Origin of the sequence: Aquitalea aquatica, from assembly GCF_013911085.1 — a bacterium.
GTDB classification, from domain to species: domain Bacteria; phylum Pseudomonadota; class Gammaproteobacteria; order Burkholderiales; family Chromobacteriaceae; genus Aquitalea; species Aquitalea aquatica.
Genome location: NZ_JACERN010000017.1, coordinates 1 through 57671, shown reverse-complemented (window position 1 = coordinate 57671; position 57671 = coordinate 1). Strand labels below are relative to the sequence as shown.

At 59.6% G+C, this 57671-nt stretch carries 49 protein-coding genes and 3 tRNA genes (1 of these 52 running past the window's edge); 35 read left to right on the top strand and 17 right to left on the bottom strand.

The genetic code is table 11. The features are described 5' to 3' along the window. The 4 genes in view from H2Z84_RS04685 to cydX are tightly spaced (at most 9 nt apart) and all read left to right on the top strand, a layout consistent with a single transcriptional unit that may run on beyond the window. A protein-coding gene (locus H2Z84_RS04685; protein WP_181834941.1) for a cytochrome ubiquinol oxidase subunit I crosses the window boundary here: on the top strand, positions 1-536 show its 3' end. Its footprint begins 1015 nt before the window's first position; the window shows 536 of its 1551 coding nt (coding positions 1016-1551); its start codon lies beyond the left edge, outside the window; its stop codon occupies positions 534-536. A gap of 9 nt (positions 537-545) precedes the next feature. Next, positions 546-1685 carry a cytochrome d ubiquinol oxidase subunit II gene (cydB, locus tag H2Z84_RS04680; protein WP_181834940.1) on the top strand — a complete coding sequence of 380 codons (1140 nt, stop codon included), beginning with the start codon at positions 546-548 and terminating at the stop codon, positions 1683-1685. Between the two features lies 1 nt (position 1686). Further along, complete coding sequence (locus H2Z84_RS04675; protein WP_181834939.1) at positions 1687-2046, top strand: NifB/NifX family molybdenum-iron cluster-binding protein; 360 nt, start codon at positions 1687-1689, stop codon at positions 2044-2046. Further along, positions 2043-2150, top strand: a complete 108-nt coding sequence (gene cydX / locus H2Z84_RS04670) for a cytochrome bd-I oxidase subunit CydX (protein WP_369597782.1) — start codon at positions 2043-2045, stop codon at positions 2148-2150. The genes H2Z84_RS04675 and cydX overlap by 4 nt, the downstream gene beginning before the upstream one ends. Before the next feature lie 124 nt (positions 2151-2274). Here the strand turns inward: cydX and H2Z84_RS04665 are convergent, their stop codons facing one another. The 5 genes from H2Z84_RS04665 to H2Z84_RS04645 all read right to left on the bottom strand — a co-directional run bounded on the left by H2Z84_RS04665 (position 2275) and on the right by H2Z84_RS04645 (position 9239). Beyond that, positions 2275-2499 carry a hypothetical protein gene (locus tag H2Z84_RS04665; protein ID WP_059285646.1) on the bottom strand — a complete coding sequence of 75 codons (225 nt, stop codon included), beginning with the start codon at positions 2497-2499 and terminating at the stop codon, positions 2275-2277. A gap of 263 nt (positions 2500-2762) precedes the next feature. Then, on the bottom strand, positions 2763-5819 hold the full coding sequence (locus tag H2Z84_RS04660; protein WP_181834938.1) for an efflux RND transporter permease subunit: 3057 nt from the start codon (positions 5817-5819) through the stop codon (positions 2763-2765). A 9-nt stretch (positions 5820-5828) separates the two neighbouring features. Next, positions 5829-6956: an efflux RND transporter periplasmic adaptor subunit gene (locus tag H2Z84_RS04655; RefSeq protein ID WP_181834937.1), complete on the bottom strand. Its 1128-nt coding sequence runs from the start codon at positions 6954-6956 to the stop codon at positions 5829-5831. Positions 6957-7004: 48 nt separating this feature from the next. Beyond that, positions 7005-8543, bottom strand: a complete 1539-nt coding sequence (locus H2Z84_RS04650) for an efflux transporter outer membrane subunit (RefSeq protein ID WP_181834936.1) — start codon at positions 8541-8543, stop codon at positions 7005-7007. 81 nt (positions 8544-8624) lie between these two features. Further along, positions 8625-9239, bottom strand: a complete 615-nt coding sequence (locus H2Z84_RS04645) for a TetR/AcrR family transcriptional regulator (protein ID WP_181834935.1) — start codon at positions 9237-9239, stop codon at positions 8625-8627. A 491-nt stretch (positions 9240-9730) separates the two neighbouring features. Between H2Z84_RS04645 and scpC the strand changes: the two genes are divergently transcribed. Further along, on the top strand, positions 9731-11242 hold the full coding sequence (scpC, locus tag H2Z84_RS04640) for a succinyl-CoA:acetate CoA-transferase ScpC (protein ID WP_181834934.1): 1512 nt from the start codon (positions 9731-9733) through the stop codon (positions 11240-11242). A gap of 80 nt (positions 11243-11322) precedes the next feature. Here scpC and H2Z84_RS04635 read toward each other — a convergent pair whose 3' ends face one another. The 5 genes from H2Z84_RS04635 to H2Z84_RS04615 form a co-directional block, all read right to left on the bottom strand. Continuing rightward, positions 11323-12339 (bottom strand): Gfo/Idh/MocA family oxidoreductase, encoded by a 1017-nt coding sequence (locus H2Z84_RS04635; RefSeq protein WP_181834933.1) that lies wholly within the window; start codon positions 12337-12339, stop codon positions 11323-11325. Positions 12340-12402: 63 nt separating this feature from the next. Continuing rightward, positions 12403-13389 (bottom strand): inositol 2-dehydrogenase, encoded by a 987-nt coding sequence (gene iolG / locus H2Z84_RS04630; RefSeq protein WP_181834932.1) that lies wholly within the window; start codon positions 13387-13389, stop codon positions 12403-12405. Between the two features lie 200 nt (positions 13390-13589). Further along, positions 13590-14597 carry a bifunctional inositol 2-dehydrogenase/D-chiro-inositol 1-dehydrogenase gene (gene iolG / locus H2Z84_RS04625; RefSeq protein WP_181834931.1) on the bottom strand — a complete coding sequence of 336 codons (1008 nt, stop codon included), beginning with the start codon at positions 14595-14597 and terminating at the stop codon, positions 13590-13592. A gap of 40 nt (positions 14598-14637) precedes the next feature. After that, positions 14638-15462, bottom strand: a complete 825-nt coding sequence (locus H2Z84_RS04620) for a TIM barrel protein (RefSeq protein ID WP_181834930.1) — start codon at positions 15460-15462, stop codon at positions 14638-14640. 30 nt (positions 15463-15492) lie between these two features. Then, positions 15493-16395, bottom strand: a complete 903-nt coding sequence (locus H2Z84_RS04615) for a sugar phosphate isomerase/epimerase family protein (RefSeq protein WP_181834929.1) — start codon at positions 16393-16395, stop codon at positions 15493-15495. A 207-nt stretch (positions 16396-16602) separates the two neighbouring features. On the opposite strand from H2Z84_RS04615, the gene H2Z84_RS04610 reads away from it, so the two are divergent. The 6 genes from H2Z84_RS04610 to H2Z84_RS04585 all read left to right on the top strand — a co-directional run bounded on the left by H2Z84_RS04610 (position 16603) and on the right by H2Z84_RS04585 (position 24790). Continuing rightward, positions 16603-17658, top strand: coding sequence for a LacI family DNA-binding transcriptional regulator (locus tag H2Z84_RS04610; protein ID WP_181834928.1), 1056 nt, complete (start codon positions 16603-16605; stop codon positions 17656-17658). Positions 17659-17847: 189 nt separating this feature from the next. Then, the gene (iolD, locus tag H2Z84_RS04605; protein ID WP_309545435.1) at positions 17848-19704 is read left to right on the top strand and encodes a 3D-(3,5/4)-trihydroxycyclohexane-1,2-dione acylhydrolase (decyclizing); all 1857 of its coding nucleotides are present in this window, start codon (positions 17848-17850) and stop codon (positions 19702-19704) included. 386 nt (positions 19705-20090) lie between these two features. Further along, positions 20091-21029, top strand: coding sequence for a sugar ABC transporter substrate-binding protein (locus H2Z84_RS04600; RefSeq protein ID WP_103525528.1), 939 nt, complete (start codon positions 20091-20093; stop codon positions 21027-21029). A gap of 57 nt (positions 21030-21086) precedes the next feature. Continuing rightward, a complete protein-coding gene (locus tag H2Z84_RS04595) occupies positions 21087-22634 on the top strand; it encodes a sugar ABC transporter ATP-binding protein (RefSeq protein ID WP_181834926.1) in 1548 nt (515 codons plus the stop codon). A gap of 51 nt (positions 22635-22685) precedes the next feature. Beyond that, entirely contained in the window at positions 22686-23711 is a 1026-nt protein-coding gene (locus H2Z84_RS04590; RefSeq protein WP_103525526.1) for an ABC transporter permease, read from the top strand. Between the two features lie 167 nt (positions 23712-23878). Then, positions 23879-24790, top strand: a complete 912-nt coding sequence (locus H2Z84_RS04585) for a DMT family transporter (RefSeq protein ID WP_181834925.1) — start codon at positions 23879-23881, stop codon at positions 24788-24790. Here the strand turns inward: H2Z84_RS04585 and H2Z84_RS04580 are convergent. Next, a complete protein-coding gene (locus tag H2Z84_RS04580; protein ID WP_181834924.1) occupies positions 24720-25586 on the bottom strand; it encodes a MurR/RpiR family transcriptional regulator in 867 nt (288 codons plus the stop codon). The two genes, H2Z84_RS04585 and H2Z84_RS04580, sit on opposite strands and share 71 nt — an antisense overlap. Positions 25587-25812: 226 nt before the next feature. On the opposite strand from H2Z84_RS04580, the gene H2Z84_RS04575 reads away from it, so the two are divergent. From H2Z84_RS04575 to H2Z84_RS04560, 4 genes are all read left to right on the top strand, one after another. Then, positions 25813-27759 (top strand): bifunctional 5-dehydro-2-deoxygluconokinase/5-dehydro-2-deoxyphosphogluconate aldolase, encoded by a 1947-nt coding sequence (locus H2Z84_RS04575; RefSeq protein ID WP_258869292.1) that lies wholly within the window; start codon positions 25813-25815, stop codon positions 27757-27759. Between the two features lie 17 nt (positions 27760-27776). Further along, positions 27777-28694: a myo-inosose-2 dehydratase gene (iolE, locus tag H2Z84_RS04570; protein WP_181834923.1), complete on the top strand. Its 918-nt coding sequence runs from the start codon at positions 27777-27779 to the stop codon at positions 28692-28694. Next, positions 28691-29488, top strand: a complete 798-nt coding sequence (gene iolB / locus H2Z84_RS04565) for a 5-deoxy-glucuronate isomerase (protein ID WP_181834922.1) — start codon at positions 28691-28693, stop codon at positions 29486-29488. The genes iolE and iolB overlap by 4 nt, the downstream gene beginning before the upstream one ends. Positions 29489-29592: 104 nt before the next feature. Further along, on the top strand, positions 29593-31086 hold the full coding sequence (locus tag H2Z84_RS04560; RefSeq protein ID WP_181834921.1) for a CoA-acylating methylmalonate-semialdehyde dehydrogenase: 1494 nt from the start codon (positions 29593-29595) through the stop codon (positions 31084-31086). A 233-nt stretch (positions 31087-31319) separates the two neighbouring features. Here H2Z84_RS04560 and H2Z84_RS21440 read toward each other — a convergent pair whose 3' ends face one another. After that, positions 31320-32156: an SPOR domain-containing protein gene (locus tag H2Z84_RS21440; protein WP_181834920.1), complete on the bottom strand. Its 837-nt coding sequence runs from the start codon at positions 32154-32156 to the stop codon at positions 31320-31322. 139 nt (positions 32157-32295) lie between these two features. Between H2Z84_RS21440 and ndk the strand changes: the two genes are divergently transcribed. The 17 genes from ndk to H2Z84_RS04470 all read left to right on the top strand — a co-directional run bounded on the left by ndk (position 32296) and on the right by H2Z84_RS04470 (position 49385). Further along, positions 32296-32721: a nucleoside-diphosphate kinase gene (ndk, locus tag H2Z84_RS04550; protein WP_181834919.1), complete on the top strand. Its 426-nt coding sequence runs from the start codon at positions 32296-32298 to the stop codon at positions 32719-32721. A gap of 70 nt (positions 32722-32791) precedes the next feature. Further along, positions 32792-33886 carry a dual-specificity RNA methyltransferase RlmN gene (gene rlmN, locus H2Z84_RS04545; RefSeq protein ID WP_181834918.1) on the top strand — a complete coding sequence of 365 codons (1095 nt, stop codon included), beginning with the start codon at positions 32792-32794 and terminating at the stop codon, positions 33884-33886. Next, a complete protein-coding gene (gene pilW / locus H2Z84_RS04540; RefSeq protein ID WP_258869291.1) occupies positions 33883-34626 on the top strand; it encodes a type IV pilus biogenesis/stability protein PilW in 744 nt (247 codons plus the stop codon). Before rlmN ends, pilW begins: the two co-directional genes overlap by 4 nt. Beyond that, complete coding sequence (locus H2Z84_RS04535) at positions 34626-35570, top strand: helix-turn-helix domain-containing protein (protein WP_181834916.1); 945 nt, start codon at positions 34626-34628, stop codon at positions 35568-35570. The genes pilW and H2Z84_RS04535 overlap by 1 nt, the downstream gene beginning before the upstream one ends. Positions 35571-35584: 14 nt before the next feature. Continuing rightward, positions 35585-36865 carry a flavodoxin-dependent (E)-4-hydroxy-3-methylbut-2-enyl-diphosphate synthase gene (gene ispG / locus H2Z84_RS04530; RefSeq protein ID WP_181834915.1) on the top strand — a complete coding sequence of 427 codons (1281 nt, stop codon included), beginning with the start codon at positions 35585-35587 and terminating at the stop codon, positions 36863-36865. A gap of 56 nt (positions 36866-36921) precedes the next feature. After that, positions 36922-38193 carry a histidine--tRNA ligase gene (hisS, locus tag H2Z84_RS04525; RefSeq protein WP_181834914.1) on the top strand — a complete coding sequence of 424 codons (1272 nt, stop codon included), beginning with the start codon at positions 36922-36924 and terminating at the stop codon, positions 38191-38193. A gap of 17 nt (positions 38194-38210) precedes the next feature. Beyond that, complete coding sequence (locus tag H2Z84_RS04520; RefSeq protein WP_181834913.1) at positions 38211-38840, top strand: YfgM family protein; 630 nt, start codon at positions 38211-38213, stop codon at positions 38838-38840. Between the two features lie 3 nt (positions 38841-38843). Next, on the top strand, positions 38844-39983 hold the full coding sequence (gene bamB / locus H2Z84_RS04515) for an outer membrane protein assembly factor BamB (protein ID WP_181834912.1): 1140 nt from the start codon (positions 38844-38846) through the stop codon (positions 39981-39983). Between the two features lie 11 nt (positions 39984-39994). Continuing rightward, positions 39995-41407 carry a ribosome biogenesis GTPase Der gene (der, locus tag H2Z84_RS04510; RefSeq protein WP_059287277.1) on the top strand — a complete coding sequence of 471 codons (1413 nt, stop codon included), beginning with the start codon at positions 39995-39997 and terminating at the stop codon, positions 41405-41407. An 89-nt stretch (positions 41408-41496) separates the two neighbouring features. Continuing rightward, a complete protein-coding gene (gene hfq / locus H2Z84_RS04505; protein WP_045844760.1) occupies positions 41497-41754 on the top strand; it encodes an RNA chaperone Hfq in 258 nt (85 codons plus the stop codon). A gap of 141 nt (positions 41755-41895) precedes the next feature. Continuing rightward, positions 41896-43026, top strand: a complete 1131-nt coding sequence (gene hflX / locus H2Z84_RS04500) for a GTPase HflX (RefSeq protein ID WP_103525512.1) — start codon at positions 41896-41898, stop codon at positions 43024-43026. Further along, positions 43013-44224 (top strand): FtsH protease activity modulator HflK, encoded by a 1212-nt coding sequence (hflK, locus tag H2Z84_RS04495; RefSeq protein ID WP_181834911.1) that lies wholly within the window; start codon positions 43013-43015, stop codon positions 44222-44224. Before hflX ends, hflK begins: the two co-directional genes overlap by 14 nt. A 13-nt stretch (positions 44225-44237) precedes the next feature. Next, positions 44238-45107 carry a protease modulator HflC gene (hflC, locus tag H2Z84_RS04490; RefSeq protein WP_309545434.1) on the top strand — a complete coding sequence of 290 codons (870 nt, stop codon included), beginning with the start codon at positions 44238-44240 and terminating at the stop codon, positions 45105-45107. A 111-nt stretch (positions 45108-45218) separates the two neighbouring features. Then, on the top strand, positions 45219-46370 hold the full coding sequence (locus H2Z84_RS04485; protein WP_181834910.1) for an ATP phosphoribosyltransferase regulatory subunit: 1152 nt from the start codon (positions 45219-45221) through the stop codon (positions 46368-46370). A 32-nt stretch (positions 46371-46402) separates the two neighbouring features. Then, entirely contained in the window at positions 46403-47698 is a 1296-nt protein-coding gene (locus tag H2Z84_RS04480; protein ID WP_103525508.1) for an adenylosuccinate synthase, read from the top strand. Positions 47699-47844: 146 nt separating this feature from the next. Next, positions 47845-48897: an oxidoreductase gene (locus H2Z84_RS04475; protein ID WP_181834909.1), complete on the top strand. Its 1053-nt coding sequence runs from the start codon at positions 47845-47847 to the stop codon at positions 48895-48897. Next, a complete protein-coding gene (locus H2Z84_RS04470) occupies positions 48894-49385 on the top strand; it encodes a heme-degrading domain-containing protein (protein ID WP_181834908.1) in 492 nt (163 codons plus the stop codon). Before H2Z84_RS04475 ends, H2Z84_RS04470 begins: the two co-directional genes overlap by 4 nt. Before the next feature lie 10 nt (positions 49386-49395). Here H2Z84_RS04470 and H2Z84_RS04465 read toward each other — a convergent pair whose 3' ends face one another. After that, positions 49396-50547, bottom strand: coding sequence for a cytochrome-c peroxidase (locus H2Z84_RS04465; RefSeq protein WP_258869290.1), 1152 nt, complete (start codon positions 50545-50547; stop codon positions 49396-49398). A gap of 304 nt (positions 50548-50851) precedes the next feature. Here H2Z84_RS04465 and acpA point away from each other — a divergent pair, with 304 nt between their 5' ends. After that, positions 50852-52468, top strand: a complete 1617-nt coding sequence (gene acpA, locus H2Z84_RS04460; protein WP_181834906.1) for an acid phosphatase — start codon at positions 50852-50854, stop codon at positions 52466-52468. Positions 52469-52641: 173 nt separating this feature from the next. Continuing rightward, entirely contained in the window at positions 52642-54060 is a 1419-nt protein-coding gene (locus H2Z84_RS04455; protein ID WP_258869289.1) for an MDR family MFS transporter, read from the top strand. Positions 54061-54132: 72 nt separating this feature from the next. On the opposite strand, the gene H2Z84_RS04450 is transcribed toward H2Z84_RS04455, so the two are convergent. The 3 genes from H2Z84_RS04450 to H2Z84_RS04440 form a co-directional block, all read right to left on the bottom strand. After that, positions 54133-54219: transfer RNA gene (locus H2Z84_RS04450), tRNA-Leu, on the bottom strand. Between the two features lie 57 nt (positions 54220-54276). Then, a tRNA-Leu gene (locus tag H2Z84_RS04445) sits at positions 54277-54363 on the bottom strand. Positions 54364-54413: 50 nt separating this feature from the next. Further along, positions 54414-54500 (bottom strand) — tRNA-Leu (locus H2Z84_RS04440). A gap of 76 nt (positions 54501-54576) precedes the next feature. On the opposite strand from H2Z84_RS04440, the gene rnr reads away from it, so the two are divergent. Next, the gene (gene rnr, locus H2Z84_RS04435) at positions 54577-57270 is read left to right on the top strand and encodes a ribonuclease R (protein WP_181834905.1); all 2694 of its coding nucleotides are present in this window, start codon (positions 54577-54579) and stop codon (positions 57268-57270) included. 205 nt (positions 57271-57475) lie between these two features. Here the strand turns inward: rnr and H2Z84_RS21090 are convergent. Beyond that, positions 57476-57671 (bottom strand): hypothetical protein (locus H2Z84_RS21090; RefSeq protein ID WP_220272695.1); only part of this gene is annotated, 196 nt, incomplete at its 5' end.

Below are 57671 nucleotides of genomic sequence, written 5' to 3'. Positions count from 1 at the left end.
GCGCAGCACTGGCAGTGCTGGAGCAGCACAAGAAGGATCTGGGCTTTGGCCTGCTGCTGAAGAAATACACCGCCGACGTGGCCCATGCCACGCCGCAGATGATAGCCGCCGCCGCGCGCGACACCATTCCGCGGGTGGCACCGATGTTCTGGTCCTTCCGCCTGATGGTGGGCATGGGCATGGCGATGCTGCTGCTGTTTGGCTGGGCCTTCTGGGCTTCGCTGAAAGGCAACTTCCAGCACCGTCCGCGACTGCTCAAGCTGGCCTTGTGGTGCTTGCCGCTGCCGTGGTTGTCCTGCGAGCTGGGCTGGGTGGTGGCGGAATACGGCCGCCAGCCGTGGACCATCTATGGCGTATTGCCCACCCGGTTGTCGGTGTCCACGCTGTCGGTGGAGTCGCTGTACGGCTCGCTGGCCGGTTTTGTCGGTTTCTACACCGTGCTGCTGGTGGTGGAAATGATGCTGATGGTGCGCTTTGCCCGTCAGGGGCCGGGCAGTCTGGGCACGGGCCGCTACGACCATGAAACCGCTCACTAAGGAACAATCATGCTGGATTATGCAAGTCTGAAGGTGATCTGGTGGTTGCTGGTCGGCGTATTGCTGGTCGGTTTTGCCATCATGGATGGTCACGACATGGGCGTGGGCACGTTGCTGCCCTTTGTCGGCAGGGACGATACCGAACGGCGGGTGGTGATCAACACCGTCGGCCCGCACTGGGATGGCAACCAGGTGTGGTTCATCACCGGTGGCGGGGCGATTTTCGCCGCCTGGCCGCTGGTGTATGCCACGGCGTTTTCCGGTTTTTACTGGGCCATGCTGCTGGTGTTGTGGGCGCTGTTTTTCCGCCCGGTAGGCTTTGACTACCGCAGCAAGATAGACAACCCCACCTGGCGCTCGGTATGGGACTGGGGCCTGTTTGTCGGTGGCACCATTCCGCCGCTGATCTTTGGCGTGGCCTTTGGCAATCTGCTGCAAGGCGTGCCGTTTCATTTCGACAACAATCTGCTGTCCACTTACGACGGCAGCTTCTGGGGCCTGCTCAACCCCTTTGCCTTGCTGTGTGGCGTGGTCTCCAGCGCCATGATCACCTTTCACGGCGGGGTATATCTGGCACACCGCACCGAAGGGGAGATCCAGCAGCGCGCACAGCGCTGGGTCAGGGTGATGGGCCTGCTGTGGCTCGGGGGCTTTACCCTGGCCGGCATCTGGCTGGCGCTGGGTATTGATGGCTATGTGATTACCTCGGCCGTACAGCCGGATGCACTGCCCGACCCGCTGGCCAAAACCGTCAGCCGCGTCGCTGGAGCCTGGCTGGGCAATTACCAGCGCTGGCCGCTCACCATGCTGTTGCCGCTGAGCGCCTATCTGGCCGGCATCGCCGCCATGCTGCTCTTGCGCGGCGGGCGCAGTTTTGCCGCCTTCTGGGCCTCGGCCCTGGCGCTGGCGGGTGTCATCGGCACGGCAGGTATCAGCATGTTCCCCTTTGTGATGCCTTCGTCCAGCCATCCGGCCTCCAGCCTGACGGTGTGGGACAGCGTATCCAGCCAGCTCACGCTTGAATTGATGCTGGTGGCCACGCTGATCTTCATGCCGCTGATCATCCTCTATACCCGCTGGGCGTATAAGGTGATGGGCGGCAAGGTGACAGCAGCCTATGTGCGGGAGAACAATCACAGTGCCTACTGAGATGAAAATCGCCATTGCCAGCCAGAACCGGCGCACGGTGAGCAGCCACGCCGGCAAGTGCACGCATTTTTGGCTGCTGGATAGTGCCGATGGCAGCTGGCACAGCCTGCTGCTGAGTCCGGCGCAGCTGTTGTGCCAGGGTGGTGACTTGGCGGATCACCCGCTGCGCGAGGTGGATGTCGTGCTGGCAGCCAGTGCCGGGCGGCCGCTGGCGCGGCGGCTGGGGCAGCTTGGCATCATGCTGTCGCTCACCATGGAAAGCGAGCTGCAGGCCGCGGCGGCGCTGTGCATAGCCGGCAGTCGTGCCACACCTTACCTGCCAGGCAAGGGCCGCTGTCAATCAATTACCGGGAGAACATGATGTGGTATTTCGCATGGGTATTGGGTATCGGTTTTGCCGTGTCGCTGGGGATTCTGAATGCCCTGTGGGGCGAGCATGAGGAAGAGCGCCAGGCGCAGCATTAAGCAGCACTGAGCAGATGAGGCCAGCTACTGAGTCACTGGCCTAAAAGGAAGAGGGGCTGTGGTCCGCCATGGACACAGCCCCTGTTGCATGCCGGATGGCCGCCAAGGCGACCGTGCCGCTGGCTCAGCCGATATCCAGCCGGCGGATGACGGTTTCCAGCACTTGCGCCTTGTCGGCCCATTGCGGTTTCAGCAGCTTTTCTGCGCGCTGGATAGCCTGGCAGGCCGGGCAGTCATCCTGGCGGTCTTCGGAACCGTTGACCGGACAGTTGGCGCGGCGGATATGCTGGGTTTCACCGGTGGCGACGCGCAGCAGGCCTTCCATAGCGGCCTTGATTGCCTTGTCCATTGTTTTATCTCCTGTTGGGGGATGTCATGCAAAGATGGAAAGCAGTCACGGGGACGGGCTCCCGGTAGGGAGTCGCTGGCCAATGCGTTAGATGTTCGCATGACGCCATGTGCAGCATGGCGCGCCCTGTGCCTGCATTTGCCGTCAGCATAGGTGGCAAATGCAGGAAAAGTTTTCGCCTAGGTCAAGAAAGCCGCATTCTTTGCCTGTCCTGATGAAAAAAGCCCGGCTGGGCCGGGCTTGCGGGGGGAGCGCGTTGTGATTTAGCCGACGGTTTCTACCTTGGCTGTAGCAGTCTGCTTGCCGTGATGTTCTGACGCCAGTGCCATATACATGGCCGGCACCACGAACAGGGTGAACAGCGTGCCGATGGACAAGCCGCTGAAAATCACCAGGCCCATGGCATGGCGGCCGGCAGCACCGGCACCGGAGGCGATCACCAGCGGTACCACGCCAAACACCATGGCGGCAGTGGTCATCAGGATGGGGCGCAAACGCACTACCGCCGCACCTTCGATGGCTTCACGCTTGCTGGCTCCCTTGGCGCGCAGGTCGTTGGCGACCTCCACGATCAGGATACCGTGCTTGCTGATCAGGCCCATCAGCGTCACCAGTCCCACCTCGGTGTAGATATTGATGGAGGAGAAGCCGAGGAAGATGAAGATCATCGCCCCGAACAGTGCCAGCGGCACCGATACCAGAATCACCACCGGGTCACGGAAGCTTTCGAACAGCGCGGCCAGCGTCAGGAACACGATGATGACGGCAAACAGCATGGTGAGGGCGAAGCCACCGGATTCCTGGCTGAACTGGCGCGACTGGCCGGCGTAATCCACCGTGTAGCCGCTGGGGGCAATTTCCTTCAGCGTGTCTTCCAGGTATTTCAGCACTTCACCTTGCGCCTGGCCGGATACGCCGGACAGGGTGGCCGAGTTCTGCTGCTGGAAGCGGGTGATGGATTCCGGTACCACTTCCGACTTCAGATGCGCCACGGTGGACAGCGGAATCACCCCTGCATTCGGCGTACGGATGTAGTAGTTCAGCAGCTGCGACGGATTGAGGCGGTCTTTCTGCAGCAGTTGCGGAATCACCTTGTAGGAACGGCCGTCGATGGAGAAGTAATTGACGTAGCCGCCACCCATGGCAGCACTCATCGCATTGGCCACATCCTGTTGCGTCATGCCCAGCGCGCTGGCCTTGTCGCGGTCGATCACCACGGTGGTTTGCGGTGCGTCGATCTTCAGGTCCACGTCGGCAAAGTAGAACTTGCCCGAGCTGCGCGCCTTGTCCAGCAGCTGTTGCGATACCTCGTTGAGGTTCTCGAACGGCTCGGTGGTCTTGATGACGAACTGCACCGGCAGGCCGGACGAGCCCGGCAGAGGCGGGAACTGGAAGGCCGCTACCCGGGCACCGGCAATCTTGTTCCAGCGAGCCTGCAAGTCCTGCTGGATTTCATGCGCACTACGGCCACGCTCTTCCCAGGGCTTGAACAGCACGCCACCGATACCGGCATTGATGGTGGGCGTGCCGGTGATCTGGAACATCTGCGCGTACTCCGGCATGCTCTTGCTGATGGCATACATTTGCTGCGCATAAGTCTGCATCTGGTCGGCGTTGGCAGTGGGAGCACCGACAATCTGGCCCAGCACGATACCCTGGTCTTCTTCGGGAGCCAGTTCCGATTGCGACATCTTGGTCATCAGGCCCAGCAAGGCCAGCAGAATGGCTGCCATCACCACCAGCACCGGCCAGGTTTCCAGCAGGCTGTGCAGCAGGCGGCGGTAGCCGTTTTGTACCTTGTCAAAGGTGTGGTCGATGGCCTTCACCAGTCGGCCTTCGTCTTGTTCCGGGCGGAAGAAGCGCGAGCACATCATCGGCGACAGCGTCAGCGCCACGATGCCGGATACCGTCACGGCCGAGGCCAGAGTGAAGGCAAACTCGGTAAACAGCGCACCGGTCAGGCCGCCCTGGAAACCGATAGGCACATACACCGCCACCAGCACCACGGTCATCGCCAGAATCGGACTGCCCAGTTCGCGGGCAGCGATAATGGCCGAATCATAGGGCGACTTGCCCTCCTTCATGTGGCGGTCGACGTTTTCCACCACGATGATGGCGTCGTCCACCACCAGGCCGATGGCTAGCACCAGCGCCAGCAGGGTCAGCAGGTTGATGGAGTAGCCCAGCATCAGCATCATGAAGAAGGTGCCGATCAGTGACAGCGGCATGGCGATTACCGGTACCAGTACCGCGCGGAAGCTGCCGAGGAAGAAGAAGATCACCACGGTAACGATCACCAGCGCTTCCAGCAGCGTCTTCACCACTTCGTGAATCGAGGTGTTGATGAAGTCGGTGGAGTCGTAGACGATCTGGCCGGTCAGGCCGGACGGCAATTGCTGCTGAATGCCAGGAAAGGCGGAGCGCACGCTCTTGGCCACGTCCAGGATATTGGCTTCCGGTGCCACCTTGATACCGATGAACACCGAGCGCTCGCCGCTGAAGGCCACGTTGAAGTCGTAGTTTTCAGAGCCCAGCGTCACCGTGGCGATGTCTTCCAGCCGCACGATGGCATCGCCACTTTGCTTGACTGCCAGCTTCTTGAACTCGTCCACGCTGTGCAGGTCGGTGGCGGCAGTCAGCGGAATGCTCACCATCTGCCCCTTGCTGGTGCCGACAGCCGCCAGCACGTTATTGCTGGCCAGTGCGCTGTTGACATCGGTGGCGGTAATGCCGTGGGCGGCCATCTTGTCGGCATCCAGCCAGGCACGCAGAGCGAACTGACGCGCACCCAGCAGCTCGGCCGTCTGCACGCCGGGGATGGAGTCCAGCTTGGGCTTGACCACGCGGTTGAGGAAGTCGGTGACGTTGTTGGTGGGCAGGGTCTTGCTATAGAAGCCGATATACATGGCGTCCGTGGTCTGACCGGTTTGCACCGTCAACACCGGCTGCTGGGCTTGCGCCGGCAGCTGGTTCTTCACCGTGTTGACCTGGGTGTTGATCTCGGTCAGCGCACGGTTGGCGTCGTAGTTCAGCCGCAGGGTGGCGGTAATGGTGGAAACGCCGCTATTGCTGCTGGATGACAGGTAATCGATACCCTGTGCCTGCGCAATGGCCCCTTCCAGTGGTTGGGTGATGAAGCCGGCCATGGTCTTGGCGTCCGCACCGTAATAGGTGGTGGACACGGTGACAACGGCGTTCTGGGTCTGCGGGTACTGGTTGATCGGCAAGCCGAACAAGGAGCGCAAACCCAGCACGACGAGCAGCAGGCTTACCGTCGTCGCCAGCACCGGCCGGCGAATGAAGATGTCGGTAAAGTTCATGGCTGGGCCTTAGTGTTCCTGCGGGGTCGGATTGGGGTTGTTGGTCGGCTGCACGGTATTGTCCACCGTAACGGCCGTGCCGTTCTTCAGCTTGACCTGACCGGTGGTGACCACCTGTTCGCCTTCGCTGACCCCGCTGAGAATGGCTACCTGATCACCACGAGTCGGGCCGGTGGTGACAAATACCTGTTTCACCACCAGGCTGCCTGCGGCGGCCGAGGCTTCCTTGCCGGCTGCCTTCACCACGAATACGGTGGAACCGTAGGCGTTATAGGTAATGGCAGTCTGCGGCAGCGTCAGGTAGGGCAGTTCGCGCCCGGTGTCCAGGTTGGCGGTGGCAAACATGCCGGGCAGCAGCTTGCGGCCGGGGTTGGCGATCAGCGCCTGTACCTGCACATTGCGGGTGCTGGTGTCGATCTTGGGGTTGATGGCGTTCACATTGCCGCTAAAGGCCTTGTCGGCGGTGCCATCGGTCTTGATTATCACCTTCTGGCCCACACTGACTGCGGCCAGCTGGCTTTGCGGCAGGTTGAAGTCGACATGGATGGGGTCGATCTGCTGCAGGGTGACAATCTTGTCACCGGCATTCAGGTACTGGCCGGGATTGACGCTGGTGATGCCCACGCGGCCGGCAAACGGCGCACGAATGGTTTTCTTGGCCACCAGGGCAGCTTGTTGTGCCACTTGTGCCTTCTTGCTTTTCAGGTCGGCCGCGTCGTTATCCACCTGCGCCTGTGATACGCCTTGTACCGCCAGCTGGGCCTGATCGCGCTTGAGCGTGATGGCGGCCAGTTCGGCAGCGGCTTCCAGCGCATGTTGCTGAGCCAGATCGGAGTCGGCATTCAGCTGAACCAGCACATCGCCAGCCTTCACATCCTGGCCGGACTGAAAGTTCACGCTGCGTACCTGGCCGGCGACTTCACTGCTGACATCCACGCCATGCACGGCACTGAGGGTGCCGACCGACTTGAGCTGCGGCTGCCAGCTGGTTTTCTTGGCGATGATGGTGCTGACCGTCTGTGGCTGCGGCTTGGGTGCACTGGCCATCAGGGTACGGATATGCATGAAGAAGCCCAGCCCCAGTACCACTACCAGCAGCACTATGCCTCCCAGCATGATGAACATTCGCTTGGTCATATTGCTTTCCTTGTTTTCTCTAGATTGCGTGTTGTTTACCAGTCGCGATCAGGGCTTGGCCTGGGCGGTAGGGGTGGGGTTGGCGATATCGTCGCTGCGGTTCCACCAGCCGCCACCCAGCGCCAGGAACAGCGCGGCGGTATCGGCATAGCGGCTGGCGCTGGCGCTGACCAGATTGATGCGGGCCTGCTGCCAAGTGCGCTGGGCATCCAGCAGGTTTAGCTGGCTGACTGCCCCCAGGCGGAAGCGTTGCTGGGTCAGCTGCAGTGTTTCGCGTGCCTGAGCCTCGGCATCAGCCTGGGCTTGCAGGGTGCTGGCATCGGCGCTGACGGCACGCAGGCTGTCGGCCACGTTCTGGAAGCCCTTGAGCACGGTTTCGCGGTACTGGGCCTGGGCCTGTTCGAAAGCGGCCTCGGCCGAACGCTTTTTGGCGCGCAGTGAGCCGCCGTCAAACAGCGACTGGCTGACACTGGCCCCCAGGCTCCACAGGTTTAGCCCGGCAGTTGCCGGACCCACAAACAAGCGTTCGCGGGTAAAGCTGCCGGTCAGGCTGATCTGCGGATACTGGTTGGCCGTGGCCACGCCGACCTGTGCACCGGCTTGTTGCAGCAAGGCTTCGCTGGCGCGGATGTCCGGCCGCTGGCGCACCAGTTCGGACGGCAGCGATACCGGCAGTTCGGCCGGCAGATGCAGGCTGTCCAGAGTGAATTCCGGCAGGCCGCCGGCCGATGGTAGCTGGCCGATATAAACCGCCAGTTGGTTGCGGGTGAGATCCAGCGCTTTTTCCAGTGGTGGCAACTGGGCGCGGGTTTGTGCCACCAGCGTTGATTGCGACAGCACGCCACTGCGGGCCACTGCACCCAGTGCGGCCTGTCTTTCCACGATGCGCAGCTGCTGTTCGGCAGCCGTCAGCATTTCCCGTGTCGCTTGTAACTGGGCGCGCTGCGAGGCTTCCTGAATGGCCGTGGTGACCACATTGAAAATCAAGGTCTGGTAGGTGGCTTCCAGCTGGTAGCGCTGGTAGTCGCTGGCGGCCATCAATCCCTGCAATTGCTGGCGATTGGCACCGAACAGGTCCAGCGTGTAGGACACGTTGAGGCCGGCGCTTAGCACATTGAAATCACTGGGAGTGCTGCCGGACTGGGTCTGGCGCTGGCGGCTGCCGCCCAGTTGGCCGCTGACCGAGGGATATTCCAGCGTGCCGGCGGCGGCATTGTAGTTTTCCTGGGCCTGGCGCAGCGCGGCCCGCGCGGCGGCCAGGCTGGGATTGTTGCGCAAGGCTTCGCGAATCAGCTGGTCGAGAGCGGGGGAGCGAAACAGCTGCCACCATTCCGGCTGCAGTTGCTGGCCCAGGGCCAGGTGCTGCGTGATGCCGGCTGCACCCGCCTGTCGGCTGGCCGCCGTGTGTTCCGCCAGCGGGCTGCTGCCGTATGTCCGGCTCTGCGCATCGACCAGTTGCGGTGTGCTCGTGGGCGGCGTCAGGGTGCAGCCTGACAAGGCCAGGCCGAGCAACAGCGGCAGCGCTGCTCGGGGGACGGTTAACGCCGCTGCTGCCGGTGGGCGGCCCGGTGAGTGCTTGGGATGCATCCTGTACTCCTGTTCTTGACTTGCGGGGCCGTGGTGGCGGCTTTGCATTGTCCTGCCTTGTGGGCTAGTTGATTCTTCGGATTATTCTGATATTGCTGCCGGATGTGACGCTTTGATCAGTCGGTCAAAGGCGTACAAAAAGCGCTGGCGGGCTTCTTCGCTATCCTGCGGGCCACTGCTGTTCAGATTGCGTATGGCGATGCCGGCGATTGTGCTGTGAAACAAGGCCATTTCGTCGTCACTGGCATGAACACCCAGCCGCTTGAAGGCTTCTTTCTTGTTGTTCAGCATGCGGCGGTCGAAGGCGCTGATCCAGTCCTTGAGCTTGGGGTCGACCTCTGCCGCCACGGTGACCGCCACCATCAGCCGGGCAATGCGACTGTCGCAAATGTTGTTGCACATGGCCTGGCGGAACTCCTCCAGCGTGGGCAGGGGCGCGGTGTCATGGCAGCCCTGGGCATTGATCACCAACAGGCAGCCATGCTCCACCACCACGGTGAGCAGATCGTTACGCGTGGGGAAGTAGTAGGTCAGGTGGCTCTGGCGCAATCCGGCCTGCTTGGCCACCTTGCTCTGGCTGAAGCCCAGTATTCCGTCTTGCAGCAGGACGTCCAGCGCGGCATCGATCAGCTTGGTGCGGATGTCCTTGCAGCTGGCGGCCGAGCAGGGCGTGGCGGATTGTTGGCTTGCTGTCATGGTTTTTGGTTAAGTTACCAAGAAATGGCAATCTAACAATATTCCATGCGATTTGCCAGCATGCGTGGCGGATTATTTTGCAGTGGCTGGTTTTTTGGGTGATCTGAGACAAATTTGACACAGGCGCAAGGCTGTAGCGCGAGGGTGAGGGACCGTGCAAGTGGCGCAATAGCGCTCGCAGGCTTGTTTATCACATATTAATGACAAGTGACTTTATTTTTGTAAAATATATTCATTTGTCATTGATTGATGGCGCAAAACGAAGCATTACCCTATGACATGGCTGAGCAAACAAGTTTTGATGCAGGTCATGTTTGATGCTTTTAGTCTGCGAGGTCGTCGTGGAAGCTGCTTAAGTAGCGGGTCTGGTGGCCTGACGTAAAGGTAAGGATAACGTGGGTCGGCAGGATGAATCTGGTCGGGACAGGCCGGAGCAACGCTCGATAAAACAGCAGGCCGCAAACAGGCCGCAAATTGCAAGGGAACAACAAGTGGAAAGACGTATCCACCATGCCGGACTGGCAGGGAAAATCATGTCGGCAGAAAACGCCGCCGCACAAATCCAGCCGGGCATGACCGTGGGCATGAGCGGATTTACCGGCTCGGGCTACCCCAAGGCTGTGCCATTGGCCTTGGCTGGCCGCATTGAAGCGGCACAAGGCCGTGGCGAAAAATTTGCCCTGCGCGTGCTGACAGGTGCCTCTACCGCACCGGAGCTGGATGGCGCATTGGCCAAGGCTGGCGGCATCGACTTCCGCCTGCCCTACCAGTCCGACCCGGAACTGCGTGCCCGTATCAACCATGGCGAAATCGAATACATGGATGTGCATCTGGGCCAGGTGGCGCAGTACACCTGGTTCGGCTTCCTCGGCAAGATCGACGTGGCCGTGGTGGAAGTGGCGGGTATCCTGCCGGATGGCCGGCTGATTCCGTCCACCTCCATCGGCAACAACAAGACCTGGCTGGACCTGGCCGACAAGGTGATTCTGGAAGTCAACAGCACTCAGCCGCTGGGGCTGGATGGCATGCATGACATCTACTACGGCACGGCGCTGCCGCCCAATCGCCAGCCGATTCCGCTGACGCAGGCCGGCGATCGCATCGGAGAGCCTTATCTGAGGGTTGATCCGGCCAAGGTGGTGGCCGTGGTGGAAACCCATGCGCCGGACCGGCTGGGGCGCTTTAGTGCCCCCGATGAAACCAGCCAGCGTATTGCCGGCCATCTGGTGGAATTCCTCAAGCAGGAAATCAAGATGGGCCGTCTGCCGGAAAACCTGTTACCCCTGCAATCCGGTGTGGGCAATATCGCCAATGCGGTGTTGGGCGGCCTGCGTGATGGTGGCTTTAGCAATCTGACTGCCTTCACCGAGGTGATTCAGGACGGTATGCTGGATTTGATCCGCACCGACACCATCCGCATGGCCTCGGCTACTGCCTTGTCGCTCAGCCCGGAAGGGGTGCAGGAGTTTGCCCGCAATATCGAGCACTACCGCGAGCGCATCGTGCTGCGGCCGCAGGAAATTTCCAATCATGCCGAGCTGGTGCGCCGCCTGGGCTGTATCGGCATCAACGGCATGGTGGAGGCCGACCTGTACGGCAACGTCAATTCCACCCATGTGGCGGGGACGTCCATCATCAACGGCATTGGCGGTTCTGGCGATTTTGCCCGCAATGGCTTCTTGTCCTGCTTTGTCACCCCCAGTACTGCCAAGAACGGGGCGATTTCCTGCATCGTGCCCATGGTCAGCCATGTCGATCATACCGAGCACGATGTCTGCATCATTGTCACCGAGCAGGGTCTGGCCGACTTGCGCGGCCTGTCGCCCAAGCAGCGCGCCCGTGCGGTGATTGCCAACTGTGCCCACCCGGACTATCGCCCGCTGCTGCAGGATTACTTTGACCGTGCCTGCCGTGACAGCAAGGGCAAGCACACCCCGCACCTCTTGGGCGAGGCATTGTCCTGGCATCAGCGCCTGCTGGAGCAGGGCAGCATGCAGCCCTGAGTCCCGGTTTGCTTATCCGGACTGATTGCAATAAAAAGCCCTTGCCATCGCTGGCAAGGGCTTTTTGACGGAGTGGGAGCTTACAGCTCCACCACCTGTTTGCTGCGCAGCGCCTGAGTGATGGCGAGGCCAATGCGGGTGGCTTCGGTAGCATCGGCCAGGCTCAGCGCCAGCGGCTGATTGTGCAGCACGGCATCGACAAAATGCTGGGCCTCGCTGACAAAGGCCTCGGCAAAGCGCTGGTAGAAGTCCTGCACGCATTCATTGCGCACGCCGTGGGCATCGCTGATGTCCACCCGGTTGGCGCGCGGATTGGCACCCACGCTCAGCCGGCCAGCGCTGGCAAAGATTTCGGTCAGGGTTTCGTGGCCATGTGCCTGGGTGCGCGAGGCATAGAAGCAGGCCAGCTTGCCATCGGCAAATTCCAGCATGGCCACGCCGTTATCCACGTCGCCACAATCGGCCAGTGCCGGGTGCAAGGCATTGGTGCCTGTGGCCCAGACGCGTACCGGTTTGGGCGAACCCAGCAACCAGCGCGCCAGGTCGATATCGTGAATGCTGCAATCCATGAAAATGCCGCCGCTGCTCGGGGCAAACTTCACAAAAAAACCGTTCTCGTCGTTCAAGTCGCAGGTTTGCGAGCGCAATAGATATGGCTGGCCCACCAGGCCCTGTTGCAGCTTTTCCGCCGCATCCTGATAGCTGGCGTCAAAGCGGCGTACAAAACCCACCATGGCCTTGAGTTGCGGGTAGTCAGCTGCTACCGCCTCTACTTTCTGGCAATCCTCCACATTCAGCGCCAGCGGTTTTTCGCAAAACACATGCTTGCCGGCGCGCAAGCAGGCGATGATCTGCTCGGCATGCAGCGCAGTGGGGGTGACCAGAAACACCGCCTGTACTTGCGGTTCAGCCAGCATGGCCTCCAGCGTGTGGTGGCGGTGTACGCCAGGCAGCTGTTCTGCCGCCCAGCCCAGCTCTTCATCCAGCGGTGAGCAGGCGGCCACCAGCTGCGCTCCACGAATGCGATCGCGCAGATTGAGCGCATGACGCCGGCCCAGCCGACCCAGGCCGACAATGCCGATATTCAGTTCAGACATGACTTCTCCCTGCCCACCGGCAGCTTTGGCGGCGGGCTTGCATGGTTGTCGTGACGGGAAGGCTTACAGGCTGATCAGGCGGTTTTCCTGCCAGGAGCGGCTGGCGGCATCGGCCAGTTCCAGCGCCTTGACGCCGTCTTCCACCGTGGTGCGCGGGGTGACGCCGCGCTGTACCACCTCAAAGAAGTGCGCCATTTCCAGCGCATAGGCGGCACGGTAGCGTTCCAGGAAAAAGTGTTCCGGCAGATCGGTGCTGACCTGCTGGCTACCATAGGCGGTGACTTCGGTCGGGCGGTGATTGCCCGCCTGCAACATGCCCAGGCTGCCCAGCACTTCAAAGCGCTGGTCGTAGCCATAGGCGGCACGGCGGCTGGTGTTGATCTGGCACAGGCGGCCAGAGCGGGTACGGATGGTAACGGCGGTGGTGTCGGCATCGCCGGCCTCGCCAATGGCCGGGTCGGTCAGCACGCTGGCGCTGGCCTGCACGCTGACGGCTTCATCGGCCAGAATCCAGCGGCAGATGTCGAAGTCGTGAATCAGCATGTCCTTGAAGATGCCGCCGGAGCGCTTGATGTAGTCCACCGGCGGTGCGCCGGGGTCGCGGCTGGTGACCACCAATATTTCCGGCTGGCCGATTTCACCGGCCTCGATGCGCGCTTTTACCGCGGCAAAGGTGGGGTCGTAGCGGCGCTGAAAGCCGATCAGGCAGGCCACGCCGGCTTCTTTCACCGCTGCGGCACACTGGCGGGCGCGTTCCAGCGTCAGGTCTACCGGCTTCTCGCAGAAGATGGCCTTGCCACGGGCGGCGGCGCGCAGGATGAGGTCGGCATGGGTATCGGTACTGGAGGCAATGACGACTGCGCCCACTTCCGGGTCAGCCAGAGCACTGTCGATATCGCTCACGCTGGCACCATATTGTGCTGCCAGCGCCTGTGCTGAAGGCTGGTGGGTATCGACGACATACTTCAGGCGTGCGCCGGGCTGGGCGGCCAGATTGGCGGCGTGGATCTTGCCGATACGGCCGGCACCGAACAGGGCTACTGCGGTCATTGCTGTCTCCTCATGCGTGTAATTGGCCAACCGTGCCGCTGGTTGGTCTGCTTGTTGATGAGTATATGTTAGAAAAAAATTTCTGAAAAATATTTATTCGGAAATTTTATTTTCTGAAGTGCAAAAAGAAAAAAAGCCACAGTAGCCGATGGCCACCGTGGCAAGTCCGAGGAAGTATGCTGCAGCAGAAAACTGTCCCTTCAGTAAAAGTCCGGGCGTGGCGGCATGCTGATGTCCACCACCGTGCCGTTTTGCTGTGCCAGCACGCAGGCATCGGCTGCCACGGCAGCGGCATAGCCATCCCAGGCCGAGGGGCCGGTGAGGGAGCCGGCCTGCACGCCGTCGATGAAGGCTTGCAGCTCCACGTCGTAGGCGGCGATAAAGCGCTGTTTCCAGTCGGTGAGGATGGCGGTGGAGTAGCTGGCCGCGCTGCGCAGCGGCACGCTGGCTGGTTCTGGCAGGCTGGCAATGCCGGTTTCGCCGACAATCTGGCACTGGATGTCATAGCCGTACTGGCAGTTGACGAAGATTTCCACATCGATGCGCACCCCGCTGCGGGTTTCCAGCAGCACGATCTGCGGGTCGGCCAGCTGGGGCAGGGTGTGGCTGCTCTTGCGCGGGAAAACCACCTGGGCCGACACATAGTCTTCATCCAGCAACCAGCGCAACACGTCCAGCTCGTGAATCAGCGTGTCGGTAATCGCCATCGGCGTGGTGTAGCCCTCGCCCACCGAGGGGTTGCGATGGGCGCAGTGCAGCATCAGCGGTGCGCCAATGCGACCCTCCTGCAGCACCTGCTTGAGCGCACGGTAACCGGCGTCATAGGGCCGCATGAAACCCACTTGCACCAGCCGTTTGCCGTGGCCGCGCTCGGCCTGGATGATACGCATGCAGCCGGCGGCGCTGACCGCCAGCGGCTTTTCGCAGAACACCGGCTTGCCGGCGGCAATGGCATCCAGCACGAATTCTTCATGGCTGGGGCCCCATGAGGTCACCAGCACGGCCTCCACTGCCGGGTCGCGAATCAGTGCCTGGCCGCTGTCGTGCACGCTGGCGGCCAGCTGGTATTGCTTTACTGCGGCCTCGGCTTGCAGCGGGTTGATGTCGTGCACCGCCACCACGCGGGCGCCTGACAGGGTCTGGCTGAGGCGGCGGATGTGGTCCTGCCCGATGGCTCCGGTGCCGATAACGCCAATGGCTAAAGTCATGTTTGTCTCCTTGGTTTTGCTTGTTGTGTGGTGTGCGGGTTTAGCTGGCGAGTTGCTGGCGGATGTAATCCATGCTGTTACGCAGCAGGGTTTCGCTGTCCGGCGCTTCCATGATGTCGTTGGCAAATGGCTCAAACGACACCAGGCCCTGATAACCGCGTGTCAGCAGTTCTTTCAGCTGCGGGATATTGCCCAGCCGGTCGGCACTGCCCACCAGCACGCGGTGGCCGTCGCGCATATCCGTGCTGGCCAGGGTGGTGGATTCCACGCCGGAGATGTGTACCAGCCCGGTCAGTTCCGGAAAGAAAATGTCCTCGCCAGCCAGATGGTGGTGGAAGGTGTCGTGCACCAGGCGGAAAAGGCGCTCACCAGCGGCGGCATAAATGGCGGTGACGGCCTCGGACTTGCGACGCAGCGCACATTCCTCGAAGCCCAGCGGCTCTACCAAGCCGGTGATGCCGTGGTCGTCCAGAATCGGCTTGAGCTGCTTGAGCGCATGGATGAGATCGTGCTGGCGCTGGCTGGCGGTGCGGGCATCGTCACGGCTGTTGAGCGGGCACATCACCAGCGCTTGGGCACCACAGTCGCGGGCATAGGCGGCCAGTTGCACGGCACGCTGTTGCAGGTCGGCATCGAATACATCAAACGGGTAGAGCGCATTGATGCTGCGGATGGTGAGTCCGGCTTCGGCCACGGCATTGCGCAGTTGGGCGGCCGGCGTGCCATTGCTGATTTCCACGCCGTTCAGATCGTTGCGGATTTCAATGTCAGACACGCCCAGGCGTTGACACATGGCCAGATAGTCGGGAAAGGACAGGCGCGGCGCGCTGATGCGGTTGATGGCAAAATGGATGTTGTGGTGCATGATGGGCTTTCGGCGGGTGAGGGGGGCGGCTTACTTTTGGCGGGCGTGCTTATCCAGATAGCGCTGCATTTCGCTCAGCATGAAGCGCGACGATTCGTCGGCGCGTTCTTCCCAGGCAAACACGCAGGAAGACAGCACGCCGTCAAAGCCGATTTCGGCCAGGGTGGCGAAGAACACATCCCAGTCGATTTCACCCTGGCCGATATCCAGATGCTGGTGCACACGCACATTGGCACCGGGCGGGTTGACGATGTAGCGCAGGCCGGAGGAGGCCTTGTGGTTGAAGGTGTCGGCCACCCGCACATGGGCCAGCACTGGCGCGGCGGCGCGCAGCATCGTGGCCATGTCCTCGCCGTAATAGAAGGTATGCGGTGCGATATAGGACAGCTTCACATTGGGTGAGCCAATCACCTGCACGATGTCCAAGGCCGGCTGGAAGGTTTCGATCCAGTCTTCCGGATGCGGCTCGATCGACAGCTGCAGGCCTTCGCGCTCGAAAATCGGCAGCAGTTCGTCCATCGAACGCCAGAATGCCGCCTCGCATTGCTCCGGCGTGTTGATGCCGGCACCCATGCCCAGCGACCGTTCTGGTGCTGCGCCCCGGCCAAATTCCGAAATCAGCGTGTCGCATTCCAGCTCCACGGCAATGTCGATGGCGCGCTTCCAGTATTTCATTGCCGCCTGCCGTTCATCTTCAAACGGGCTGGACCAGCGGTACATCGGTTGCAGCGTGGCCAGGCTCACGCCATGTTCGCGCATGGCCTGCTTGAAACCAGCCAGCCGTGCGCCATTGGCACGCGGCATGGCCCACCATTGCAGCAGGTCGGCGCGCGGGGATAGTTCGATGTGGCGATAACCCAGCTCTGCCGTCTTGCGGCACAGTTCCGGCAGGCTGAGCTGCCGGTGCATATAGGGGTCCAGCGCAATTTTCATGTCGTCCTCCAGTTCTTGTCGTGTGGCCCGGCTGATGTTGCAGTGCACACCATGCCAGGCGCTTGATGTCTTGTGGCAAAAGGGTTGCAGGCTGGTGTGCCGGGACTGACTCTAGGGGATGGACAACAGCTTTTCAGTTGCTGTTTTGACGATAAATCGTCAATGTGGGCCGATTGCCCAGCTCGCGGTAACACCGGAAGGCTCGCCATGACAGCACCCGCACGTCGCAAGAAAACCGCCCGCTTTATCGAAATTGCCGCCGCCGCCGGGGTGAGCGTGGCCACGGTGGACCGCGTGTTGAACGAGCGTGGCAGCGTATCGGCCCAGTCCCGCGCCAAGGTGGTGGCCGCCGCGCGTGAGCTGGCGGTGCCGCGCTTGTTGCCGGATACCCGTCACGGGCTGATCCATATCGACATCCTGTTGCCAGACAACCGCTCGCCATTTTTCCAGCGCCTGCGCCAGGCATTGCAAGCGGCACTGCCCATGCTGGACCAGCGGGTGGTGGTGCATCAGCAGACGCTGGGGGAAAAGGACGACGCCAGCCTGCTGCGCGCCCTGCGCCCACGGCCCTACCGCCGGCAGGGGCTGATTGTGGCGGCACCGGATACCCCGGCAGTGCAGCTGGCTTTGCAAGCGGCCATCCTGCGTGGCGAGCAGGTGGCGCTGGTGGTGAGCAATGTGGCTGGCCTGGCGCAGGCACGCTACGTGGGCATAGACAACCATGCTGCCGGGCGCACTGCCGGCCTGTTGCTGGGGCGCTTGTGCCGCCAGCCGGGGCGCGTGCTGTTGCTGTCCAGCCGGCCGGATTATCGTGGCCATCTGGAGCGTGCCAGCGGCTGTGCCGAAGTGCTGGCGCAGGACTTTCCCCATTTGCAGTGTGACCAGGTGGCCACCGCCACCCATGACGATGCCGATCGTTGCCATGCCGCAGTCAGCCTTGCCTTCAAGCGGGGGCAGCCGATTGCCGGCATTTACAACAGCGGGGCCGGCTCCCCCGGCATCGAAGCGGCGCTGCGCCGCCATGCCATCCATGACAAAGTGTGCTGGGTGACGCATGAATTGTCGGACGACCACCGCCTGTATCTGCAACAGGGCCTGCTGGACGTGGTGATCGACCAGAACCCGGATGGCCAGGCCATCAAAGCCTTGCAGCATGTGCTGAGCGTGGCGGAGCAAGCGCCAGCCGCTGCCGGGGCTGGTCCGGCGGAGTTCCGGCTGTATCTGGCAGAAAACATGTCAGCCCGGCCTTATCTGATCGGCTGAATCTGTCTGGCCATTGCCCTGTCGGTTTGCATTGAAGGAAATTGATTTCCAAAAAAAATTAAAATGAAAAATATTTTGCAATTTGACGGTAATCTTATATCGTAGTGGCAGACAAGCACCTGATCATTGATGGCCTGCCAGCGGCTCCGCCCAGCCGGGCGCAGGCTGTTTCCTCCCTGGAGAATGGATGTGAAAACCGTACGCCTTACCGTAGCCCAGGCGCTGGTGCGCTATCTGGCTGCACAGTTTGTCACCCTGCCGGATGGCAGCCGGGAGCGGCTGTTTGGCGGGGTGTGGGCCATTTTCGGCCATGGCAATGTGGCAGGTCTGGGCGAGGCGCTACAGGCCGCGCAGGATGTGCTGCCCACCTTGCGCGCCCATAACGAACAGGGCATGGCGCTGGCCGCCACTGCTTATGCCAAGGCCCATTTTCGCCGTCGCATGATGGCCATCAGCACCTCCATCGGCCCCGGTTGTACCAATCTGGTCACCGCTGCGGCGGTGGCCCATGTCAATCGCCTGCCCATGCTGCTGCTGCCGGGCGATGTGTTCATCTCGCGTGCGCCGGACCCGGTGCTGCAACAGGTGGAGGACTTTCAGGATGGCGGGGTGTCGGCGGTGGATTGCCTGCGCCCGGTATCGCGCTACTTCGACCGCATCGTGGTGCCCTCACAGTTGCTGACCGCCTTGCCGCGCGCCATTGCCACGCTCACCGATCCGGCGCAGTGCGGCCCGGTGACACTGGCCCTGCCACAAGACGTGCAGGCGCAGGCCTTCGACTGGCCGGAATCCTTTTTTGCCGAGCGTGATATCCACTTCCGTCAGCCACAGCCCGAACCCGCCGAGCTGGCGGCGCTGGCCAGCTTGCTGCGCCAGGCCAAGCGTCCGCTCATCGTCTGTGGTGGCGGGGTGCTGTACAGCGCTGGCGGTGTGGAGGCACTGAAAAATTTTGTGGAAAGCCATGGCATACCGGTGGGCGAAAGCCAGGCGGGCAAGGGTGCGCTGGCCTGGGATCATCCGCTGCTAGCCGGTTCCATCGGCGTCACCGGCTCACCGGCGGCCAACGAACTGGCCGCGCAGGCCGACCTGGTGCTGGCGGTGGGCAGTCGCTTGCAGGACTTCACCACCGGCTCGCATGCGCTGTATGCCCAGGCCACGCTGTTGTCCATCAATGTGAATGGTTTTGATGCCATCAAATGGGGTGGCCACAGCCTGCAATGTGATGCCGCTGTCGGCCTAGCTGCGTTGGGTAGTGCGCTGGCTAGCTGGCAGGCCGATACCGACTGGACCGCCCATAGCCAGCGGCTGTGCCATGGCTGGCGCAGGCAGGTGGACGAAATCGTCCGCAGCCAGCGTGCCAGCCTGCCGACTTACGCCGAGGCCATCGGTGCGGTGCAGGCGTCGGCAGCAGATTCGACTGAGCGCGACATTGTGGTGTGCGCCGCCGGTACGCTGCCAGCCGAACTGCACAAGTTATGGCGCACCAGCACACCGGGTGGCTACCACATGGAATACGGCTATTCCTGCATGGGTTACGAAGTGGCCGGTGGCCTGGGGGTGAAAATGGCCCGGCCGGAGCGCGAAGTCATCGTGATGGTAGGCGATGGCAGCTACCTGATGCTGAACAATGAGCTGGCCACTTCGGTGATGCTGGGGCACAAGATCATCGTGCTGCTGCTGGACAATGCCGGGTATGCCTGCATCAACCGCTTGCAACAGGCCTGCGGCGGCCTGCCCTTCAACAATATGCTGGCCGATTGCCTGCATGGCGAACACGGTATCCCGCAGATCGACTTTGCCCAGAATGCCCGTTCGCTGGGGGCGGAGGCGGAAACGGTCAGTACGGTGGCCGAGCTGCAGGCCGCCATGGTGCGCGCCCGCGCCGCCAGCCGCAGTTATCTGATCCAGCTGCGTATCGATGGCCCGCAATGCACGCCGGAAGGTGGCAGCTGGTGGGAGGTGGGTATTCCGGAAGTATCGGAACGCGAGCAGGTACGGGCTGCCCGTGCCGCCTATGAGGAGGCCCGCCAGCGCCAGCGCCACTGAGGCAACGTCTGGTGCATTGGCTGCGTGCTGCGCTCACAGTATGTTTTGAATGCCACAGGTCTGAAAGACAGTAGCCATGCCCGCGCGGCATGGCTTTTTCATTTTCATGCGCAAGTTTTTTTCAGTAAATCATTTTAAAAACAAGTTGATAGCCTGGGGTGGCGCGTAAGTGGCCGGGTAGTGGATGGTTGAGGTCTGCTATCTACCAAAAGTAAAAATGGAAAAATATTTCTACTAATTTTTCTTTGTGAAATTTTATTTGCAATAATGCGCGGGCTCACTTATCTTAGCTGCACGACCAGACGATATGCGCCTTGCATTGCACTGCAACATGGAACACGGCGCATCTCGGGATCGAACCACTAATAAGGACAGGAGACGCATCAATGAAACGCATCACCAAGCTTGCTGGTTCCGCAGTGTTCTTTTCCCTCACCATGCTGGCCATGCCGGCCTCTGCTGCCAAACTGGGCGTGACCATGTCCGCCTTCGACGACAACTTCCTCACCGTGCTGCGCAATAACATGAAAACCTATGCCGGCAGCCAGAAGGGCGTGGACATCCAGTTTGAAGATGCGCAAAACGATGTGGGCCGCCAGCTCAGCCAGGTACAGAATTTCATTGCGCAGAAAGTGGACGCCATCATCGTCAATGTGGTGGATACCGATGCCACCCCGAAAATCACCAAGCTGGCGCAGAGCGCAGGCATCCCGCTGGTGTACGTAAACCGCATGCCGGCTGACAAAACCCTGCCGGCCAAGGTGGCCTTTGTCGGCTCCAACGAGGCCGAATCCGGCACCGTGCAAATGAAAGAGGTGTGCCGCCTGATGAAGGGCAAGGGCAATATCGTGGTGATGATGGGCGATCTGTCCAACCAGGCAGCACGCCAGCGTACCAAGGACGTGGAAGAGGTGATTGCCAAGGCGCCGTGTAATGGCATCAGGATTGTGGAAAAGCAGACCGCCAAATGGTCGCGCACCGATGGCCGCGACCTGATGATGAACTGGCTCAGCGCCGGTCTGCAGTTTGATGCCGTGGTGTCCAATAACGACGAAATGGCCCTGGGTGCGATCCAGGCGCTCAAGTCCGCCAAGCGGCTGGACAAGACCATCGTGGCTGGCGTGGATGCCACCCAGGATGCGCTTACCGCCATGAAAAACGGCGAATTGAAAGTGACCGTATTCCAGAATGCCGCCGGTCAGGGCAAGGGCGCGGTGGATACCGCCCTCAAGCTGTCCCGTGGCGAGAAGCTGCCGTCGATGATCTGGGTGCCGTTCGAGCTGGTGACCCCGGCCAATCTGAAGAACTACCAGTCGCGCAACTAATTGCCGCAGCGGGCGGCCTCTGCTGAGGAGGCTGCCTGCGACGATGAGGAGCAAACCATGTTGAGCCTGGTCCCAGAAAAACCGCTGACTACCGCCCCATCCCAGCCGCCGGTGGCTGCCCAGCAGCTGCTGATCGACGTGCAAGGTGTACGCAAGGCCTTTCCTGGCGTGGTGGCACTGGATGATGTGTCCTTCCGCCTGCGCGCCGGTACCGTGCATGCACTGATGGGCGAAAACGGAGCGGGTAAATCCACGCTGATGAAGATACTGGCGGGTGTCTACACCCCGGACCAGGGGGTTTATCGCCTGCACGGCCGCGAAATTGCGCTGACATCGCCGCTGGATGCCCTGGAAAACGGCATCGCCATGATCCATCAGGAACTCAACCTGATGCCCTTCATGAGCATTGCCGAAAACATCTGGATCCGCCGCGAGCCGCTGAACCGCTTCGGCCTGATCGACCATGCGCGCATGTATCAGATGACGCGCGAGCTGTTTGCCCAGCTCTCTATCGAGCTGGACCCGCAGGCCAAGGTGGCCAGTCTGAGCATTTCCAGCCGCCAGATGGTGGAGATCGCCCGCGCCGTATCGTACAACTCCGACGTGCTGATCATGGACGAACCCACCTCGGCGCTGACCGAGCACGAAGTCGCCCATCTGTTCCGCATCGTGCGCATGCTGCGCGAACAGGGCAAGGGCATCATCTATATCACCCACAAGATGAACGAGCTGTTCGAGATTGCCGACGAGGTGTCGGTATTCCGCGATGGCCATTTCATCGGCTGCAAGCAGGTGGAACAGCTCAGCCACGACGAAGTGATCCGCATGATGGTGGGGCGTGAAATCACCGAGATGTTCCCCAAAACCATCGTGCCGATTGGCGAGGTGGCGCTGGAGGTGAGCCATCTCACGCTGGACGGCGTATTCCACGATGTGTCTTTTTCACTGCGCCAAGGCGAGATTCTCGGGGTGGCCGGCCTGATCGGCTCCGGCCGCAGCAATGTGGCGGAAACCCTGTTTGGCGTCAGCCCGGCCAGTAGCGGCCAGATCCGTATCAATGGCCAGCCGGTGACCATCGATTCACCGCGCACCGCCATGCAGCACGGCATGGCCTTTCTCACCGAAGACCGCAAGGACACCGGCTGTTTTCTCAGCCTGAGCATTCAGGAAAACATGCAGATTTCGGTGCTGGGTGGTGACAATCTGCAAGCCGGCTTTGTCCGGCAGCAGGCACTGGATGCCATGTGCGAAGCCATGTCCGGCACCTTGCGCGTCAAGACACCCAATCTGGATGAGCGGATTGAGAACCTGTCCGGTGGCAACCAGCAAAAGGTGCTGATAGGCCGCTGGCTGCTGACCAATCCGAAAATACTCATTCTGGACGAGCCCACCCGTGGCATCGACGTCGGGGCCAAGGCGGAAATCCACAAGCTGATCTGCAAGCTGGCAGGGCAGGGGGTGGCCGTCATCATGATTTCGTCGGAGCTACCCGAGGTACTGGGCATGAGTGACCGCATCATGGTGATGCATGAAGGCCGGGTCACCGGCATCGTCGACCGCGCCGATGCCACCCAGGTCAGCATCATGACACTGGCTGCCGGCTGACCGCTTGGTTGGTTACGGCAGGCAAGCACAATAACAGCAGGAGAAGACAACATGGCAATCAGCAATACGCAAGCACTGGGCAAATCTCCCAAGCCCGGTGCATTCCGGTTCAAACTGCCGGCCGAAGCGCGCATCTTCATGGTGCTGCTGGGCGTGGCCCTGATTTTTGAACTGTTGGGCTGGATTTTTGTTGGCCAGAGCTTTATCGCCAACAAGGAAAGGCTCATCGTGATGATTCTGCAGGTGTCGGTCATCGGCATCATCGCCGTCGGCGTCACCCAGATCATCATCATGGGCGGCATCGATTTGTCCTCGGGCTCGGTGGTGGCACTCACCGCCATGGTGTCGGCCAGTCTGGCGCAGACTTCGGATTTTGCCCGCGCTGTCTTCCCCACGCTGACCGACCTGCCGGTGATTGCACCGCTGGCAGCCGGTCTGCTGGTGGGGCTGGTATGCGGGCTGATCAACGGCACGGTGATTGCCAAAACCGCCATTCCCCCCTTCATCGCCACTCTGGGCGTGATGGTGACTGCGCGCGGCATGGCCAAGTGGTACACCCAGGGTGAGCCCATCAGCATGCTGTCGGATAACTACGCGGCCATTGGTGCCGGTATCAATCCGGTGATCATCTTCCTGGTAACGGCGCTGGTGTTCCACATCATTCTCAGCTACACCCGCTACGGTAAATACACCTATGCCATCGGTGCCAACCGTGCTGCCGCCCGTGTGGCCGGCATCAATGTCAACCGACACCTGATCCTGGTGTATACCGTGGCCGGCCTGCTGTCGGGGCTGGCCGGGGTGGTGACCTCGGCGCGGGCGGTATCCGGCCAGGCCGGCATGGGCATGATGTACGAGCTGGATGCGATTGCCGCTGCGGTGATTGGTGGCACCTCGCTTAATGGTGGTCTGGGCAAGATTACCGGCACCGTCATCGGCACGCTGATCCTGGGCACCATGACCTCGGGTTTCACCTTCCTGCGCATCGATGCCTATTACCAGGAAATCGTCAAAGGCATCATCATCGTGGTGGCGGTGGTGGCCGACCAGTACCGCCAGCGTAACCGCCGCAGCTAACTGCCAACTGCTACGACGCAGGGTGTGACTCCGGTTAAACTGTTGCCGGAGTGACACCCTGTCGCTTGTATTCAGCCTGTGGTTTGTACATGAATTTCTCAGCAGGGTGTTGATCGGGAAGGCGAGCCTTCCCGTTTTTTCATTAATGGCGGGAAGGTGTTGTTGTCTTGAATCGTGCTCTGCGCCCCGGGCTGGCCGAAGCCAGCCTGGTATTGGTTACCCTGATTGCCGGCTTTGGCTGGCTGTGTTCCAAGGAAGTCTTGCGCGGCATGCCGCCGCTGCTGTTTCTGGGTGTGCGTTTTGCCAGCGCCGGTGTGGTGCTGGCGGCGCTGGCGCGTCTGCGTGCTCAGCCATTGCCGTGGCGTTTGCCTGCCACCAGCTGGTGGAGTGCCGCCATGCTGGCGCTGGCCATGGTGCTGTGGATGCTGGCCTTGCAGCTGAGCAATAACCTGGGGGTGGGCGCCTTTATCGGCAGCCTGGGGGTGGTGCTGGCCCCGGTGCTGGCGCGATTGATGTTTGGCACGGTGCTGTTGGCGCAGACCTTGTGGGCGATGCCGCTGGCGGTACTCGGGGTGGCGGCCATGGCCTTGCATGGCGGCTGGCAACTGGACGCGGCGGATAGCCTGTTTCTGGCCTCGGCCGTGGCAATGTCGGTGTTTCTCAATCTGAACGGGCGTGCCGGTGCCCGCGCACCGGCCTTGTCACTGACTGCCTTGCAGCTATTGCTGGCGGGGCTGGCCGGTTTTGCCGGCAGTGTGATGGTGGAGCGGTGGCCCGCCAGCCTGAGTCCGGCGGTGTGGGGCTGGCTGCTGGTCAGCATCCTGCTGGCTACCTGCGGTCGTTTCTTCCTGCAGGGCTGGGCACAGGCGCGGGTGCCGATGCAGCGTTCGGCCTTCATTCTGCTGCTGGAGCCGGTATGGACCGCCATGCTGGCCTGGCTGTGGTTTGGCAGCAGCATGAGCGCCAGCCAGTTGGCCGGCGCCGGACTGATCATGTCGTCCTTGCTGATCAGTCGTCGTAAGCCCCGGCGTCGCGGGTCTCTTCAATCACCAGTTCCAGCCGGTAGGACAAGGCAATGAATAGCGCCTGACACAGGCTGATGGTGCTGGTGAGCGAACGGAAGGCGAAGGCGCTGCCTTCCTTTACCGTCAGCACCGCATCGGCATGGCGCGACAGCGGGCTGAGCTGACTGTCGGTAATCACCAGCTGCTTCGCCTTGCTTTGGGCGGCCACGCGTGCGCAGTAGCGGGTTTCCCTGCCATAGGGCTGAAAGCTGATGGCAATCAGCAAGTCGTTTTCGCGAATGCTGCGTATCTGCTCGTGATACATGCCGCCCAGGCCGGATACCAGATGCACGCGCTTGGCGGTGTGCTGCAAGGCGTAGCTGATATAGCTGGCAATCGGGAACATGCGTCGCACCGCCACCACATAGATATTGTCTGCCTTCACCAGCAGATCAACCGCCTTGTCGATGGCAACCGGGTCCAGAGTCTGACCCAGCTCGTCCAGGCCTTGCTGACAGGCGGCAATGAAGTTCTGCGTCACCTGGGTGTTGCTCAGCGGTGTGTCCTGAGTGGCAATCACGCTGCGGATGCGCTTCTGGTAATTGTTGACGTTGCTGGCCGCCGGGGCAAAAGCATCGCGAAACACCGCCTGCATGTCGGAAAAACCGCTGAAGCCAAAGCGTTGGGCAAAACGCACAATAGCCGATGGCTGCACTTCGCAGGCCTGGGCGATATCGGTTATCCGCTCCAGGATCAGCGTCTGGCGATGTTCCTCGATATATTTGGCAATCACTTTCAGCTGTTTGCTCAGGCCTTCGTACTCCTCGGCAATCCGCTGCATCAGCTGGTCCGCGCTCATTTCCTTGCTCATGTTGTGAAGTTTCTGCTGTCTGGACCGCTCTATTTTAGAGGGAATCGGTCAGATTAGAAAAAATTATTTCGGAAATAAATTTCTATTAGAAATTAAATACGAAAAAAATGTTGCATTTGCCGTGGCTGCGTTTTATGCTGGTTTCAACCGATATGGCTGACGGATTGCTTCCCCGGGCGGGTGGGGGCAGCTTGCAGCGGCGGACAGTCACTCAACGAGACATAGAATGCACACCATGCAAAACACCACCCATTTTGCTGCCGACCGACCGCTGGACCTGATCTGTCTGGGGCGCTTGGCCATCGACCTGTATGCCCGCCAGCTGGGAGCCCGGCTGGAAGACGCCAGCAGCTTTGCCCGCTATCTGGGCGGCTCTTCCGCCAATATCGCTTTCGGCACTGCCCGGCTGGGCCTGAAGTCTGCCATGTTGTCCCGCGTGGGCGACGAACATATGGGGCGCTACCTGCTGCAAACCCTGTCTGGGGAAGGCTGCGATGTCAGCCAGGTAAAAGTGGACCCGGAGCGGCTGACCGCACTGGTACTCTTGGGCATCAAGGACCGCGACACTTTCCCCCTGCTGTTCTACCGTGAAAACTGCGCCGACATGGCGCTGGAAGAAGCGGATATTGATGAAGACTTCATCGCTTCCAGCAAGGCGCTGCTGATTACCGGCACCCATTTTTCCAGCGCCAAGGTGAATGCGGCCAGCCGCAAGGCCTTGGCTCTAGCCCGTCAGCATGATGTACGTACCGTACTGGACATCGATTACCGTCCGGTGCTGTGGGGTATTACCGGCCGTGGCAATGGCGAACAGCGTTATATCGCCAGCGATGGCGTCACCGCTCATTTGCAGTCGGTACTGCCGCTGTTCGACCTGATTGTCGGTACCGAAGAGGAAATCAATATCGCCGGCGGCTCGGACAATTTGCTCACCAGCCTGGCCGTCGTGCGCCAGCTGGCCCCGCAGGCCACGCTGGTGGTGAAACGCGGGCCGCTGGGCTGCGCGGTGATTCCGGCAGCCATTCCTGAGCGCATCGAGGATGCCTTCTCGGTCAAGAGCGCACAGGTGGAGGTGATGAATGTGCTGGGGGCCGGCGATGCCTTTCTGTCGGGCTTCCTGTCCGGCTGGCTCAATGGCCGCGATTACGGCTGGTGCTGCACCCGCGCCAATGCCTGCGGTGCGCTGGTGGTGTCGCGCCATGGCTGCTCGCCGGCCATGCCCACCCCGGCCGAGCTGGATTATTTCCTCGGCCTGGAAACAACACCGCTACGTCCTGGTGATGATGCCACGCTCAATCGCCTGCATCGGGTCAGCATCCAGCGCAAGCAATGGGACGATCTGTGTGTTTTCGCTTTTGACCACCGCAAGCAGTTTTTCGAGCTGGCGCAGCAGAGCGGGGTCGATGAAGCGCGCATTTCCACCCTCAAGAACCTGCTGGTCCAGGCGGTAGCCGAAACCGAGGCCGCGCTGCAACTGCAAGGCCATATCGGCATCCTGGTGGACGACCGCTACGGTGAGGACGCTATCTACGCGGCTACCGGTCGTGGCTGGTGGATAGGCCGTCCGGTGGAGCTACCCGGCTCCAATCCGCTGGAGTTCGATCGTGGCCGCACCGCTACCGCGCGGCTGGAAAGCTGGCCACAGGAACACATCATCAAATGCCTGGTGCAGTACCACCCGGACGACACGCTGGAAAACCGGCTGGAGCAGGAAGCTCAGGTGCGTGCCATTTACGAGGCGGCGCAACTGAGTGGCCATGAGCTGTTGCTGGAAGTGATTCCGTCGAAAAAGCTGCCGCAGCAGCCGGATACCGTGCTGCGCGCCCTCAAGCGTTTCTACAATCTGGGCATTTATCCGGAATGGTGGAAGCTGGAGTCGATGAGCCGCGCGCAATGGCAGGCGGTGGATGCCCTGCTGGCCGAGCGCGACCCCTATTGCCGTGGTGTGGTGCTGCTGGGCTTGCATGCCTCGCTGGATGTGCTGCGCCAGGGCTTTGCCGATGCGGCAGCCAGCAGCAGCTGCCGTGGCTTCATGGTGGGGCGCACGCTGTTCCACGAACCGTCACAACGCTGGCTGGCCGGCGAACTGGATGATGCCGGGCTGATCAGCGCCGCCCGTGCCAATTTTGAAACCCTGATCGACATCTGGCGCAGCCGTCGCCAGCCGCGCTGAACCACCGGGAGAGAATAATGAGCAAGCCATTCAAGGTAAAAATCGGCATCAACCCCATTTCCTGGTGCAATGACGACCTGCCTTCGCTGGGCGGTGATGTAACGCTGGACACCATCCTGGCCGAAGGCTCGCGCATCGGTTATCAGGGCTTCGAACTGGGCAACAAATTTCCGCGTGACCCGGCCGCGCTGGCCGCCGTGTTACAGCCCTATGGCGTGGCCTGCATTTCCGGCTGGCACTCCGGCTTGCTGGCTGAGGGCACGGTAGAAGACGAAATCCGCCGGGTCGAGCCGCATCTGCAATTGCTGGTGCACAACGGCTGCCAGGTGATGGTGTATGGCGAAGTGGCCAGCGCCATTCAAGGCCAGCCGCAGCCGCTGTACAAGCGCCCCCGCTTCAATAGTCAGCAGCAATGGCTGGCCTATGGCGCGCGGCTGAACGAATTTGCCCGCCACCTGCAATCGCGTGGCATCACCCTGGCCTACCACCACCACATGGGAGCCTATGTGGAAACGGCACAGGACATCGACCAGCTGATGGCGGTGACCGGGCCGGAAGTGGGCCTGCTGTTCGACAGCGGCCACATCACCTTCGCCGGTGGCGATGCCCTGGCCGTGCTACGCAAGCATATTGCCCGCGTGGTGCATGTGCATTGCAAGGACGTGCGCCCGCAAGTGGTGGCGCAAGCCTGGAACGGCAACTGGAGCTTTCTGCAGGCGGTGATCAACGGCGCCTTTACCGTGCCGGGCGATGGCTGCATCGATTTTGCGGCCATCCTGCACACCCTGGCCGAGCACGACTATGCCGGCTGGCTGGTGGTGGAGGCCGAGCAGGATCCGGTGGTGGCCCCCAGCTACGAATACGCCGACAAGGGCTATCGCACGCTGTCCGGCCTGGTGGCTGCCATCAATCAGCAGGAAAGGACTGTGGCATGAGTTTGCTGGTCAAGGCAGGCAAGGGACGCGAGATTGCCGACATCACCCCGCAGCGTGCCAACTGGCAGCATGTCGGTTTCCGGGCTCTGCGGCTGGATGTGGGCGAGCAGGAGTACTGGCAGGAGGCCGGGCGCGAATGCTGTCTGGTAGTGCTCACCGGCAAGGTGGCGGTAGCGGCGGGCACGCAGCATTGGGACAGCCTGGGCGAGCGCAGCAGCGTGTTTGACGAGCAGGCCCCGTGGGCAGTGTATGTCCCGGCGGGTGTGGTGCTTACCATCACTGCACTGACTCCGGCTGAAGTGGCGTTGTGCTCGGCCCCCGGCCAGCCGGGGCGCGAGGTGCGGCTGATTGCACCTGCCAGCATGCAGCGCAGCGTGCGCGGCAAGGGCGCCAATACCCGTTACGTCACCGACATCCTGCCGCAAACCGAGCCAGCCGACGGCCTGCTGGTGGTGGAAGTCATCACCCCGTCCGGCCATTCTTCCAGCTACCCGCCGCACAAGCACGATCTGGATAATCTGCCGGCGGAAAGTGTGCTGGAAGAAACCTACTACCACCGCATCGACCCGCCGCAGGGCTTTGCCTTCCAGCGTGTCTATACCGATGACCGCAGCCTGGACGAATCCCATGCGGTGGAAAACCACGACGTGATGATGGTGCCACGTGGTTATCACCCGGTATGTGTGCCTTACGGCTACCAGTCCTATTACTTGAATGTAATGGCCGGGCCCAAGCGCCAATGGTGCTTCCGCAACGATCCTCAGCACGAGTGGCTGCTGCAGCTGCCGGACTGAAGCCGACAGGCCCGCCCTGACGGGCCACGCCCATTTTTCCGATTTCATTTTGATGCCGACCGACGACAGGCAGGCCCCCGGCTTGCCCGCCGCAAGGAGAAACCATGTTGCAGATTCCGCATTTCATCAATGGCCAGCGCACCGCTGGCGCAGCGCAACGCCACGCAGCCGTGTTCAACCCGGCACTGGGCCGCAGCCAGGCCCAGGTGGTGCTGGCTGAGGCGCAAGATGTCGAAGCCGCCGTAGCCGCCGCCCATGCGGCTTTCCCGGCCTGGGCGGCGCTGTCGCCACTCAAGCGTTCGCGCATCCTGTTCCGTTTTAAAAGCATCCTGGAAGAACGCCAGCGCGAACTGGCTGCGGTGATTTCCAGCGAACATGGCAAGGTGGAGTCCGACGCCCAGGGCGAGGTGCAGCGCGGGCTGGAAGTGGTGGAGTTTGCCTGCGGCATTCCGCAATTGCTCAAGGGTGAGTACACCGAGCAGGTGGCCACCGGGGTGGATGCCTGGACCATGCGCCAGCCGCTTGGCGTGGTGGCGGGCATCACACCGTTCAATTTCCCGGCCATGGTGCCAATGTGGATGTTCCCGGTGGCGTTGGCCTGCGGCAATAGCTTTATTCTCAAGCCCTCCGAGCGCGACCCATCGGCCAGCCTGCTGATTGCTGAATGGCTGAAGGAAGCTGGCTTGCCGGATGGCGTGTTCAATGTGCTGCAAGGCGACAAACTGGCGGTGGACGGCTTGCTTACCCATCCGGACGTGGCGGCGGTCAGCTTTGTCGGCTCCACGCCGATTGCCCGTTACATCTATGAAACCGGTGCCGCGCATGGCAAGCGGGTACAAGCGCTGGGCGGTGCCAAGAACCACATGGTGGTGCTGCCTGATGCCGACCTGGACATGACCATCGAAGCGCTGATGGGCGCGGCCTACGGCTCGGCTGGTGAACGCTGCATGGCCATCTCGGTGGCGGTGGCGGTGGGCGAGGTGGGCGATACCCTGGTGGCGCGGTTGGCCGAGCGCACCCGCCAGCTACGCATCAATATCGGTACTGATCCCAAGGCCGAGATGGGCCCGCTGGTGACGCGCCAGCATCTGGACAAGGTAAGTGGCTATATCGCCCAAGGCGTGGCCGAAGGGGCAGCGCTGGTGGTGGATGGCCGTGGGCTGGTGGTGCCAGGTTGCGAAGAGGGTTTCTTCATCGGCGGCAGCCTGTTTGATCATGTGACGCCTGCCATGACCATCTACCAGGAAGAAATATTCGGCCCGGTGCTGGCGGTGGTGCGGGTGGACAGTCTGGACGCGGCAGTACGGCTGATCAACCAGCATGCTTATGGCAACGGCACGGCCATCTTTACCCGCAATGGTGGCGCCGCACGCGAGTTCGCTCATCGCATTCAGGTGGGCATGGTGGGCATCAACGTGCCGATTCCGGTGCCAATGGCCTTCCACAGCTTTGGCGGCTGGAAAGCTTCGCTGTTTGGCGACCACCACATGCACGGTCCGGAAGGCGTACGCTTTTATACCCGCATGAAAGCCATTACCAGTCGCTGGCCGGCAGGGCGCTCGCATGTCGCAGAATTTGCCATGCCGACACTGGGCTAGCCATCGTCAGATGCATGACTCCCTCATCCACAGTGGGACTTCCCGGGCAGCTTAGGCTGCCTGCTTTTTTAGGTAGTTATCATGCAACAGGCCCGCTCTCCGGAGAGAAGCGGGCCTGTCTGTTAGCTGCAACAAGCGGCGAGTGGCTAACGCAATCGCGTAGCACTTCTGGAAACCGTACACGGGGTCCGGTCAGGGGCGCAGCGCCGTAGCAGGGATTTTGTGAGCGGTGCTTATTGCGCGGCAGGGCCCAGCAAGGGGGTGTAGCCAAGGTTACGCAGCTTGGCCATGGCCTCGTCCGCTTCAGCGCGGGTTTTGAACGGGCCAAGTTGGACACGGGTTTCGGTGTGGGCTTCTATGCCCTTGGCTTTTAATTCTTTGACCAGTTTTTCCGCATTACCCATGCTGGAAAACAGCCCAAGTTGCAATCGGTACCCCAGCGAGCTGCCTTCCGGCTTGGCCTTGACCACAACAGACGGCGCCGGGTTGGCGCTGTTGTCGCTCTCGGCTGCGCTGCGCAGTGCTTGCGGGGCAGGGGCTGTCTTGGCTGGTGTGCTGTGAGTGGCGACCACCGCCACGGGCGGTGTGGCAGCTTGCGTGGCCGCTGTCGCAGCGGGCGCTGCCGGCGCGGGCTTGTTGGCAGGTTTGGCCGCGGCTGTGTGGGCTGCTGGTGGCGTGACTGGCTTGCTGCTGGCGACCGCCGGGGTTTTGCTGATGTCCGGGGTCTGTGGTGGTGCTGTCGTCGGTGCCGCCGGCGATGCCGTGCCGCCGGCGTCGGTCAGGGGGGCGCTGGCCTCCACTGCAGGAGCGCTGCTTTCAGCCACCGGCTCTGCTGCAGGTTGTTCCAGTGCCGGAGCTGAGCTGGGATTGACGATCTTGCCCGAGCTGCCTACCGGTGTGGTGGCGGTCATTTCCACCTTGGGCTTTTTCATGCTGTCCAGCACGGGAATGGCCGCCAGTGCCACGGCAACCAGTCCGCCAGCAATCGCCAGCCGCTTTTTCAGCTTGCTGTTGAGGTCTTTTTCATCCGGAGCGGAGCCGGGGTCTTGCCGTTGGTTTTGTTCTGTCATGGCCTTGAATTTTTATGCAGCAGAGGCTTGAAAAGGCTGGTAAAATATCGGGTTCCTCAGAATTGCGTAACCCGAGTGGCTGAGCTAGAGCCTAGTTTATCCACTTGTTCTGTTATTTGGGAGTATTTGGGAGATTTTTATGGCAATTGAACGTACCCTGTCCATCGTTAAGCCGGATGCCGTCGCCAAGAACGTGATTGGCAAGATCTACGACCGTTTCGAATCCGCCGGTCTGAAAATTGTTGCTGCCAAGCTGAAGCAACTGTCCCGCGCCGAAGCTGAAGGCTTCTACGCCGTACACAAAGAACGTCCTTTCTTCAAGGACCTGGTTGATTTCATGGTTTCCGGCCCGGTGATGATCCAGGCTCTGGAAGGTGAAAACGCCATCGCCAAGAACCGCGAACTGATGGGCGCTACCGATCCGAAAAAGGCTGACGCCGGCACCATCCGCGCCGATTTCGCCGATTCCATCGACGCTAATGCCGTTCATGGTTCCGACAGCGCCGAAAATGCAGCAATCGAAGTGGCTTATTTCTTTGCCTCTTCCGAGGTTTACTCCCGTTAATCTCGTTTTGCCGCTTTGAGTTGTACCGGGCGGCAGCCATTCAGGCTGCCGCTGTTTTACCGAGGACTGCATGAAAACCAACCTGCTCGACTTCAATCTGGACCAGTTGACCGAACACTTTGCTGCTATGGGAGAGAAGCCCTTCCGTGCCAAGCAGGTGATGCGCTGGATGCACCAGATGGGCGAAGACGATTTCGACGCGATGACTGACCTAGCCAAAAGCCTGCGTGCCAAACTGCACGAGCGGGCCGAGGTGCGCGTACCGTCGTTGATGACCGGGCAGGCGTCCAGTGATGGTACCCGCAAGTGGCTGCTCGACGTCGGCACCGGCAACGGTGTGGAAACCGTGTTCATCCCGGAGGACGAGCGCGGCACCTTGTGCGTGTCATCCCAGGTGGGCTGTGCGTTGGAGTGTACTTTCTGCTCCACCGGCCGCCAGGGTTTCAACCGCAACCTGAGTACCGCCGAAATTATCGGCCAGCTGTGGTGGGCCAACAAGGCGATGGGGATTACCCCGAAAAATGAACGCGTAGTGTCCAATGTGGTGATGATGGGCATGGGTGAACCACTGGCCAACTTTGACAATGTGGTCAGCGCGCTGCAAATCATGCTGGACGATCACGGCTACGGCCTCAGCCGCCGCCGCGTGACGCTGTCTACCTCCGGCCTGGTGCCGCAGATGGATCGGCTGCGTGAAGCCTGTCCGGTGGCGCTGGCAGTCAGCCTGCATGCGCCGAATGATGCCATTCGCGATGAAATCGTCCCCATCAACAAGAAATACCCGCTGAAGGAATTGATGGCGGCCTGCCAGCGTTATCTGGAAAAGGCCCCGCGCGATTTCATCACCTTTGAATATGTCATGCTGGACGGCATCAATGATCGTCCGGAACATGCCCGGCAGTTGCTGGAACTGGTACGTGACGTACCATGCAAATTCAACTTGATTCCCTTCAATCCTTTCCCCAATTCCGGTTACGATCGCTCCAGCAATAATGCGATCCGCATCTTCCGCGAATTGTTGCAGGAACAGGGTTACGTGGTTACCGTAAGAAAAACCCGTGGCGATGACATTGACGCTGCCTGTGGTCAACTGGCCGGACAGGTGATGGACAAGACCAAGCGTCAGGTTAAATGGATGCAGATAGCCCAGGAGCGCGAGGAATGAGCAAGTGGCGAGTGTGGATGGCGGTGTGCCTGTTGGCGTATTCCCTTGTCGCATTCGCCGCGCCAGCCAACCGCAAACTGGCGGAAATCCGCAGCCAGCTGGCTGTGGAATATGCCGGGCTGGGCAATCTGCCAATAGCACTGGAGTCCGCCAATGAGGCGGTGCAAGCCGACGACAGCTTTGTCGGTGCCTATCTGACCCGGGCCTATGTGTACAACCTGATGCATCTGGATAGCGATGCGGAGAAGAACTTTCTTAAGGCGCTACAGGTCGATTCCTCCAGTCCAGAGGCAAATAATGATTACGGCCAGTTTCTGTGCGAACATGAGCGCCCACGGGTGGCCATGGATTATTTCGCCAAGGCGCTAGCCAACCCACTGTATCAGACACCCCAAACGGCCTATCTCAATATGGGCCGTTGCAGTGTCAAGCTGGGTGAAACCACCCAGGCCAACGATTACCTGCTGACCGCCTTGCAGCTGGCCCCCAATTATTTGCCCGCATTGCGCGAACTGGCTGCTTTGCATCTGGAGTTGGGCAATGCCAAACTGGCGTCCTTTTATTTCGGCCGCCTGCAACAGGCTGCAGGCAATGCGCCGCAGGGAGCCGATGTACTGTGGCTGGGTGTGCAGATTGCCAGGAAAGGGGGAGACCGGGTGCATGAGGCGGAGTATTCCTCTGCGCTGAAAAGCCGCTATCCGGACTCCAAGGAAACACAACTGTTGTTGAGCGGAAGCTGATGATGGAACAGGAAGCGCATGGCCAGTCGACCAGACTGGGTGTTGGCGCCGCGCTGAAAGCAGCGCGCGAACAAGCCGGCATGAGTCTGGGTGAAGTGGCTGAACGGCTGAAACTGTCTGTCCGGCAGTTGGATGCCATCGAAAAAGATGACTTCCAGCAATTGCCGGGTGCAACGTTCGTACGTGGTTTTGTCAGAAATTATGCCCGTTTTCTCAAGGTCGATTCCGAACCCTTGATGGCGCAGCTGGAAGAACATTTTCCTTCTGCGGTCAATGACGTGGTCAATCTGGTAAAGCATGAGCAGGCCGGCGAGCCGCCCAGCATGGCCGACACGCTGGCCCGGGTGTCGTCGCCGGGCCGTGGTGCTGGCAAGTCCGGCAAATGGCTGCTGCTGTTGGTGCTGGCTGCTGTCGTGGCTGGCGGTGCAGTGTGGCTGGCTAGCCTGCAAGGCAAGTCTGTCCCCGTGGCTGAGCAGACATTGCAGCCCATGCTGACGCAGCAGACTGCTTCTGCCGTTGCAGCATCGGCGCCGATGTCGGCCTCGGCCTCGGCTGCGGTAGCGGTAGAGCCGGCCACAACGCCGGCTGCAGCCAGTCAGTCTGTTGCTCAGCCGACTACCCTAGCTTCTCCGGCAGTGACTGCTAGTGCAGCCGCTGCTGTCAGTACCGGCAAAACGCCTGCCAGTGCGGCGGCGGCTGATAGTGCCACTGGGCATATTCAACTGAATGCTCAGCAGGCTGCGTGGATTTCGGTAATCGATGCCACCGGCAAAAAACTGCAATTCGGCATACTGGAGGCCGGCAGCAGCAAGGAATTGAGCGGCACGCCGCCTTTCCAGCTGAAAATTGGCAATGCCGCCCAGGTACAGCTCAGCTTTAACGGACAGCCCGTCGCTCTGACGGACAAGATTCGTGGCACTACCGCCAAAATTGAACTCAAGTAGATGCGGATTTTTGCATGAATAGCGTGAATATCGCGCGACGTCCCACCCGCCAGGTCAGGGTGGGACATGTCATGGTGGGGTCGGATGCACCGGTTGTGGTGCAGTCCATGACCAATACCGACACGGCAGATGCCATCGCGACTGTTGAACAGGTTTACCAGTTGTCCCAGGCAGGCTCCGAGCTGGTACGCATTACCGTGAACTCGCCGGAAGCTGCGGCACGGGTGGCGGAAATCCGCCAACGGCTGGATGACATGGGTTGCAATGTGCCTCTGGTGGGCGACTTCCACTTCAATGGCGAGCGCCTGCTGAAAGACTATCCGGACTGCGCCCGCGCACTGGCCAAATACCGGATCAACCCGGGCAATGTCGGCAAGGGTGCCAAGGGCGACGACAAGTTTGCCTTCATGATCCGCACCGCGGCCGAACTGGACAAGCCGGTACGCATTGGCGTCAACTGGGGCAGCCTGGATCAGGTACTGTTGGCGCGCATGCTGGACGCCAACAACAGCAAGCCGCAGCCCTTGCCGTTGGAACTGGTGATGCGCGAGGCGCTGATCGTCTCGGCGCTGGAGTCCGCAGACAAGGCGATGGAACTGGGCCTGCCCGCTGACAACATCCTGCTGTCGTGCAAGGTCAGCAATGTGCAGGACCTGATCACCGTTTACCGCGATCTGGGCAGCCGTTGCGATTTCCCGCTGCATCTGGGCCTGACCGAGGCCGGCATGGGCAGCAAGGGCATTGTGGCTTCGTCTGCCGCCCTGGCCATCCTGCTGCAAGAAGGCATTGGTGACACCATCCGCATTTCGCTGACCCCGCAACCGGGCGAAGCGCGCACCCGTGAAGTCATCGTGGCGCAGGAACTGCTGCAAACCATGGGTTTGCGCAGCTTTACCCCGCTGGTGACGGCCTGTCCCGGCTGTGGGCGCACCACCAGCACCTTCTTCCAGGAACTGGCCGACCAGATCCAGAGCTATCTGCGCGAGCAGATGCCGATCTGGCGCTTGCAGTACCCCGGTGTGGAAGACATGAAAGTGGCGGTGATGGGCTGCGTGGTCAATGGCCCGGGCGAAAGCAAGCTGGCCGATATCGGCATCTCCCTGCCTGGCACCGGTGAAGTGCCGGTGGCGCCGGTGTATGTGGATGGCCAGAAGGGCGTAACGCTGAAGGGCGACAATATCGCAGGCGAATTCAAGGCGCTGGTCGACGATTATGTGCAGACTCGCTACGGCGAAGGTGGCAGCAAGCGTCGTGAAAGCAGCAGCCGTATCATTCCGATTCAGCCGCAACGCTGAGCGGACCAGCTGGCTCCGGTGACAAGATCAATCGAATAGCAAAAAGAACTGAATAAATGGCGCAAAAATTGCAGGCAATCAAGGGCATGAATGATGTGCTGCCCGCCGAATCCTACCAATGGGAATATTTTGAAGGTGTGCTGCGCAAGCTGCTGGCCGACTATGGCTATCAGAACATCCGCACCCCCATCGTGGAAACTACCCCGTTGTTTGTGCGCGCCATCGGCGAAGTGACCGACGTGGTCGAGAAGGAAATGTATACCTTCATCGACAGCCTCAACGGCGACAGCCTGACGCTGCGTCCGGAAGGCACCGCCGGCACCCTGCGCGCGGTGGTTGAACACACCCTGCTGTACAACACCACGCAAAAGCTGTGGTACATGGGCCCGATGTTCCGTCACGAAAAGCCGCAAAAAGGCCGCTACCGCCAGTTCCACCAGATGGGTATCGAGGCACTGGGCTTTGCCGGCCCGGATATCGACGCCGAAATCATCGCCATGACCGCCGACCTGTGGCAGCGCCTGGGTCTGAGCCAGTATGTGCGTCTGGAAATCAACTCGCTGGGCAATGCCGAAGAGCGCGCAGCCCATCGTGAGGCGCTGATTGCTTACCTGGAAGGCTTTGTCGACATTCTGGACGAAGACGGCAAGCGCCGGCTGTATACCAATCCGCTGCGCGTGCTGGATACCAAGAACCCGGCCTTGCAAGAGATGGCAGACCAGGCACCGCGCCTGTCGGATTATCTGGGCGAGCAGTCGCGCGCCCACTATGAAGGCTGGAAGAGCATGATCGCCAGTCTGGGCATAGACTTCGTGGAAAATCCGCGACTGGTACGCGGGCTGGATTATTACAACCAATCGGTATTCGAGTGGGTCACCACCGAACTGGGTGCGCAGGGCACGGTTTGTGCCGGCGGCCGCTACGATGGCCTGATTGAACAGCTGGGTGGCAAGCCGGCACCTGGCATCGGTTTTGGCATGGGCCTGGAACGTGTACTGCTGCTGTTGCAGGACAAGGGCCTGTTGCCGGCCGCCCGCAGCGTCGATGTCTACATCGTGCAGCAAGGCACAGGCGCGGCCATGTATGCCATGAAGCTGGCACAGCAACTGCGTACGGCTGGCCTGTCCGTCATCCAGCATCTGGGTGAGGGTAGTTTCAAGTCGCAAATGAAAAAGGCCGATGGCAGCGGTGCGGAATTTGCCGTCATCATCGGTGAAAACGAAATGGCTGCCGGTCAGGCTGTCGTCAAACCGATGCGTGCCGATGCAGCGCAGCAGACGGTGGCGCTGGATCAGGTAGCTTCGACCATTGCCGCAATCAAGGCTTGATATAAGGGGGGTGCGCCATGGCGTACGACTTGCAGGAACAGGAACAGATCGACTCCATGAAGGCCTTCTGGCAACAGTGGGGCAAGCTCATCAGCGGTGCAGTAGTCGCCATTAGTGTGGCTTATCTGGGTTACAAGGCTTTTGGCTATTACCAGAGCGCACAAGCCAGCAAGGCCGCCGTGGTGTTTGCTGATGTCGAGCAGGCAGCCCAGAGCCAGGACCTGGCCAAGGTGAAAAGCTCGGCCGGCTTGCTGCAGTCGGATTATTCTTCCACCGCCTACGCTGCAGATGCTGCCTTGCTGGCGGCCAAGGTGGCTTTCGAAAAGAATGATCTGGCCACCGCCCAGGCACAGCTGTCCTGGGTGGTGCAAAACGTGAAGGACGAATCCATGGTGGCCGTCGCTCATTTGCGACTGGCTACCATCGAGCTGGATCAAAAGCGCTATGATGCAGCGATTGCCGAACTGGGCCAGGCGCATCCCAGCGCATTTGATGCGCTGTTCCTGGATCAAAAGGGTGATGTGCACGCTGCCAAGGGCGACAAGGCTGCGGCACGCGATGCTTATAAGGCCGCCCTGGCCAAGCTGGTAGGCGAATCGCCCAACCGCCAGTTCATACAGACCAAACTCGACGCACTGGGAGGTTAATTGATGCGCCGCCAACTGCTGGTTACTGCTGTTCTTTCCTCGTTCTTGCTGGCCGGCTGCGCCAGCTGGTTTGAAAGTTCTTCCGCTGCTAAACCCACACCGCTGGCGGCCATCAAGCCCATCCAGGCCTTGAATGTGAAATGGACGCTGTCGCAAGCAGCCTCTGGCAGCGGTTTTACCCCGGTTTACACCAATGGCAATGTGGTGTCGGCTGATGCTTCCGGTCATATTCGTACTGTCGATGCACTGTCTGGCCGTATCAGCGCCGATGTCTCACTCAAGCGCGATTTATCCTCTGGTGTTGCCGTTGTCGGCGATACCGTTTTTGTCGGTAGCCAGGATGGCAAATTGCTGGCCGTGGATCGCAGCAGCGGCAAGACACTGTGGGAGCAGTCGCTCACCAGCGTAATGCTGGAAGCACCGCAAGTGGCTGGTGGCATGGTGGTAGTACGCAGCAACGATGGCCGCCTGACCGGTTTTAGCCTGGCTGACGGCAAGCAGCAATGGTCGATTGCCCATGCCCAGCCGCAACTGCTGGTGCGCAATACCGGCTCGATGCAGGCGGTAGGCAACGAAGCCGTCATGGTGGGCCTGCCTGGTGGCAAGCTGGACATCATCAGTCCGGCCAACGGCAATACGCTGTGGGAAGGGGTGGTGGCCAATCCACGTGGTGCTACCGAACTGGAGCGCATCACTGATATCACCAGCCGTCCGGTCTACGACGGCGGGCAAGTCTGCAGCGTGGCCTATCAGGGGCGTGTAGCCTGCTTCGATGCCAAGAGCGGCAGCCTGATGTGGGCACGCGAACAGTCCTCCAGCCGCGGAGTAGCGCTGGATGCCAGCAAATTGTATGTAACTGCGGAAGACGGCTCGGTCTGGGCCTATGACCGCAGTACCGGTCGCAGCCTGTGGAAGACCGATGCCCTGAAATTCCGCAATGTATCCGGCCCCGCCATGCTCGGACGTTTTGTCCTGGTGATCGATGGTGAAGGCTATGGCCACCTGCTGTCCAATGAGAGCGGCAGTCTGGTGGACCGTGTGAAACTTGGCAGCGAAGGCGCAACCGCCCAGCCCGTCTCCCTGGGCGCATCTGCCCTGGTGCAGGGGCAAAATGGTCGCCTGTCGCTGCTGTCTATTGAGTAAAAGCTGTAACCATGAAACCTACCGTAGCGCTGGTCGGCCGCCCCAATGTGGGCAAGTCGACCCTTTTCAACCGGCTGACCCGCAGCCGTGACGCCCTGGTCGCCGACCAGCCTGGCCTGACCCGCGACCGCCATTACGGCCATGGTCGAGTGGGAGGAAAACCGTACCTGGTGGTTGACACCGGCGGCTTTGAGCCGGTAGTGGATGAAGGCATTCTGTTCGAAATGGCCAAGCAGACCCTGCAGGCCGTAGATGAAGCTGATGCCGTGGTATTCCTGGTGGATGGCCGTACCGGCATCACACCGCAGGACAAGATCATTGCCAATCGCCTGCGCCAGATCGACCGCCCGGTATTCCTGGTGGTCAACAAGGCCGAAGGCATTAGCCATGCCATTGCCAGCGCGGAATTCCACGAACTGGCTCTGGGCCAGCCGCTGGTGATTTCTGCCGCGCATGGTGATGGTGTGCGCGAGCTGATGGAAATGGTGCTGGAAGACTTCCCTGACGAAGTGGAAGAAGAAGCCCGTTACCATCCCAAATTCGCCGTGATCGGCCGCCCCAATGTCGGCAAGTCGACGCTGGTCAATGCCATTCTGGGCGAAGAGCGTGTCATCGCCTTTGACCAGGCCGGCACCACGCGTGACAGCATCTATATTGATTTCGAGCGGGATGACCATACCTATACCATCATCGATACCGCCGGCGTGCGGCGTCGTGGCAAGGTCAGCGAAGCCATCGAAAAGTTTTCCATCATCAAGACCATGAAGGCCATCGAAGATGCCAACGTGGCGGTGCTGGTACTGGATGCGCAGCTGGACATCTCCGAGCAGGATGCCACCATCGCTGGTTTCGCGCTGGAAGCAGGTCGCGCTTTGGTGGTGGCGGTGAACAAGTGGGACAACCTGGACTTCGAGAAAAAGGAAACCGTGAAGCGGGAAATCGCCCGTAAGATCAGTTTCCTCGATTTTGCCAAGTTCCATTACATCTCGGCCATCGAAGGCCGTGGTGTGACCGATCTGTTCAAATCCATCGATGAAGCCTATCAGGCAGCCATGGTCAAGCTGGCCACGCCCAAGCTGACGCGGGTACTGAATGTTGCAGTGGAACGTCAGGCACCGCCGCGCTCGGGTCTGATGCGGCCCAAGATGCGTTATGCTCACCAAGGCGGCATGAATCCACCTATCATCGTGATTCATGGCAATGCGCTGGATGCGATCCCGGCCAGTTACACGCGTTATCTGGAACATACCTTCCGCAAGGTGTTCAAACTGCAGGGCACGCCGCTGCGTGTGCAGTACAAAACCTCGGAAAACCCCTTCGATACTGAAGAATCCAAGGAAAAGTCCCGGGCCAAACCGAAGCCGATGTCTAAGCTGCGTGGACGCGAGAAGGAAGTACGCTGGGGCAAGAGTGGTAAAAAATAGTAGGCTGGGTTTTTTTCTGCTAAAAATAAGCATACCAGCCGGGCTTTAAAGATTATTTAATACAACAATCAACGATTCGGAGAAAACGAATGAGCTCTAAAGGGCAAATGTTACAAGACCCGTTCCTGAATATTCTGCGTAAGGAACATGTGCCGGTATCCATCTATCTGGTGAACGGTATCAAACTGCAGGGTCAGGTTGAGTCTTTTGACCAATACGTAGTGCTGTTGAAGAACACGGTTACCCAGATGGTGTACAAGCATGCCATCTCTACCGTTGTTCCGGCCCGTCCGGTTAACATCCCGCACGAACATCCGGGTCAGAAGCAGGATCAGCAAGACGCCTGATCAGGCTGATCGCTGCATCCCCGCGGGCCGCCAGGCTGTGTCTTGCTGACACGGCTTGTCGGCCTTTTTTCATGCATGATTCTGTCGCGTATGCTTTCAGCTGCCGTGACGGCGGAATCCTCATCTACGGTTGTCTATACAGTGTTTGATCGTCCCGATATTGGAGACCAGGCAGTGCTGGTCTGTCTGGATTTTGGTGATCCCGACCATCAGGAAAATGTGGCCGAGTGTGTCGAACTGGTTGGCTCCGCCAACGTGACTGTCACCGGCATTGTCCAGGGCAAGCGTCAGCGACCCGACGCCGCCTTGTTTGCCGGCAAGGGCAAGGTGGAAGAAGTCGGCCTGATGGTGCGGGCAACCGGTGCGAATGTGGTGATCTTCAATCACCAGCTGTCGCCAGGGCAGGAACGTAATCTGGAACGTGCCTTGCAATGCCGGGTGATCGATCGCACCAGCCTGATTCTGGACATCTTTGCCCAGCGCGCCCGCAGTCACGAAGGCAAATTGCAGGTAGAACTGGCGCAGCTGTCGCATATCGCCACCCGCTTGGTGCGTGGCTGGACGCACCTGGAGCGGCAAAAGGGTGGTATCGGCCTGCGTGGCCCTGGTGAAAGCCAGTTGGAAACCGACCGCCGACTACTGGGGAATCGGGTCAAAGCACTCAAAGAGCGGCTGGCCCAGGTACAAAAACAGCGCAATACCCAGCGCCGCGGCCGCCAGCGCACCGGTATCGCATCAGTATCGATTGTCGGCTATACCAATGCCGGCAAGTCAACGCTGTTTAACGCACTGACCAAGGCCCGCAGTTATGCGGCCGACCAGCTGTTCGCCACGCTGGATACCACCAGTCGCAAGTTGTTTCTCAATACAGAAACCTCGATCATCGTTTCAGACACTGTCGGTTTTATTCGCGATTTGCCGCATACCCTGGTGGCCGCTTTCCGTGCCACACTCGAAGAAACCATTCAGGCCGATTTGCTATTGCATGTGGTGGACTCCTCCAATCCGCTACGCGATGTCCAGATAGATGAAGTCAACAAGGTACTGGCAGAAATCGGTGCCGATGGCGTGCCGCAACTGATCGTATGGAACAAGACCGATTTGCGGCAGCTCCCGGCAAGCATCGAGCGTGACCAGGAGCAGCTCGCACAGGCGGTTCGCCTCTCCGCGCTCACCGGTGAAGGGCTGGAACTCTTGCGGACAGTACTTGCCGAACGTTTGCAGTCACCTGATAACCAACACGAAGAACAAGACGAATATGTCGCAGAATGATCCAAATCGGGGACGTCAGGGCAGTGACGGTCCGCCGGACCTTGACGAAATTTTCCGTAATCTCAATCAGCGCCTGGCCCGTCTGCTGGGCGCCAAGCCATCGGGCGAACAGCCCAGCCCCGAACCACGCGCCGCCTTCAAGGGGGGGGCCATCGCCGTTGTCGGCGTGTTGGCCGCACTATGGCTGGGCAGCGGTTTTTATGTGGTGGATGCCAAGGAGCAGGGCGTGGTGTTACGCATGGGCAGTTTCAGCCGCGTGACCGATCCCGGCTTGCAGTGGCATGCACCATACCCCTTTGAAAAGGTGGAAATCGTCAATCTGACCGAGCTGCGTAGCGTGGAAGTGGGCTATCGCAGCAATGCCAAGAACAAGGTGCCGGAAGAATCGCTGATGCTGACTGCCGATCAGAACATCATCGATGTGCAATTGTCGGTGCAGTACGACGTAAAGGACCCCAAGGCCTTCCTGTTCAATAATGCCGCAGCCGATCGCAATGCCAACGACATCGTGAAGCAGGCAACCGAAACCGCCATCCGTGAAGTGGTTGGCCGCAACAAGGTGGATTTCGTCCTCAACGAAGGCCGCGCGCAGATCGCCGCCGAGTCGCAGAAAGTCATTCAGGACATTCTGGACCGTTACGCACTGGGTGTGCGCATTGCCAAGGTCAACATCAATGCGGTGCAACCGCCCGAGCAGGTCCTGGCTGCCTTCGACGACGCCGTAAAGGCGGGGCAGGACAAGGACAAGCTGCGCAATGAGGGCTTGGCTTACGCCAACGATGTGGTGCCTAAGGCCAAGGGTATGGCTGCGCGTCTTGAGCAGGAGTCAGAAGCCTATCAGCAAAAAGTGGTGTCGCAAGCGGAAGGGGATGCCTCCCGTTTCAAGCAAGTGTTGTCTGAATACAACAAGGCTCCCAAGGTCATGCGTGACCGTCTCTACCTGGACATGATGCAACAAGTAATGAGTGCTACCAGCAAGGTGATTGTCGATCAGAAAAATGGCAATAGCCTGCTTTACCTGCCGCTGGACAAGCTGACCCAGGCCGCAAGTGCTGCTATGCCTGCCAGCGCAGCACCGGCAGCGACTGCGCCTGCTCCTGCTCCCGCTGCTGCGGCTCCGGTAACACCACCGGCTCGGAGCAACAAGAGTGGCCGGGATTCCGGCCGTAGCCGCGACATTCTGGGTGGGGAGCACTGAAATGCAAAAAATCATGCCAATCCTGCTCGCTGTGCTGGGCATTCTGTTTGTAGCCAGCCTGTCGCTATTTACCGTTGACCAGCGCCAATACGCCATGGTCTTCCAATTTGGCGAAGTGGAGCGGGTGATCAAACAGCCGGGTATCCAGTTCAAGATTCCGCTGCTGCAGAATGTGCGCTATTTCGATAGCCGGGTTCTGACCATTGATGCCGAAGCACCCGAACTGTTCAATACGCGCGAGAAGAAAAACGTGCTGGTGGATAGCTATGTAAAATGGCGCATTGTCGATGTAGAACAGTTCTACAAGAGCGTGGGATCCGAGAATGCCGCCGTGGCTCGTCTCAAGCAGACCATCAACGACGGATTGCGTGCCGAGTTCGGTCAGAAGACTGTGGCTGATGTCATTTCCGGCAAACGCGACCAGGTGATGGAGACGGTTCGCAAGCGCGCAGACGCAGATGCGCGTAAAATAGGCGTGGAAATTCTCGACGTACGCTTAAAACGTGTCGATTTTCCGGATAAAATAAGCAGCTCTGTCTATGACCGCATGCAGTCGGAACGCCGTACCGTCGCCAGCCAGTTGCGTAGCGAAGGTGCTGCCGATGCCGAGCGCATCCGTGCCGAAGCGGAGAAGCAGCGCGATGTGTTGTTAGCTGATGCTTACAACAAGGCACAGCAACGCAAAGGCGAGGGCGATGCCAAGGCCGCCGCAATTTATGCGGAAGCTTATGGGCGCAGTCCGGAGTTCTATGCCTTCTGGCGCAGCATGGATGCCTACAAAGAGTCGTTCAAGAACAAGAGCGACGTGATGGTGCTGGACCCCAACAGCGAGTTCTTCAAGTACTTCAAGAACCCGCAAGCGGCGGCCAGCAAGGGCAGGTAAGCTCTGCCTGGTAGTTACAATTAGTTTTCATGACTGGCCGGACACCCCGGCCAGTTTGCCGTAAACAGGGCGGGGTGATGAATCCCGCCTTTTATTTGTCGAAACCGGAATATGCGTAACTGGCTGTTACCCGAATACATTGCAGACATCCTGCCGGCTACCGCCCGCCAGGTGGAGTCTGCCAAGGCAGCGATGCTGGAACAATTCCGCTGTGCAGGCTATGAGCTGGTCCTGCCGCCGCTGATCGAATACGTCGATTCGCTGATCGCCGAAGGTGATACTGCGCTGGACCTGAAAACCTTCAAGCTGGACGACCAGCTGTCTGGTCACCAACTGGGTCTGCGTGCCGATATCACCCCGCAGGTAGCACGTATCGATGCCCACCTGCTGGGCCATCGTACCGGCGTGACCCGTCTGTGCTATGCCGGCAGTGTGGTACATACCCGCCCCAATGGCTTGATGAGCTCGCGCCAGCCGATGCAGGTTGGCGCCGAGTTGTACGGCTATGCCGGTATCGAAGCCGATATCGAAATCATCGAACTGATGCTGTCCACGCTGGATCAGGTCAAGGTGCCGCAGTTGCGACTGGACGTTGGCCATACCGCCATCTTCCGAGGACTGGCTACGGCGGCCGGCCTGTCGCCACAGGCTACGCGCGAACTGTTTGCCGTGCTGCAAAACAAGGACGCGGCCAGCATTGCCGAACAGGTAGCCGGTCTGGCCGAGCCTTACCGCAGTGCCTTCCTTGCCCTGCCCGAGCTGTACGGTCCGGCATCGGTGCTGGAAAAAGCCCGCACCCGCCTGCCCTCGCTGCCGGAAGTCGAGCTGGCTCTGATGCAATTGACAGCCATTGCGCGTGCGTTTGAAGGCCGTGTTGCCATCAGCTTTGACCTGTCCGAGCTGCGTGGTACGCACTATCACACCGGCCTGATCTTTGCCGCCTATGCGCCTGGCTGGGCTGTGGAGCTGGCCCGTGGTGGTCGCTATGACAATGTTGGCCGTCGTTTTGGCCGTGCCCGTCCGGCGACCGGCTTCAGCCTGGATCTGCGCGATCTGATCCAGATCCTGCCGGAACGTGGCAGCGCCATGGGTGTACGTGTTGCCAATCGCCACCTGCCAGCGGCCCAGGCCGAGGTCGAGCGCCTGCGCGCTGCAGGCGAGGTAGTGATTATTGATTATCTGGGGGAATCAGCCGAGGCCATCGGCTGCAACCGTGAACTGATTCCGGCCGCTGACGGCTGGCAGATCGTCCCCTTTAACTGATTTTTAGTTTGACTGAAGAAGAGGTTTTTCCAATGTCCAAGAATGTTGTCGTGATCGGTACCCAATGGGGTGATGAAGGCAAGGGCAAGATCGTTGACTGGCTGACCGACCACGCACGTGCTGTGGTGCGTTTCCAGGGTGGTCACAATGCGGGCCATACCTTGGTGGTGAATGGCAAGAAAACCGTATTGCGCCTGATTCCGTCCGGCATCCTGCGCGAAGGTGTCGAGTGCTTTATCGGTAACGGCGTGGTGCTGTCTCCGGAGGCCCTGTTCAAGGAAATCGACGAACTGGAAGCCGCCGGCGTCAATGCTTCGGCCCGCCTGAAAATTGCCGAAGGCTGCCCGCTGATCCTGCCTTATCACGTTGCTCTGGACCAGGCACGCGAGGCCTCTTTGGGCGCTGGCAAGATCGGTACTACCGGTCGCGGCATCGGCCCTTGCTATGAAGACAAGGTAGCGCGTCGCGCACTGAAGGTGATCGACCTGTTCAATCCGGAACGCTTTGCCAGCAAGCTGAAGGAAAATGTTGATTACTACAATTTCCTGCTGACCAATCTGCTGAAGGCCGAACCGGTAAGCTACGAAGCCATCCTGGCGGATACCATGAAGCTGGCCGAGCGCATCAAGCCGATGGTGGCCGACGTGTCGCGCACCCTGTACGACATGGACAAGGCCGGTATCCCCATCCTGTTTGAAGGAGCCCAAGGCACCCTGCTGGATATCGACCACGGTACCTACCCCTTTGTGACTTCGTCCAACTGTGTGGCTGGCGCTGCTGCGCCGGGTGCCGGTGTTCCGCCGCAAATGCTCAGCTATGTACTGGGTATCGTGAAGGGCTACTGCACCCGCGTCGGTTCCGGCCCCTTCCCGAGTGAGCAGGAAAACGAGATTGGTGCCTTCTTGGCCAAGCGTGGTAACGAATTCGGTTCGGTTACCGGTCGTCCGCGTCGCTGTGGCTGGTTCGACGCCGCCGCACTCAAGCGTTCCATCCAGATCAACGGCGTGTCCGGTCTGTGTGTGATGAAGCTGGACGTCATGGATGGCCTGGAAGAGATCAAGCTGTGCGTGGGCTACAAGCTGGATGGCAAGGAAGTCGACATCCTGCCGTTTGGTTCCGATGCAGTGACCAAGTGCGAACCGGTATATGAAACCATGCCGGGCTGGACCGACTCCACTGTTGGTGCCAAGCGCTGGGAAGACTTGCCGGCTAACGCTCAGGCTTACCTGAAGCGTATCGAGGAAGTCTGCGGGGCCCCGATCGATATCGTGTCCACCGGTCCGGATCGCGAAGAAACCATCGTATTGCGTCATCCCTACGGCCTGTAAGCCTGGCATGACCCGTAAAACCCACCCTTCGCGGTGGGTTTTTTTATGGCTGCAATTCGGTATGATAGCGCTAACATCACTGTTTCTTTCCTTCCTATCAATCGCAGTTATCCGCTTTTCTGCAGATAGCACAGCCAGGATGATGCATGCCCACTCCTTTGAATGTCGTGCTCGTCGGCTATGGTTATGCCGGTAAAACCTTTCATGCCCCGTTGATTGCCGCCTGCCCGGATTTGCAGCTTTACGGCGTGGTCAGCAGCAAGGCGGACGTGCTCAGCGCAGATTGGCCAGCGCTACGGCAGTGGTCGACACTGCAACAGGCCCTGCAAGATGCGGCGGTCGATCTGGTGGTGATCGCCACTCCGAATGATCTGCATTTTTCCCAAGCCGAAGCAGCTTTGCTGGCAGGCAAGCATGTGGTGGTGGACAAACCCTTTACCCTTACCCTGACACAAGCCCGGCAGCTGGATGAGCTAGCCGGTCGGTTGGGACTGTTGCTGTCGGTATTCCATAACCGGCGCTGGGATGCCGACTTCCTCACTGTGCAAGGCTTGCTGGCAAGTGGTCGGCTGGGGAAGATCAGCCAGTTCACTTCGCACTTCGACCGCTATCGGCCACAAGTGCAGCAGCGTTGGCGAGAGCAGGGAGGCGCCGGCAGTGGTTTGTGGTACGACCTGGGGCCGCATGTGTTGGATCAGGCCTTGCAGCTGTTTGGTCAGCCGCTGGCTGTATCTGCCTATCTGGCCCAGCAGCGACCAGCAGCGCAAGCGACTGATTATTTCCATGTGCAGCTGCGTTATGCGGAAATGCATGTGGTTTTGCATGGCTCCTGCCTAGTCAGTGGCGGCATTCCCCGTTTTGCTGTGCACGGTGATCTGGCCAGTTACACCAAGTACGGGCTCGATACACAGGAGGCTGACCTCAAGCTGGGTAAAGCGGCGGGTGGGGCCGGCTGGGGTGTCGACCCCTTGCCGGGCCAGCTTTTCCTGCCAACAGCAAGCGGGACTCAGACGGAAAGCCTGCCCAATCTACCCGGTGACTATCGCGCGTATTATCGCCAACTAGCGGCGGCCATTCGTGGCGAAGCGGACAATCCGGTCACTGCTCGGCAGGCGGCCAGTGTCATGGACTGGCTGGAGCGTGCGGAATACAGTGCGGTACAGGGCAGGGACGTGAGCGCACAGGAGGTATTGCCATGAGTGTGGAAGACGATTTGCAAATCATCGCCGAGCAGGAAGCACGGTTGGAGTTCTGCCAGTTTGATTCGGATACCGTATGGGAGCTTGGCTGTCGCCTGCGTGAGGCCGCTCGCCAGTGCGGCGCGGCACTGGCCATTGTCATTACCGTTAACCAGGTGCGCCGTTTCCAACTGCTGATGGCCGGGGCCAGTGCCAACAACGAGGACTGGGCCCGCCGCAAGCATAATGTGGTGCAGAAGTTTGAACGCAGTTCGCTGGCTATCGGTTTGGACTGCCAGCGTCAACAAACCAATCTGCAGGAAAAAAACGGCTTGTCCCTGGCCGAGCATGCGACGCATGGCGGTGGTTTCCCCTTGCGGTTGCAAGGGGTGGGTTGCATTGGCTCCATCGTGGTATCCGGCCTGCCGCAACGACAGGATCACCAGTTGGTAGTCGATGTGCTGGCCAGCATGCTGGCCATCGATGATTTGCCAGCACTGGATGGCTAGCTTTTGTGCTTCATCTGCTGGCGGGTAGTACATCCGCATCAGTCAGCGTTTGCAGAAAAGCCAGCATGGCATCTATATCACGGGCATTGAATGCTGCCCGTGAGCCTGCTTTCCCACCAAAAGGTGCTTCCTGATTGATATTGCCGTGATAAGGGCTGGGCAGGTCATTGAAGCGCTGGCCTGTTTTTCCATGTCCATACCATTTGGCGGGATCGCTATCGCGGCTGGCGTAAAACTCCAGCACCTGGCGTAAATCATGGAATACGCCATTGTGGAAAAACACCTTGCGGCTGGCGACATTGCGTAGCGAAGGCGTACGGAACAGCCCGCAATACGCGTCCCGTTGCATGTCCTGCCGCAGTGGCCCGCACAGGCCCATGTCAAAATAAGCAGGATCACGATTGACTGCCAATGCCCTGTTACGTGGCACGCCCAGTGCGATCAGTCCGAAATCACTAAAGGCCGGAAAGGAGCCATCTGGCTGCCGCTGGCTGAGATGACAGGCAGCACAGTTGCCCTTGGCCGGATCGTTAAAGACCTGCAAGCCACGTAATTCCAGCTTGCTCAGTGTGGCCTGTCCGCGCAGCCAGGCATCGTATTTGCTGCTATAGGGATAAAACTCGGCCGGACTTTGCTGGAACACCTCTAGCGCCAGTACCAGTTTTCTGAATGCGGCCTGCTTGTCCTGAAAAATATCTCGGCCAAACAAGGCGGCAAATGCGCTGGCACTCGGGCTGGCCTGCAGTTGCGCAATTACCTGCTCCGGGCTGCGATTGGCCATTTCATTGGCGGACAGCAAGGGCAGGCTGGCCTGCTCATGCAGGCTGGCGGCGCGACCATCCCAGGTAAAACCACCCGTTGGCCCGGCATCTTCGCTGTCATTGCCGTCGTTATCGCGGAAATGTTCGCTGAATGGCGGTACGTTTTGCAGATAGCGCAAGGAGGGCACGGCGCGGTTACCCTGCTGTTGGCCATCCACACCACCGAACTGGGCTGGCTTGCCATCTGCTGGGCCGTAAGCATGAGCCGGGCTGTGGCAACTGGCGCAGGATTGTTTGCCGGAGGCCGAGAGCGCGGGTTCATGAAATAATTGCCGCCCCAAGGCTTCCAGTTGTTTCGCCGGTAGTGGATGGCTGTCTGCATAAAGGGCAGGCGTGGCCATCGTGTTGGCTGCCACAGGCGCGGCTGCCTGATGGCAAGCCGTCAACAGCAAGAGCAAACTCAGCCACGGCAGGAGTATGTGCAAAGCTGACGGGTGGGGAGGGCAAGACGACATGATCGAGAACTGTCTGGTTGAGTCGGCAGCAGCATACGCCAGTTTTATCTCTCCTTGATGACGTCATGGCCAGTATTAGGGGCAGGGCTGCGCCACCTTGCTTGTGCTCGGCTTTGGCCGTCTAATTCGTCCATCATACGCGTGCAACATGCTGTCGGCACAATCCCCGAACCCGCACAAGGACACAACCATGCACAACTGCAAACCCGCTCTGCTTCCCCTGGCCCTGACGGCAGCCCTTGCCGGCTGTGCCAGTAATATGCCTCAGGCTCCGGTCACCAGCGGTTCGCTGGATGTCATTCAGAATGTTGTGGTTATTTTCGCTGAAAACCGTGCCTTCGATAACCTGTATGGCCTATATCCGGGAGCCAACGGTATCCCGGGTGTCAATCCTGCCGCGCGTGGCAGCTATGTGCCACAGAAGGATTTTGATGGATCGGTATTACCGGTGCTGCCGCCGACCTGGAACGGTCTGACGGCTGCCGGCCAGCATGTCACCCTCACCCAGGCGCAAACCATGGGCTGGCCCAATAAACCCTTCCAGATTGATGATCCTGCAGGTGTAAATGGCAGCGGCGTGCAGGTGGGGCAGGATGTGGTTACCCGCGACCTGGTGCATCGCTTCTATAACAACCAGATGCAGATCAATGGCGGCAAGAATGACAAGTTTGCGGCTTATTCGGATGCGGGTGGCCTGAGCATGGGCTACTACGATGGCAGCAAGATGGCATTGTGGAAGCTGGCACGCCAGTACACGCTGGCAGATAACTTCTTCATGGGGGCGTTTGGCGGCTCTTTTCTGAATCACCAGTATCTGATCTGTGCCTGTGCGCCAAGCTATCCCAATGCCGATGCGGCAGACTCCCCGGCCAAGGATTCGATTTCTGCCATCGATACTGATGCCAAAGGACAGTTCCTGCGTCTGACACCTGCTACAGGTGCCAAGGCTTCGGTGCTGGATGGCAAGCCGACCTACAAGAACGACAGCAATCTGACGCCCAAGGATAGTCAGGGCATGTTCTATGCAGTCAACACCATGCAGCCCCTGTATCAGCCAAGTGGTAATGCACCGGGAGCCAAGGGGCCGAGCCAGTACGCCGATACCACCAAAGCCACCACGCTGCCAGCACAGACTGCCGTCACTATTGGTGATCGCCTGACAGCCAAGGGCATCAGCTGGGCCTGGTATGCTGGCGGCTGGAATGCTTCGCTGGCTCAGCGCAGCAATATCTACAACGGTGGACAGCCTAATTTCCAGGCCCATCACCAGCCTTTCAACTACTACGCCGCCTTTGATCCGCTCACACAGCAAGCTTATCGTCAAGCGCACCTGAAGGATTTCGATGCTGAATTCTTGCGCGATGCCCAAGCAGGCAGGCTGCCGACCGTGGCTTTCTACAAGCCTCAGGGCAATCTGAACCAGCATGCTGGCTATGCCAGCGTGGCGGATGGTGACGAGCACATCGCCCAGCTGATTACCAAGCTGCAACAGAGCCCGCAATGGAAGAACATGCTGATCGTGGTCACCTACGATGAAAATGGCGGGATTTATGACCATGCCCCGGTTCCAAAGGGGGATCGCTGGGGGCCGGGCAGCCGCATTCCGGCCATCATCATTTCGCCCTATGCACGCAAGGGCTTTGTCGACCATACCCAATATGACACGGCATCCATCCTGCGTTTCATCAGCCGGCGTTTCGATTTGCCTGCACTGCCGGGTGTTATCGAGCGTGATGCGAGTTTGCAGGCTAATGGCGAAGCAGTCATGGGTGACTTGAGCAATGCTCTGGAGCTGGGTATGCATTAAACCTTGCTGTAGACGTATGCGGAATGACAAAGGCAGTCCAATGGGCTGCCTTTGTTTTCTCTCGCATTTTCACAACTGCTAACACTTCTTGCTCAGATCCGTTCTGACCGCATGGGTCAAGCTGCTAGACTGAACGACACATTCCTTCGCAGACTGATGCTATGCAGTTCAAATTGGCCAGCGGCATGTTGACGCCGCTTATCATTGCCACCGCCCTGTTCATGGAAAACATGGACGCTACCGTGATCGCTACCTCTTTGCCGGCCATCGCCCGCGATTTACTGGTCGATCCCGTGGCACTCAAACTGGCACTGACATCTTATCTGGTCAGTCTGGCGGTATTCATCCCTGTTAGCGGCTGGATGGCAGACCGCTTTGGTGCCAGACGGATATTCCGCTCGGCCATTGCCGTTTTCATTCTGGGTTCAGTCCTGTGCGGTTTCAGTGGCTCGCTGGAAGGGTTTGTGCTGGCACGTTTCATACAGGGCATGGGTGGGGCGATGATGGTGCCGGTGGGCCGGCTGGTCATTTTGCGCACTACCCGTAAGGAGGAGTTGGTAAAAGCCCTGAGCTACCTCACCATTCCGGCTTTGCTCGGTCCGGTGATCGGGCCTCCGCTAGGTGGTTTCATCACAACCTACTTCCACTGGCGCTGGATTTTCTTCATCAACATTCCGATTGGGATTCTCGGCATGGTGTTGGCGGGGCGTTATATCGAGAACCTGAAAGAGGAGCATTTGCCACCCTTGGACAAAACTGGCTTCGCCCTGACCGGAATTGGCTTGTCGATGTTGATGCTGGGTTTGGCCACGGAAGGCAAGCATATGTTATCGCTGGAACTGTCGCTGGCGGTCAGCTTACTTGGAGCCCTGCTGCTGCTCGCTTACCTGTGGCATTACCGCCGTGTGGCTGATCCATTGCTGGATTTGTCCTTGTTACGCTTGCCGACATTTCACGCCAGTGTAATGGGGGGCTTTCTCATCCGGATGGGTGTCGGTGCCACGCCATTCTTGCTGCCACTGATGTTGCAGCTTGGTTTTGGCTATACGCCATTCGAATCTGGCATGCTGACCTGTTCCACTGCTATCGGGGCCATCTTCATGAAAACCATTGTGGCGAAAGTACTGGAGCGCTTTGGTTTCAAAAAAGTGCTGAGCTGGAATGCCGTGTTGGTGGCGCTGTCGATGGCGGTGTATGGTTTGTTCCGGGTGGACACGCCCCATGTGCTGATGCTGGTAGTGTTTGTGCTCGGCGGATTTTCCCGCTCGCTACAATTTACCAGCTTGAACGCCATTGCTTTTGCCGATGTAGAGCAAAGCCGCATGAGCCACGCCACTAGCTTGTCCAGTGTGGCGCAACAGTTGGCTGCCGGTTTTGGAGTGACCATGGCGGCGATGGCGCTGCAGGTGGTTGCTACTCTGCAAGGACATCAGACTCTGGTCAGTAGCGACTTTTCCTGGTCATTCTTGGTGATGGGAGGGTTGACTCTGTGCTCAGTATTTTTCTTTTTAGCCCTGGATGCCAAGTCTGGCGCTGCTTTGGCAGGAGCTCCAACCGGCAGGCTTCCACGTGCTAATGGCAGAGGAGAGTAACCCGCGCTAGCAGTGCGCCGCTGGAGAAGAAATGAAAAAAGCCGCTGATCTGAGATCAGCGGCTTTTCCAATTGGTGCCCAAGAGAAGACTCGAACTTCCACACCCTTGCGGGCGCTAGGACCTGAACCTAGTGCGTCTACCAATTCCGCCACCTGGGCAAAGCAAATTGTATGTACTGCAAGCCGACTATATTAAAGCCAACCTTAATAAATCGTTGGTGCCCAAGAGAAGACTCGAACTTCCACACCCTTGCGGGCGCTAGGACCTGAACCTAGTGCGTCTACCAATTCCGCCACCTGGGCAAACCAAATTTTTCATTGCAACAGCAATAAGACTATATAATACAGCTGAATGGTGCCCAAGAGAAGACTCGAACTTCCACACCCTTGCGGGCGCTAGGACCTGAACCTAGTGCGTCTACCAATTCCGCCACCTGGGCACTGCTTTGCTGTATCATTCTGTTGCTGTAGTGCTGCAACGAGATGCGAATTATAAACAAGTTTCTGAGGGTGTCAATGGCCCAATCTGCAAAAAAACAAAAAAATACATCCCTGCGTTTGCAGGATCCTTTCTTGGAACGAGAAAAACTCAAATATTCCAATCCTTTACCTAGCCGGGAGTTTGTTCTGAAACTCCTGGAAGAACGTGGTGTGCCGCTGTTCCCAGATGAGTTAGCCACCATGTTGTCCATCCAGAATAACGAACTGGGCTTCTTCGAGCGCCGCCTGCTGGCGATGGAGCGAGAAGGCCAGATCATCATCAATCGCAAAGGCGCTATTTGCGCCGCAGAAAAACTCGATCTGATCAAGTGTAAAGTTTCCGGCCACCGCGACGGCTTTGGTTTTGGCTTGCCTGATGAGGGCGAAGGCACAGGCGTGGACATCTTCCTGCCAGAACGTGAAATGAAAAAAGCCATGCATGGCGACCGGGTACTGGTACGGGCATCTGGTGTGGATCGGCGTGGTCGGCAGGAAGGCAAGATTGTCGAGGTGTTGGATCATGCGGTGAGCAAGCTGGTGGGCCGTATTCATCAGGAGCGTGGTGTGTGGATTGTCACGCCTGAGGATCGCCGTATCAGTCATGAAGTCCTGATTGAACCAGGCAGCCAGGGAGAGGCTAAGCATGGTCAGGTAGTGATGGTGGAAATCCTGCAGTATCCGGATGCCTATCGTCAGCCGGTAGCCAAGGTAGTCGAAGTGCTAGGTAATTACGCCGATCCGGGTATGGAAATCGAAATTGCCTTGCGCAAGCATGCCTTGCCACATGAGTTTCCCGAGGATGTCGTAGCTCAAGCCAAGGCAACGCCGAAAAAGGTACGCAAAAAAGACCTCACCGCCGAACGAGTGGATCTGCGCCATTTGCCTCTGGTAACTATCGACGGTGAAACCGCACGCGACTTCGATGATGCCGTCTATGCCGAGAAGCAGGGCAAGGGGTTCCGTTTGATCGTCGCCATTGCCGATGTCAGCCACTATGTTCAGCCTGGCGATGCTCTTGATGCCGAGGCGTTGCAGCGTGGTACTTCGGTTTACTTTCCTCGCCGTGTGATCCCGATGTTGCCGGAAGCGCTTTCCAATGGCATTTGTTCACTGAATCCCGACGTCGAGCGCCTGTGTATGGTGTGTGACATGCAGATCAATGGCAAGGGTGAGGTCAAACGCTATCAGTTTTATCCGGCGGTGATGTTGTCTAAGGCGCGCCTGACTTATACCCAGGTGTGGGACTGGATACAGCATGGCACGGATAACGCGCTGCTGCCGAATATCCAGACACTCTATAGTCTGTTCAAGGTTTTGCTGGCTGCCCGTGCCAAACGTGGTGCGATTGAGTTTGACTCGGTTGAAACCCAGATGCTCTTCAACGAGCAGGGCAAAATCGACAAGATCGTGCCGGTAGTGCGTAGCGATGCACACCGTCTGATTGAAGAGTGCATGCTTTCCGCCAATGTCTGCGCTGCCGACTTCTTGCTCAAGAGCAAGCAGAAGTGTCTGTACCGCGTACATGAAGGCCCTACGCCGGAAAAACTGGAAAATCTACGCAACTATCTGCAGCTGGTTGGTTTGACGCTGGGAGGCAACGACAAGCCGTCTGCCAAAGACTACGCCAAGCTGGCGGAGCAGATTCACGGTCGACCGGATGCACCTGTGCTGCAGACCATGCTGCTGCGTTCCATGCAGCAAGCGGTCTATACGCCAGACAACAACGGCCACTTTGGCCTGGCGTATGAGGCTTATACCCATTTCACCTCGCCGATTCGTCGCTATCCTGACTTATTGGTACATCGCTCTATTAAAGCGATATTGCAAGGTGGGAAGTACAAGCCGGGCAAGTGGGCGCAGTTGGGTATACATTGCTCGATGACTGAGCGACGCGCAGACGATGCCAGCCGTGATGTCGAGTCTTGGCTCAAGACTTATTATATGCAGGACAAGATCGGTGAAGTCTTCCAGGGCAAGATCAGTGCGGTGACCAGCTTTGGTGTGTTCGTTCTGCTGGACAATGTTTATGCCGAAGGTTTGGTGCACATTTCCGAACTGGGCAAGGACTACTTCCACTTCCGCAAGGATATCCAGGCTATCGTCGGGGAGAAGAGTGGGGTGCAGTACCGTTTGGGTGACACATTGACGGTGAAAGTCATGAGCGCCAATCTGGAGACTGCACAAGTTGACTTTGCACTGGTGCGTGAAACGACCGAAGCAGGGTTGTCGACTCCGCCGACCCACACCGCCAAGCGCGAACAGCAAAAGCATGGACATCGTGGTGGCAATAATAATCACAAGCAGGCCGGGCAAGGTGGTCATGGTCGTACCCGTCATGGGCGACACACAGGTGTCACAAGCGAGGCGGTAAAGCCTGTAGCCAATGCACCGCGTCGCCAGCCGGCTGGTCCGAAAGTTGAGCCGGTTGTTGAGCAGCCAGTCTTGCCGCCGGTCGCGGCTCTGCCGAAGTCACCGGCAGGTCGGCGTAAACCAGCTGTTGCACCAGTCCGTCAGCAGACGCCGATCACCACAGAAGCAGCGGCTCCGGTTAAGCAGGCTCCTGCTCGACGCCGCAAATCGGCTGTTACGGATGTTCCGCCTGTCGTGCCTGCTGTCACTCCGGCTCCGCGTGTGCGTGGCAAACCGGCGGCGGCTGGTGGCGAGGCTGCCGTTACACCGGCACCTCGCAGCCGGCGCCGTACGATTAACAAAAACACAGGTGAAGAGTGATCCTCTCCTTGTATTAATCAGGATTGATAAACAAAGCCCGGCCCAGCCGGGCTTTTTGCTGCCGGTGCCGGTGCGGTGCCCCCCCTTTTGCGTCAGCCAGACTGGTTTTCAGTACTCGGCATAGCCGCTACTCCACGCATTGCTGTGCACTCGCAGCAAAGCTGTAATAAAACCCCGTCGGCATAGTTGTTTGCCCCTCAGTCACTTAGCGCGCTGCGGGGCGGTATTCGGCCGGAATCTGCAGATTTCTTCGCACAAAGTGTTGACGAGGGTAGGTGGTGGCGGTATAGTTCGCCTCCTCAGCAGACAACGCAGCGACGGAAACGAAACGCAGCGACCTGCACCGCTCTTTAAAAAACAGAATAACCGATAGGTGTGAGTACTTGGCGAAAGCCAAATAC

Bases quoted from the DNA above. Each gene is read 5' to 3' on its own strand.
- cydB (WP_181834940.1), top strand. From the start codon at position 546: ATGCTGGATTATGCAAGTCTGAAGGTGATCTGGTGGTTGCTGGTCGGC.
- H2Z84_RS04675 (WP_181834939.1), top strand. From the start codon at position 1,687: ATGAAAATCGCCATTGCCAGCCAGAACCGGCGCACGGTGAGCAGCCAC.
- cydX (WP_369597782.1), top strand. From the start codon at position 2,043: ATGATGTGGTATTTCGCATGGGTATTGGGTATCGGTTTTGCCGTGTCG.
- H2Z84_RS04665 (WP_059285646.1), bottom strand. From the start codon at position 2,499: ATGGACAAGGCAATCAAGGCCGCTATGGAAGGCCTGCTGCGCGTCGCC.
- H2Z84_RS04660 (WP_181834938.1), bottom strand. From the start codon at position 5,819: ATGAACTTTACCGACATCTTCATTCGCCGGCCGGTGCTGGCGACGACG.
- H2Z84_RS04655 (WP_181834937.1), bottom strand. From the start codon at position 6,956: ATGACCAAGCGAATGTTCATCATGCTGGGAGGCATAGTGCTGCTGGTA.
- H2Z84_RS04650 (WP_181834936.1), bottom strand. From the start codon at position 8,543: ATGCATCCCAAGCACTCACCGGGCCGCCCACCGGCAGCAGCGGCGTTA.
- H2Z84_RS04645 (WP_181834935.1), bottom strand. From the start codon at position 9,239: ATGACAGCAAGCCAACAATCCGCCACGCCCTGCTCGGCCGCCAGCTGC.
- H2Z84_RS04635 (WP_181834933.1), bottom strand. From the start codon at position 12,339: ATGTCTGAACTGAATATCGGCATTGTCGGCCTGGGTCGGCTGGGCCGG.
- iolG (WP_181834932.1), bottom strand. From the start codon at position 13,389: ATGACCGCAGTAGCCCTGTTCGGTGCCGGCCGTATCGGCAAGATCCAC.
- iolG (WP_181834931.1), bottom strand. From the start codon at position 14,597: ATGACTTTAGCCATTGGCGTTATCGGCACCGGAGCCATCGGGCAGGAC.
- H2Z84_RS04620 (WP_181834930.1), bottom strand. From the start codon at position 15,462: ATGCACCACAACATCCATTTTGCCATCAACCGCATCAGCGCGCCGCGC.
- H2Z84_RS04615 (WP_181834929.1), bottom strand. From the start codon at position 16,395: ATGAAAATTGCGCTGGACCCCTATATGCACCGGCAGCTCAGCCTGCCG.
- H2Z84_RS04610 (WP_181834928.1), top strand. From the start codon at position 16,603: ATGACAGCACCCGCACGTCGCAAGAAAACCGCCCGCTTTATCGAAATT.
- H2Z84_RS04600 (WP_103525528.1), top strand. From the start codon at position 20,091: ATGAAACGCATCACCAAGCTTGCTGGTTCCGCAGTGTTCTTTTCCCTC.
- H2Z84_RS04595 (WP_181834926.1), top strand. From the start codon at position 21,087: ATGTTGAGCCTGGTCCCAGAAAAACCGCTGACTACCGCCCCATCCCAG.
- H2Z84_RS04590 (WP_103525526.1), top strand. From the start codon at position 22,686: ATGGCAATCAGCAATACGCAAGCACTGGGCAAATCTCCCAAGCCCGGT.
- H2Z84_RS04580 (WP_181834924.1), bottom strand. From the start codon at position 25,586: ATGAGCAAGGAAATGAGCGCGGACCAGCTGATGCAGCGGATTGCCGAG.
- H2Z84_RS04575 (WP_258869292.1), top strand. From the start codon at position 25,813: ATGCACACCATGCAAAACACCACCCATTTTGCTGCCGACCGACCGCTG.
- iolE (WP_181834923.1), top strand. From the start codon at position 27,777: ATGAGCAAGCCATTCAAGGTAAAAATCGGCATCAACCCCATTTCCTGG.
- iolB (WP_181834922.1), top strand. From the start codon at position 28,691: ATGAGTTTGCTGGTCAAGGCAGGCAAGGGACGCGAGATTGCCGACATC.
- H2Z84_RS04560 (WP_181834921.1), top strand. From the start codon at position 29,593: ATGTTGCAGATTCCGCATTTCATCAATGGCCAGCGCACCGCTGGCGCA.
- H2Z84_RS21440 (WP_181834920.1), bottom strand. From the start codon at position 32,156: ATGACAGAACAAAACCAACGGCAAGACCCCGGCTCCGCTCCGGATGAA.
- ndk (WP_181834919.1), top strand. From the start codon at position 32,296: ATGGCAATTGAACGTACCCTGTCCATCGTTAAGCCGGATGCCGTCGCC.
- rlmN (WP_181834918.1), top strand. From the start codon at position 32,792: ATGAAAACCAACCTGCTCGACTTCAATCTGGACCAGTTGACCGAACAC.
- pilW (WP_258869291.1), top strand. From the start codon at position 33,883: ATGAGCAAGTGGCGAGTGTGGATGGCGGTGTGCCTGTTGGCGTATTCC.
- H2Z84_RS04535 (WP_181834916.1), top strand. From the start codon at position 34,626: ATGATGGAACAGGAAGCGCATGGCCAGTCGACCAGACTGGGTGTTGGC.
- ispG (WP_181834915.1), top strand. From the start codon at position 35,585: ATGAATAGCGTGAATATCGCGCGACGTCCCACCCGCCAGGTCAGGGTG.
- hisS (WP_181834914.1), top strand. From the start codon at position 36,922: ATGGCGCAAAAATTGCAGGCAATCAAGGGCATGAATGATGTGCTGCCC.
- H2Z84_RS04520 (WP_181834913.1), top strand. From the start codon at position 38,211: ATGGCGTACGACTTGCAGGAACAGGAACAGATCGACTCCATGAAGGCC.
- bamB (WP_181834912.1), top strand. From the start codon at position 38,844: ATGCGCCGCCAACTGCTGGTTACTGCTGTTCTTTCCTCGTTCTTGCTG.
- der (WP_059287277.1), top strand. From the start codon at position 39,995: ATGAAACCTACCGTAGCGCTGGTCGGCCGCCCCAATGTGGGCAAGTCG.
- hfq (WP_045844760.1), top strand. From the start codon at position 41,497: ATGAGCTCTAAAGGGCAAATGTTACAAGACCCGTTCCTGAATATTCTG.
- hflK (WP_181834911.1), top strand. From the start codon at position 43,013: ATGTCGCAGAATGATCCAAATCGGGGACGTCAGGGCAGTGACGGTCCG.
- hflC (WP_309545434.1), top strand. From the start codon at position 44,238: ATGCCAATCCTGCTCGCTGTGCTGGGCATTCTGTTTGTAGCCAGCCTG.
- H2Z84_RS04485 (WP_181834910.1), top strand. From the start codon at position 45,219: ATGCGTAACTGGCTGTTACCCGAATACATTGCAGACATCCTGCCGGCT.
- H2Z84_RS04480 (WP_103525508.1), top strand. From the start codon at position 46,403: ATGTCCAAGAATGTTGTCGTGATCGGTACCCAATGGGGTGATGAAGGC.
- H2Z84_RS04475 (WP_181834909.1), top strand. From the start codon at position 47,845: ATGCCCACTCCTTTGAATGTCGTGCTCGTCGGCTATGGTTATGCCGGT.
- H2Z84_RS04470 (WP_181834908.1), top strand. From the start codon at position 48,894: ATGAGTGTGGAAGACGATTTGCAAATCATCGCCGAGCAGGAAGCACGG.
- H2Z84_RS04465 (WP_258869290.1), bottom strand. From the start codon at position 50,547: ATGGCCACGCCTGCCCTTTATGCAGACAGCCATCCACTACCGGCGAAA.
- acpA (WP_181834906.1), top strand. From the start codon at position 50,852: ATGCACAACTGCAAACCCGCTCTGCTTCCCCTGGCCCTGACGGCAGCC.
- rnr (WP_181834905.1), top strand. From the start codon at position 54,577: ATGGCCCAATCTGCAAAAAAACAAAAAAATACATCCCTGCGTTTGCAG.